The following is a 54,026-nucleotide window of genomic DNA, read 5'->3' on the forward strand; positions in this document are numbered from 1 at the left end:
GGGGGGGGGGGGGGGGGGCCCCCCCCCCCCCCCCCCACCGCCGGTTCCCCGCGGTCAGCCCGCCGCGGGTGCGAGCCCTTCGTAGGCCTTGCGGAACGCGGCGACGAGCGCGTCGACATCGCCGTCGGTCATCGTGGCCCCCAGGCCGACGGTGACCGAGCGTCCGATGAGGCCCTCGCTGGCCCGGCAGCGCGCGGGCCGGTCCCACGCCACGCCCCAGGGGGTGCGCCCCTCGCGGACGGCCCGGTTGGCGTACACCGCCTGGCCCTGGTACATCGTGTGGGCCGGAATGCCCTCGGCGGTCAGCGCGGCCACGAACTGCCGTGCCTCCAGGCGGGACGCGAGCAGGAGCGTGAGGTCGCCCCCGGAGCCCGCCTCGTCCGGGAGCCGGCGCCAGCGCACCGGCAGGTCTGCGGTCTCCCGGCGGACGTGCCGGGCGATGTTCCGCAGCCGCTCCAGCATCGGCCCGAGCCTGCGGAGCTGCACCGACAGGACGGCGCCCGTCAGTTCGGTCATCCGCAGATTCGCGCCGAGGAACGGCGCCTCGGCCGAGGCGCCGCGGTCACCGCCGCGCCCGGTGGTGAACTGGCCGCCCTGGTCCTGGAACCGGGCCACCCGGTCGTAGACCGCAGGGTCCCCGACGGTGACGGCGCCGCCCTCCCCGGCGGTGAGGTTCTTCTCCAGCTGGAAGCTGAACGCTCCGGCGTCCCCGAGGCCGCCCACCGGCCGTCCCCCGTAGTGGACCCCGGCCGCCTGGGCGGCGTCCTCCACGACCCGCAGCCCGTGCCGCCGGGCCACCTCGGCGATCGGCCGCATGTCCGCGGCGGCGTTGGCGAGATGGACCGGCATGATGCCCCAGGTCCGCTCGGTGACGAGTTCGTCGAGCCGTTCGGGGTCGAGGGTCAGGGAGTCGTCGACCTCGGCGAACACCGGGATGCCCCGGGCCTGGACGACCGCGTTCACCGAGCCGATGAAGGTCACCGCGGGGACGATCACCTCGGCGCCCTCCGGGATGCCCAGCCCGACCATGGCCGCGGTGAGTGCGGCGGTGCCCGAGGAGACGCCCACCGTGTGCGGCACTCCGGTCACCGCGGAGAACTCGGCCTCGAAGGCGTCGACCCGGTGCCGCAGGTCCGGTCCGTAGTAGCGGAAGAGCGACCGCGACCGGAGGACCTCCACGGCGGCGGCGATCTCCTCCTCGCCCCACAGGGCGAGGGCGCGCGCCGGTTCGTACCGCGGCTCGGGGGCGGTCATCCGGCCGTCCGTCCGGTCGCGGCGTCGAGGTCGGTGGCGCTGTGGCACACCAGGAAATCCTCCAGGAACAGGTAGTCGAGCTTGCTGGGGCCGAAGAAGGCCAGCGCCTCCCGCGGGGTCTCCACGATCGGCTCGCCGCGGTCGTTGAAGGAGGTGTTGAGCACCACCGGGACCGAGGTGAGCTCACCGAAGCGCTCGACCAGCTCGTAGAAGCTGCCGTTGGCGCCGGGGGTCAGCGTCTGGACCCGGGCGGTGCCGTCGACATGGGTGATGGCCGGAACCTCGTCCCGCTTGTCCTCCCGCACCGGGGCGACGATGAGCATGTACGGCGACTCGATGTCGAGGTCGAAGTACTCGGCGGCGCGGTGGGCGAGGACGGCCGGGGCGAAGGGCCGGAACCACTCGCGGTGCTTCACCTTGCTGTTGAGGATGTCCTTCATCTCCGCACGGCGCGGGTCCGCGAGGATGCTCCGGTGGCCCAGGGCCCGCGGGCCGAACTCGGAGCCGCCGGTGAACCAGCCGATGAGCGCGCCGCCGGGGAGGAGTTCCGCGGCCAGCCGGGCGGGGTCCGACACCTGCCGGTAGGGCAGGCCCGAGGCGTCGAGCGCGGCACGCACCTCGTCGGTGCCGTAGGTCCGGCCGAGGTAGGTGTGCTTCTGCGGCCGGGGGGCGCGCGGCCCGGCCCCCGGCTTGGGCGCGCGCGGGCGCGGGTTGTCCCCCAGCACGTGGTAGCCGTAGTAGGCGCAGCCGACAGCGCAGCCGTTGTCGCCCGCCGCGGGCTGGGCGAAGATCTCGGTGAACGGCGTCTCCCGGAGGATCTTGCCGTTGGCGACCGAGTTGAGGACGACACCGCCGGCCAGGCACAGCCGGCTGAGTCCGGTCTGCCGGTGCAGCCAGCGGGCGGCGTGCAGCACGGCCGTCTCCAGCAGGTCCTGGGCGGCCCAGGCGAGGTCGGCGCCGCGGGAGAAGCGCTCGTCGCCGTCGAGCCCGTCGAGCGCGTGCTCGACGAAGTCCAGCAGCCCGCCGTCCTTGAGGTGCAGCGCGAACCGGCCCTCGTCGAGCAGGTCGAGATGGCGGTGGAACGCGTCCCGGTAGCGGTCGGTGCCGTACGGGGCGAGGCCCATGGTCTTGCCGTCCTCGGTCAGGTACCAGGCGCCCTCCTCGTAGAGGGTGAAGCCGATCGCCCGGCTGACCGCCTTGTACATGAAGCCCAGCGAGTGGTCGCTGTCGCCCGCCTGGTAGACCCGGTCGGCGCGGAGCCCGTCGGTGCTCCAGTTGGTGCCGTAGACCTTCGACAGCTCGGTGATGCCGACGCCCTCGCCGACGGAGAGGGTCATGGTCTCGACCCCCTGGCCCTCGAAGAGGCTGCCGGCGCCGTCCACCACCAGGACGGCGGCCTCGTGGTAGGGCGAGGGATGGAAGGCGCTGGCGGCGTGCGCCAGGTGATGCCTGATCAGATGAGTGCGGCGCCGGAAGGGGAAGTAGCAGGTGGGCAGCAGGGTGTCGTCGGCCACGATCGCCTCGACCCGGTCGAGCCGGGCCCCGTGCGTTTCGAGACAGTACCGCCAGCCGCGGTTGGCCAGTGAGTTGACGTTGACCGCGTACTTCCGACGGGTCAGACGTTCTTCCTCGATACCGACGCTGACTTCGCCGTCCTCGACGAGACAGGCCGAGAAGTCGTGATTGGATCCGCCGAGCCCAAGAGCGAGCATGCAGCCGTCCTAACTCAGTACAGGCGGGTTCTCGCGGCGGCAGGCCGAAAGGGGCCGCCGCACCGCGATTGCAAGAATGTGGGAATGCGCCACGCGGGCGAGACGTTACAACTGCCCACCACACCGGTCCAGAGGGCAAGTTGAGCCACGACGGTCGAGTTCCGGACGCTTTCCGGATCACGTCCGCATGTGCCGAGAACAGCCGTTGACCGTCCACTCGGCCGAAACCTACACTCGCAGGCTACGGTCAGGGTCAGCGCAGGACAAATCCGGAATGGTGATGAGCGTGGCGCTGAAGAACGACTTTCGCAATGCGATGTTCGAGCACCGTGACGGCCAGGAGCGTCTGAAACTCCTCATGAACGACATGGTCATCGAGGAGCAGCTGTGCCAGATGCGCTGCTCCTACTGCTTGACCGAGGACTTCAATCTCCTGATGAACGTTCCCGACGCCCGGCTCAGGCTGACCACGGACCGGCGTGAGGACTGGCACCGGATTCTCGACGGATATCACCGTCAGGTGGACAGTCCGATCATGCGGCTCAGCGGCGGCGAGTTCTTCTGGCTGAAGGGTTCGACCGAATTCGTCGAGGAGTGCAGCAGCAAGTACGAGGTCGTCCAGGTCATCACCAACGGCGTCTTCCTCACGCCGCCGCGGCTGGAGGCGCTGGCCGCGCTGGGCAACGTCCAGCTCTGCCTCTCCCTGGACGGGCACACCCTGGAGATGAACGCGCACCGGCTGCCGCCGAAGCAGCACCGGCTGTTCGACGTCATCATGCGGCACCTGGACCACGCGGTGGAGCTGGGCATCCCCATCGAGATCCAGTCGGTTCTCTCCGACAAGAACGTCACCGGCCAGGCGGATTTCGCGGCGTTTCTGCTGGAGCGGTACGGCTCCGGCGCGATGCTGTACTTCTTCCCGGTCAGGGGCGACGCCAAGGATTCCCTCGCCCCGGCGCTCGGGGACCATTTCCGGCCGCTGCTGGAGCGCTACGACGAATTGGAACAGGTCCTTCCGCCGCGGGCCTTCGTCGAGCACATCGGCAATCAGCTGCGCACCGGCGTCCGCACGCTGCGGTGCTACGCGACCGCCACCATGGTGCAGCTCTTCGGACAGGGAGACGTCTCCTGCTGTCCGTATGCCTGGCTGAAACCGATGGGGAATATCACCGAGGATCCCCAGCTGATTCCCGAGCAGTTCGGCAAGCACCAGCACTACGAGATGTTCATGCAGCCCCGCCCGAGGTTCCCCTACTGCAAGAGCTGCACCGGGCCGATCGATGTGGTGAACCTCTTTCTCCTCGGGCAGATCTCCGAGGCGGAGATCGCCCGGTGTGCACCCTACGCAGGCCCTCAGGCGCTGGCCCGGCTGAACGAGTTGAAGGCTGCTTTCGAGCCGATCTTCACCCCGGCCGGCCACCCGGCCTGATCCCGACCGACATCACCGACCGACGCACCTGGTGTGTGAGGAGAATGCATGATTTCCGTGGAAGAGATCTCGGCCGGGGAATTGACGGAGGCCGGTGCGGCGAGACTGTTGTCACTGCCGCACCACGACCTGCTCACCCTGGCCGGGGACTGGCTCGGTGAGCTGGCTCCCTGGCGGAACACCGAAACCCTCGCCACGATCGCCCGCACGATGTCCGCGGAATCCCTGCTCGCCTCGCTGTTCGTCCTCGGGGAGCCGGTCACGGAGGCCGACGCCCGGTCGCAACTCCCCGGTCCGCTGCTGGATCTGCTGCTGCGCTGCGGTGTGCTCCACCAGGAGTCCGGAAAGCTGTCCGCCGAGTACTGCCTGGTCCGCGGGGAGGGCCTGACCCTCCTCGCGGCGTGGCGGGCCGCGGGCCGCGACGTCGGGTCGTACGCCCCCTGGGTCGGTACGGACTCCATGACCCTGGCCCGGCTGGTGGCCGCCCGCCGGGAGGTGCGCTCGGCGCTCGACCTCGGCTGCGGCACCGGGATCCTCGGCCTGTCGGCCGCCCGGAACGGCGCCGACCTGCTGGCCGTGGACGTCAACCCGGAGTGCACGGCGGCGGCCACGTTCAACGCCTGGCTGAACGGTCTGGGCGACCGGGTGCGCACCGCCGAGGGCGACATCATGTCCCTCGCGCTCGACTCCCGGTTCGATCTGGTCGTCTCCAATCCGCCCTGTCTGCCGCTGCGCCGGGGTTCGCTGGGCTGGCTGGCCGGTGAAGCCGGCCTGGACGGGCTGGAGTTCTTCTGGGAGCTGCTGCGCCGGACACCCGGGTTGCTCACCGATGCGGGCGAGGCCCTGCTCCAGGCCGCGGCCTACGGGGACGAGCGTGCGCCGTTCTTCATCCCGGAGCTGGAGGCGGAGATGAACCGGCTCGGCGTCTCCGGCCGGCTGCTCCTCCGCCCGTCGACGCCGCCCCGCTGGCCCGCGTTCGCCCCGCGGGACGAGAACCTGCAGCTCTCGGGCCCGCTGGGGGACGAGGTGCGGGCCTATGTGGAGAGCATCGGCGCCACGCACTACTACGGGTTCGTGCTCTCCCTGCGGGCGGAACGGCACGGCGGGCTGCAGGTCGGGCGCTTCCGCTGATCAGCGGGCCGGCCCGAGCCAGGCCGGCCCGAGCTCGGCCCGCTCCATGGCCAGGACGGCCTCGACGGCCTCCTCCGGGCCGAGGTCGGTGGTGTCGATCTGCCGGGCCCCCGGCACCTGCGCCACCTCCTCGTCGAGGTGGGTCTCGGCCAGCCGGCCCTCGATGAAGTGCTCGCCGCCCGGGTCCTTGCGGATCCGGGCGGCGAGTGCGTCCGGGCCCGCGCGCAGACCGTAGATCACGGACTCCGCGCCGAGTGCGTCGAACACCTCCAGGAACGGTTCGAGGGCACGCCCCGCGAGCACGACACCGCTGACCACGACCACCCCGGCGCCCCAGGCCCGGTAGACGGGGAGGGTGGCACGCAGGGTGGACGCCATCAGCGCGTACAGCTTCTCGGAGCTCTCCCAGGGGTGCACCACCGGATCGCAGTCGACGGCGGCGGCCGGTACGGCATAGCGGGCGACCAGGCTCTGCGCCAGCCGGGTCTTGCCCACACCGGGCGCTCCGGTCACCACGACCAGCCGGAACCGGTCCTCGGGCACGGCGGTGCGCTGCCGGCCGATGTTCGTCGTCAACGGCCCGGCGGCGACGGCCGTTCCGGGAGCGCCGGCGGATGCGTCGGCCCCCGCCGCCGTTCCGGGAGCGCCGGTCCCGGGTCCGGCCGCACCGGCCGCCGTTCCGGTGCGGGCGGACATGGTCCCGGGGATGGCGCGTTCGGTCATGTGGCGGATCCGTTCTCGTGGCCGGTGGAGGCGGTGGACAGGTCGCGGACGGTGCCCACCAGGCGGAAGCCCAGGTGCGGCACCTTGAGGATCTTGGCTCCCGAGTCGATGTCGAGGAGCTTCTGCTTGAGGACCGAGGACACCGGATTCACGTCCTCACCCCCGGTCGCCTCGGTGAGGTCCGGACGCGGGACGATCTGTCCGGGGCGACTGGCGAGCAGTCGCAGCATGCCCGCCTCGGCGTCGGTGACGGGGACCGCCTTCGACGGGGAGTGCAGCCGGCCCCGGCCGTCGAGCGTCAGCACCTGGGTGCTCTCCGGCGGGGTGACGGACTTGAGGTATCCCAGGCTGTCGACGAGGCGGTGCTGCTTGAGGGGACTGGCCAGAGCGAGCGCGAAGCCGTCGGAGAGCGCCGCCAGCACCCCGGTCGCGGACACGCTGTCGAGCACCGCGATCGGGTATCCGCCCCGGCCCTTGACCTCGGCCGCGGACAGTCCGGGCCCGGTGGCGGCCACGGCGTGCAGCGAGGCGAGCAGGACATCCGGCCAGTCGGGGGATCCGGCCTCCGGATCACAGTCGTGCAGGGTGAGGCCCAGTTCGGCGCAGGCCTCCCCGAGGACGTCCAGATCGGCCGGATCCAGGGATTGAGCCAGTACGTACATCTCGACACCCTTCACAAGGCGGCGCCTGGGCCGCGTCTGCTCGGTGACCGTCCCCCCGCGGGGCCGGCGTCTGGGGTGGTGCCCGCGCCGTGCCATCCGGGCACGGCGCACGATCAGCTGACGAGGGGCCATATCCGTTCGGCCGCCGGGTGGCCGGAGCGCTCCGCCAGGCGTTCCCCGTGCCGGGCGATGCGGCGTACGACGCCCTGGCGGACCTGGATGCGGTATGCCCGCAGAGCCTCGCGTTTGGCCAGGGCGGCCGTGGCGTCCATCGGGCAGAGCTCCGGGCGCAGCGCGCCGAGGCCGAGCGACGTCAGCCGGGCCGCGAGCCCTTGGGCCACCTCCTCGGCGGAGCCGAAGACCGAGTACGGCTGGTCCTCGTAGAAGACCACCCGGGCGCCGGTGAGATCGCCCCGGGCCAGCAGCGCGATCACCGCCTCCCGGCAGGCCAGATGGTCGACGTGGCCGCCGACGCCGAGCGGTGCGCAGATCTCGGCGGCCCCGTCCAGCAGTCCGGCGAGCCGGGTCGTCAGTTCGGCGAACAGCCCGGGCTCCTCGTCCGGGAACGCCTCGGACAGGGCCGTCCCGGCGAAGAACCGCTCCGCGCGCGGTGCGCGGTCCGCCGCGTCGACGAAGCCGAGGAGTTCGACGTCCGTGCCGAGGACACGGGCGGCGACCGCCTCCTCCGCCAGCAGCAGACGGGACGTCAGGGCGGGCCGCCCGGCGTAGTACGGGTCCTTGGTCCAGGTCTCCACGCTGAAGACGTCGAGCACCCGGCCGCCGCGGCGGGCCAGCAGGCCGCCGAGGGCCAGTGCCGCGTCGTCGGGGTGCGGGGAGACCACCACGGGGGCGTCCGGTGCGGCGCGGTCCGGGTGTCCGTCCGGCGCCATCACCACCAGCCCGTCCCGCTGCCAGGTGCCGAGGAGGCTCCGCTCCGCCGCGGTGAAGCCGTCGAGCGGCCGGCTGCCGTCGCACCGGGCCAGCAGCCGGGCGGCCGAGCCGGGCGGGTGGCCGAGCTCCTCGACCGGCTCTCCCCGGCACAGGATCCGGCTCCCGGCCACCTCCGCGTGCGGCAGAGCGAGGGGGCACCACGCGCCGGGAACCTCCGTCATGTGGCCTCCTGGCCCGAGTCCGGGATCCGGGCGAACCGGGGCCCCGGATTCCGCCCGTGAAACGGCGCGCGTCACCGGCTCCCGGCCGCGCTGAAGACGAACGGTTCGATTCTCCACAGGCCCGGAGCGGAATAAACCCTTAATGAACAGGTGGCTGAAATTAGGGCCGGACGGCCCGGGCACCGGCCCATTGGCCTTCCGGCGCTTCCCGGCTGGTTCCGGCCAATCTCCTCCTTCCCCGCCTTCAAGATCTCCGCACCCGCCGGTCCCCGGAAGCGGTCAAGATTCATTTCGACGATTTCCCACATCAGACTCCCGACGGCCGGGTGGCCGGGGAGGCGGACGGCCGTCCGCGCCCCCGGGGCCCGGTGGGCCATTCGGCGGCATGAACGCGGCGGGAACCGGACACCCCGCTCCCACGCCGCACGAGGTCCCATTGCGCGGATCCTCTTCTGTTGTAGCCTCGGGCTCTGAAAGTCCCTGGCCACGGTGGATGCGGATGAGGATCGGGGGAACGCGGTTGTGAAGTCTCGTGTCTTACTTGTCCAGCAAGGTGTGTGGGGTAATTCCGCCGCCTCGATGCCCCTGGCCGTCGGATATCTCAAGGCATGCGCCGACCGGGACGAACGTATTCGCCGTCGCATGGACGTCACCATTCGGAACTATCCGGGTGACGCGGGGATCAATGCCATGGGCCGGGATCTCATCCGGGACGGCTGCCCCGACATTCTCTGCTTCTCCGTCCTGGGCTGGAACTACCGCACGTTCGGCGTGCTCGCGGAGACCTTCAAGCAGATGAATCCCGACGGGTGGGTCGTCTTCGGCGGCAACCACGTCGCCCATCAGGCGGAGCGCGTCTTCCGGATGTACCCGCAGGTGGACGTGGTGGTGAACGGTGAAGGCGAACTGGTCTTCCCGGAGCTGCTGAACGGCTATCTGGACGGCGCCACCCGCACCGCGCTGCACGGCATCCGGGGCGTCTCCTTCCGCGGGTCCGACGGCGAGGTCGTCACCACCGAGGAGCGGGCACGCATCACGGACCTGGAGTCCCTCCCCTCCCCCATTCTCAGCGGCGCGGTTCCGCTGGTCGACCGGGCGGGCCGGTTCCTCTACGACTACGCGCTCATGGAGACCAACCGCGGCTGCCCCTATAAGTGCGCCTTCTGTTACTGGGGCGGTGCCACCGGGCAGAAGATGCGCGCCTTCTCACGGGAGCGGCTGCGCGAGGAACTCGAACTCCTGGGCCGGCACGGCGCGGAAACGCTGATGCTCTGCGACTCCAACTTCGGCCTGCTGCGCGAGGACGAGGAATTCCTGGACGATCTGCTGCGCGTGCGCAGCAAGTACGGATTCCCCAAGCGCCTCGAGACCTCCTGGGCCAAGAACAAGTCGGCCGGCTTCTACCGCATCATGGACAAGATGAAGCAGTCCGGGATGCACAGCGCCTTCATCCTGGCCCTGCAGACCATGGACGACTCCGTCCTGGATCTGATGCGGCGGCGCAATATGAAGCTGAACGAGTGGGAGGATCTCGTCGGCTGGCTGACCGACCACGGCATCACCCCGTATCTGGAACTGATCTGGGGTGCGCCGGGGGAAACGGTCGAGTCGTTCCTCGACGGCTACGACCGGGCCTCGCGGCATACGCCGTTCATCGCGGTGCATCCGCTGATGATTCTGCCGAACACCGATTACCACGACAAGCGTGAGCAGCACGGTCTGGTCACGGTGCGCGGCGAGAACGACGACTTCGACTACGTCCTGGCGCACAACACCATGACGCTCCAGGACAACGAGCGCATGCTCCGGTTCATCTGCTGGAACCGCGTGCTGGCCCGCAGTCTGTGGCTGCACAACATCTGGGTCGCGCTGCGCGAGCTTGCCGGGGTGCCGCAGTCCGCGGTGATCCTGAAGTTCTCCGAGTGGGTGGAGAACTGCGAGGACCCGGACGCCCGGGAGCTCACGGCCGTGGCTCAGCCGGCCGGTTCCGCGAGCGAGAACGTGGATCCCAACGTCTGGCGTCTGCTCACCAAGCGGCTGCTGCAGCGCTGGTGGGACGAGGCCATGCGGCCCGACCTGCCGAAGGATCTGCTGCCGCTGCTCGACGAGGTCTTCCTGTACGACCTCATGTGCCAGCCGGTACGGCTGCTCCCCGACGGCTCCGGTCCCGAGGAGGACCTCCCGGTGACCGAGAAGTACGGGGACCGCTGGTATCTGCGCAGTGACGTCACCTTCAAGTACCCCGTGCCCGAGCTGATCGCGGCGCTGCGCCGGGGCGAGACGGTCCGCACCACCCCCGAGGCGCTGGTGACCTCCTTCTACTACCGGACCGAGTTCGGTGGCGATCTGCAGCACTACTTCCGCATGGACTCCTACCGCGGGCGGACCGAGCAGCAGCTCGCCACGCAGTTCGCGTCGGTGTCCGAGTGAACCGACCCGTCGTGCCGGGGCGATGACCCGCTCCGGACGCCGAGGTCCGTCAGGCAGCGACCCTTCACAGGAGGAACGGCATGGACCGCGCTGGACTCATTCGAGAGCTGCATGAGATAGCGGCAGGGATGACCAAGGCCGAGGAACACCGGCAGCAGCCGGAGGGCGCCGGGCCCGCCGCCGATACGAGCCTGGTCGACCAGTACGGATTCAGCTCGCTGGACGCCCTGGAGTACCTCCTCATCCTGGAGGAGAAGTACGACGTGGTCTTCGAGGACGAGGACCTGACGGAGGAGACCCTCTTCTCCATCGAGGGGCTGGCCACCTACATCCTCGATCAGAAGGTGGGCCGGAGCCCGTCGGTCTCGTGACCCGCGGCACGGACGGGCCCTCCGCAGCGGAGGGCGGCGGGGCGTCATGAGTCCCCGCACTCCCCATTCGACCGTGGAGGAAGCCCGGGTGGACCGCACCGTGAACGCCCCGCCCGTGCCGATCGGCGTCGTCATACCGACGCGCGGCCGGACCACGCGGCTGCTGCTGACCCTGACGGCGCTGCTCCACCAGACGCTGCCCCGCGACCGGTTCGAGGTCGTCCTGGTCAACGACGCACCCGGCCGGGAAGCCGTGGCGCAGGTCCTCGACGCCTTGCCGGCGGGTCTCCCGCTCCGGGTCGCCGACACCGGCGGACGGGGCGTCGCGCACGCGCGCAACGCCGGTGCCCGGCTGGCCCGCTCCGAGATCCTGCTCTTCCTCGACGACGACACCGTGGCCACCCCAGGCCTTCTGGAGGCCCACCTGGCGGCGCACGCCGGGGCACGTGAGCTGCTGGTGCACGGCCGGGTCACCGATCTGTCGGCGTTCGCGCTGACCCCGGACACCCTGCGGCTGGAGGAGGCGCTGACCGGTGCCCGCGGACGCAGCCTCGGGCCCGTGGACGTCGCGGATCCGGAGCGGGTGGCCCGCTCGTTCGGGCCGCGGTGCTCGTTCATCGAGAGCACCGCCCGGAAGGTGACCGGGAATCCGGCCCACCGGCATCTGAGCTGGCTGTCCTGCATCGGTACCAACACCAGCATGCGGCGCGGGGTGTTCGTCCGGTCCGGGCGGTTCGACGAGCGCTACGGCACGCTGTGGGGCGGCGAGGACCTGGAGCTCGGTCTCCGGCTCGCCGCGGACGGCGTGGACTTCCGCCTGATTCCGGCCGGCGCGTACCACCTGCCGGTGGCCCGCCGCGATGTGTCCACCGCGCTGCCGCACTTCTGGCGGCTGGTGGCGCAGCAGCACGGCGATCCCGGGCTGACCGCCGTGGGCGAGTACCTGCTCGGCCGGCTGGGTCTTCAGGAGCTGGCCGGGCGGCTCGCTCCGGTCGGGGAGGCGGCACGGTGACCGCTCCCGGTCCGGACACGGTCGTCCTGGGCGCCACGCGCGCGGCCCCACCGGACGGCGTCCCGGCGCGTGCGGGCCGCACCGCTCCGGGCGGCGAGGAGTCGCTGACCGACGTGGTGGTGCAGGTCCTGGCCCGGGCCCTGGGCGGGCTGCCGGCACCGCTGCGCCGCGGGACACCCGTGCTCCTGGCCGCCACCGACCACTGCGTGGCGACGACCTCCGGCTATGTGGCGCGGTGCGTCGAGGCCGAGGCGGGCGGCCGCCGGCTGCGGCCCTCGGAGTCGATGGCACCGGAGCCGGCGCAACTGCTCCAGGAGTTCGCGGAGCGGTCGGACTGGGACGGCGCGGGCCATGTGCTGATCAGCCCCCGGGGCGCGGCGGAGCAGGCGCTGCGCTGGGCCCGCGGCGCGGTCGCGGCGGGGCTGCACGAGGCGATGGTGGTGTGCGAGCTCGCGCGGGATCCGGAGAGCGGCGGCTGTCTGGTGACGGCCACCCTGGTGGCGGCCCCCGCCGGGGCGCCGTCGCCCGGCGACGCGGCGGGGTCGGGAGTCGTGCTGTCCGGGCTCGGGCTGGTGACGGCGTTCGGTGACGGAGTGGACCTGTTCTGGCGGGAGTTGCTGGCCGGGCGGCGGGCGCTCTCCGAGCTCACCCGGTTCGACGCCGCACGGTTCCGGAGCCGGACGGTGTGCCAGGCGGCGGCGGAGGCCGGGCCGGGGCTCCCGGTACGGCGGATCCTGCTGGACCGGGCCCGTACGGAGGCCCTGGCCGGGGCCGGACTGACCCGGCTGCCGGAGCGGACGCTGCTGGTCGGCGCCGGGGTCGTGCCGCACCTGCCGACGGTGGACGGAGCCCCGCAGATCCGGGAGATATCCCTGGAGGAGGAATGGGACGGCGAGGGCTTCGGGGTCTCCCCCGGGAACGCCGCCCTGCTGGCCCACGCCTGTGCGTCCGGCGCGTTCGGGCTGGCCATGGCCCGGGAGTGGCTGCTGTCCGGGCTCGCCGACATGGCGGTGGTGACGGGTGTCTCCGCACTCAATGTCTACGACTACGCCTGTCTGGACGTGCTGCGGGCGACGAGCACCCGCACCGCCCGCCCGTTCGACCGGGAGCGCAGCGGTGTCACGATCGGTGAGGGCGCCGGTGCCGTCGTGCTGGAGACCGCGGAGCACGCGGCGGCCCGCGGGCACCGCCCGGCGGCGACGCTCAGCGGTATCGCCTGCCGGGTGGGCGGCCGCGGCACCAGCGCGCTGAGCGCGGAGATCGCCGCGGACTGCATGCGGGCGGCCCTGGACATGGCGGGGACGGACCGGGTCGACCATGTGCACGGCCACGCCCCCGGCACCCGCCAGGGCGACGAGGCCGAGCTGCTGGCGCTGGACACCGTCGGTGCCGAACGCGGGTGGCGCGGCGTGCCGGTGAGTTCGTACAAGGGCGCGGCCGGGCACCTGCTGCACGCCTCGGTGTTTCCCGCCCTGGCGGCCGCCGTGCAGGCGCTCCGCCGCGGCGTCGTGCCCGGGACCCCCGGGCTGCGGTCGGCTCCGGACACCCGGCACGTCCGCGTCCCGGCCGGCCCGGAACCCTGCGACGGCATCCGCTCCGTGCTGGTGGACAACTTCGGCTTCGGCGGCAACAACGCGGCGCTCCTCCTGACGTCCTCAGCCACGAACCCCCCGAAGGGAGAGGAGCCGGCATGGCAGACGCGGTCCTGCTGACACCGCGGGAGATCCTCACCGGATTTGCCAGCATCAACAACCAGAACGTGCTGATCAACGACGAGGAGTACCTGAAGCTCGACCCCGCCATGCGGCTGTTCTACGAGAAGGTGCGGGAGAACCTCGGGCTCGCGTGCATCGCCGGGCACCTGCGGGGCTGCGGATACTCCGTCAAAGCCCTCAACCTCCACGGACGCAACCCCAGCGACGAAGCCATCACCGACCTCATCCGCCGCGAACGCCCCAGCTTCGTCGGCATCAGCATCATGTACGACCTCCACATCGTCGACGCCGTACGCCTCCTGCGCTGCGTCCGCGCCGCCGACCCCAACGTCTTCGTCGCCATCGGCGGAGCCTTCTGCACCTACAACGCCAAACTCATCGCCGAACGCATACCCGAAGCCGACTGCGTCGCCTTCGGAGAAGGCGAACTCACCGTCGAAGGCCTCATGAACGCCCTCGCCGCCGACCGCGACTGGCGCACCGTCCCCGGCCTCTACTACTGGCAGGGCGACCGCGTCCGCAGCAGCGGACCCCCCAAACTCCCCGACCTGACCTCGGAACCCTGGCCCGCCCGCGATGTGCTGCTACGGCACCGGGAGGCCGGGATCCGGACGCCCGTCGCGTCGACGTACACCAGCCGGGGCTGCCATGCGAAGTGCACCTTCTGCTATGTGCCGCGGGCCCCGGGCGTGGTGGGCAACGCGTGGCGGGTGCGGTCGCCCGTCGATGTGGTGGACGAGATCGAGTGTCTGCAGCGGGACTTCGGGACGCGGTTCGTCTGGTTCAACGACGACAATTTCGGCGGCGCGTTCGAGGACGGCTATTACCATGCCACGGCATTCGCCGAGGAGTTGATCCGGCGCGATCTGCGGATCTCGTTCCACTGCGAGTTCCGGGTGGACACCGGACTCATCGACCGGGAGGCGCTGCGCACCCTGCGCCGCGCCGGCATGGCGTCGGCGCTGCTCGGCATGGAGACCGGGTCGCCCGGTATGGCCAAACGGTTCCGCAAGGGCACCACCGTCGACTACAACGTCGACGCCGCCCGCATGTTCAAACAGGAACGCATCGAGCTGGAACCCGGCTGGATCATGATCGAGCCCGGCACCACCATCGACGAACTCTGGCAGAACCTGGAATTCATCGTGGCGGCCGACATCGCCGTGAGCGAGAATCCGTTCTCCTTCATCAGCCGGGCCATCGCGCTGCGCGGCACCGAGATGTACGACAAGGTCGTCGACCCGCTGCCGCCGGAGATCCCCGGTCTGCAAGGGGGGCCGGCCTGGGAGGTGCTGCGCGAGGCGCGCCGCGAGTACCGGGTCGCGGACGGGCGGGTCGAGGACCTGTGGCGGGCCTGGAGCCTGGTGAGCGGTGAGGTGAGCGACCGCAAGGAGGGGCTCCCGTTCGTCGCCCAGATCATCGCCGATGCCACGCGGCTGCGCCGCGCCCGGGGCGACCAGGGGCTGCGACCGCTCCTGAGCCGGCTGCGCACCTGGGTGGAGAACCTGCCGCATCTGCTGATCGCCTTCCTCAACGTGGGGCTGCTGCTCGCCGACGAGAACCCGCCGGACCTGGGGCGGCGCCTGGAGGCCGAGCTGCGCGCGCTGGTCGACGCCTACGACCGCGAGCACCTGGGCCACACGTATCCGGAATTCGTCGAGGAGACCAAGCGGACCTGCGGCGAACAGGTCCTGACGGGCTGACCCAGCGGTGTCCGGACGTCGTCCGGGGCGCCCTTCGGAGAGGAAAGGAGACCGGTCATGTCGGACGTGGTCCTGTTGACGCCGCGGGAGATCTCCACCGGTGCCGCGAGCCTGAACAACCAGAACGTGCTGATCAACGACGAGGAGTACCTGAAGCTCGACCCCGCCATGCGGCTGTTCTACAAGCGGGTGCGGGAGAACCTGGGAGTCGCGTGCATCGCGGGGCACCTGCGAGGCTGCGGATACTCCGTCAAAGCCCTCAACCTCCACGGACGCAACCCCAGCGACGAAGCCATCACCGACCTCATCCGCCGCGAACGCCCCAGCTTCGTCGGCATCAGCATCATGTACGACCTCCACATCGTCGACGCCGTACGCCTCCTGCGCTGCGTCCGCGCCGCCGACCCCAACGTCTTCGTCGCCATCGGCGGAGCCTTCTGCACCTACAACGCCAAACTCATCGCCGAACGCATACCCGAAGCCGACTGCGTCGCCTTCGGAGAAGGCGAACTCACCGTCGAAGGCCTCATGAACGCCCTCGCCGCCGACCGCGACTGGCGCACCGTCCCCGGCCTCTACTACTGGCAGGGCGACCGCGTCCGCAGCAGCGGACCCCCCAAACTCCCCGACCTCGCCAACGAGCCGTGGCCGGCGCGCGACCTCCTGCTCCACCACCGCAGGACGGGGATTCCCACTCCGCGGGCGTCCACCTACACCAGCCGGGGCTGCCACGCGAAGTGCACCTTCTGCTACGCACCCCGGCAGCCCGGAGTCGAGGGCGGGCCCTGGCGGGTGCGCCCGGTCGGGGACGCCGTCGACGAGATCGAGTTCCTGCAGCGGGACTTCGGCACCCGCTTCGTCTGGTTCAACGACGACAACTTCGGCGGCGCGTTCCAGGACGGCTACCACCACGCGGTGGGGTTCGCCGAGGAGATCCTCCGGCGCAAGCTGAAGGTCTCCTTCCACTGCGAGTTCCGGGTGGACACCGGACTCATCGACCGGGAGGCGCTGCGCACCCTGCGCCGCGCCGGCATGGAACTCGCCCTGCTCGGCATGGAGACCGGAGCGCCCGGCATGATGCGGCGGTTCCGCAAGGGCACCACCGTCGACTACAACTTCGACGCCGCCCGCATGTTCAAACAGGAACGCATCGAGCTGGAACCCGGCTGGATCATGATCGAGCCGGGCACCACGGTCGACGAACTCTGGCAGAACCTGGAATTCATCGTCACCGCCCGGGTGCACGAGAGCGAGAATCCGTTCTTCCTCATCAACCGGGCCATCGCGCTGCGCGGCACCGAGATCTACGACAAGGTGACGAGCTTCGGCGAACCCGACATCCCCGGGGTCGACGGCCCCGCCTGGGAGGTGCTGCGCGAGGCGCGCCGCGAGTACCAGGTCGAGGACGCGCGTGTCGAGGACCTGTGGACGGCCTGGAGCGCGGTCAGCGCGGACATCAACGACCGCAAGGAGAACGAGGTTCCGTTCCTGGCGCAGAGCATCGCGGACGCGGTGCGGGCGCGCCGCGGCACCGGCGCGGAGTCGCTGCGGCCGCTGCTGGGCCGGCTGCGCAGCTGGGACCAGGGGCTCGCCCAGTTGCTCGTCGCGTTCCTCAATGTCGGACTGCTGCTGGCCGACGAGAATCCCCCCGGTCTGCCGCAGCGGCTGGAGGCCGAACTGCGGGAACTCGTGGACGCCTACGACCGGCGCCATCTGGGCCACGCCTTCCCCGACTTCGCCGTCGAGGCCGCCCGGGCCTGCGGTGAACACGCACTCGCGCAGGTGAGGAGCTGACCGATGTCCGGTGCACGGAGAACCCGCTTCGCCGGTGTGGGCTGCGGCAGAGTGTTCCAGCGCTACCACCTGCCCTGTGCCGACGCCCGGGACGACATCGAATTGGTCGGCGCCGTCGACCTGGACGCCGGGCGGGCGGAGGCGCTGTTCGCGGACCGGCCCGGGGTGTGGACCGGTTCCTCGGTCGACCGGCTGCTGAAGGAGACCGCCCCGGACGTGATCAGCGTCTGCACCCCGAACGACGCCCATGAGGAGGCGGTGCTCGCGGCGCTGGACGCCGGGGTCGCGGTGCTGTGCGAGAAGCCGCTCGCCGCGGGGATCGACGCGGCGCGGGCCATCGCGGCGCACCCCGACGCCGACCGGCTCCTCGGCGTCAACCTGCCGTACCGGTTCCATGAGCTGCTGAAGCCGTTCACCGAGGTGGCCCGGGACGGCACCCAGGAGATCGAGCTGACCTTCGTCACCCCGGGCGACCGGGTGTGGCGCGCCTGCACCCCCTGGTACGGCGACGCGCGCCGGGCCGGGGGCGGAGCGCTGCTCGACCTCGGGCTGCACGCCCTGGACATCCTGGTCACCGTCTTCGGCCGGCCGGACGTGCACAGCTGCGAGGTCGACTCGGAGGAGGTCGAGGAGCGGGCCAGGGTCGGGCTGTCGTTCCAGGGCGTTCCGGCGACCCTGCGGATCGACCGGGCCGGGCGGCGACTGGCGATGGCGGTGACCGTCCGCACCGCCTCCGGCACCCATGTGCTGGACTTCCGGCGGGGGGAACTGCGCCTGGCCGACGGCACGGTGGTCGAGGCCGGAGGGCGGCCGGAGCTGGCCGCGATCTCCGGTTGGTTCGATGTGGTGACGGGCACCGCCCCGTCCGCGATCGCGACCGCCCAGGAGGCGCTGGGGCTGCAACTGCTGGTACAGGCCGCCTACGAGCGGGCACGTCCGGTGTCCGCCGCCGCACTGCTGGGGTGACGCCGCCTCCGGCCGCCCGGCACGCCGGCGGCCGGACACGGCGACGCCCCGGGGGCCGGGGCGTCGGACAAAGTTTCCACCGGGGTGCCAGCCGGGGTCTCAGCCGGGGTCTCAGCGGAGGAAGGCCGTCACCGCGGCGCCGAACCGCTCCGGTTCCGTCCGGTGCACATAGTGGCCCGCGTCGATGGCGAGAAAGCTCCCCCGCGGAACGGTGGCGGCCACCTCGGCCAGCAGCGACCGGGACACCGGACTGCCCGGTCCGCCGCTGACGACCAGGGTCTCCGCGGTCACCAGCGGCAGCTTCCGCCACCAGACCGGATCGGGGCTGCGCAGTCCGTCGATGACCGGCCGGATCGCGCCGCGGTCCATGCCCCGGGCGCGCCGCAGATCGAGGAACTCCTGGAAGAGCGCCATCACCGGCTGTCCACCGGCGTGCGCGGTGCGGGCCCGGAGCGCGGCCTCCCCCGCGGCGTCACGGGGCGGCGGCGGGGCGTCCTCGATCACCAGGCGGCGGACCCGTCCGGGCCGGTGCTGGGCGATGAGCCAGGCGATGTGACCGCCCATGGAGTGCCCCACCAGGTCGACCGTGCCGACACCCTGCCGGTCCAGCAGCGCCGTTACGTCCTCGCGCATCAGTGCGTAGGTGTAGTGGCCGGGGCGCGGACTGCGCCCGTGGCCCCGGAGGTCGGGCACGATGACGCGGCGCCCGCGGGCGGCCAGCTCGGTGGCGAAAGCGTCCCAGGTGCGCCCGGTGTTCCCCAGCGCGTGCAGCAGGACGACCGGGGCGCCGGACGGATCGCCGATGTCCCGGAAGCTCAGGGGCACCGCACCGACGGAAGCAGTATCCGGATAAACCGTCTCATCATACGGCATACCGTGATGCTACTCGGGGACGACCGGCCTGTCCGCTGAACGTCCGTACGGGACCGGGACGTTGCGCCCATCCCCGTCCGCTGTGTCTCCGGGGTGGCACCCGGGAGACGCGGCGGGCGCGGGGCGGCCGGTGCGCGCCGCGCCCAGCGCCGCGAACAGCACGGCGCCCGTGCCGCCCGGCGGTTGCCGTGGCGGCACGAACCGCCCGTCACGGGCGTGCGCTGTCGACGAGGTAGTCCACCACCGCCGACACGGTCTGCCGGTGCCAGATGAGGTTGGCCGGGAGCTTGCGGCCGAGCCGTGCCTCCAGCCGCCGGCGGATGACGATTGCCAGGACGGAGTCCATGCCCGACTTCAGCAGCGAGCGGTCCGGTTCGAGCTCCGCCGGGTCGAGCCGCAGCTCCTGGGCGACCTGGGTGACGGTCTCCTCGTACAGCCGGGCCCGGAGTTCGTCGGGCGGCAGCTCCCAGATACCGCCCGCGGACTCGGAGCCGGCCGGGTCCGGCCCGTCGACGGTGTCCGTCGCGAGATCGGCCAGCAGGCGCGGGCGGGTCGCTCCCGCGGGGAGGGGCACCGTCCGCAGCACCGCCAGGTGCGGCTCGTCCAGCCCGGCGGCCTGTTCCCAGGCCCCGAACGCCTCGGCCGCGGCGATGTCCCCCACCCCGGACGCGCGCAGCTCGGCGTCCACGGCCTCGTTGACCGCCATGCCCATGCCCCGCCAGGACGTCCAGCCCAGACTCATGGTGCCGGTGGCGCCCCGGGCGCGGTCGTGTACGGCCATGGCGTCCAGGAAGGCGTTGGCCGAGGCGTAGGCGGCCTGGCCGGTGAGGCCGAGCAGTTGGCCGCAGGAGGAGAAGTGCACCAGGAAGTCGAGACCGCCCGGCGGGAAGAGCCGGCCGAGGGTGAGCGCACCCCCGGCCTTCGGACGGAGCACCGCCCGCAGCGAGTCCTGGTCGAGCCGGCCGAGCAGCCGGTCGTCCAGCACCCCGGCGGCGTGCACGACGCCACGGACCGGCGGCATGCCCAGCGCGTCGGGGTGCAGCGCGGCGGCGACCGCGCCGGTGTCGGCGATGTCGGCGGAGAGCACGCGGACCGTCGCGCCGAGGGCTTCCAGACCGCGGACGGTCTCGATGCGGCGGGCCTCGTCCGCGTCCCGCGGGTGCGACCAGGCCGTGCGGGGCGGCAGCGTGCCGCGCCCGAGGAGCACCAGTCGTCGGGCCCCACGGTCCACCAGCCAGCGGCCGATCGCGCCGCCGAGGCTGCCCAGACCGCCGGTGATCAGATAGCTGGCGTCCGGCCGGCACCGGAACGGGGCGGTCGACGCAGCCGGTGCGGCGGCACGGACCAGCCGGGCGGCCAGTGGCGTGCCGTCGCGGAGGGCGATGACGTCCTCGCCCGGGCGCCGGGCGATCACCCCCAGCGCGGCACGCAGGTCGGCGTCCGCACCGTCGGGGCCGAGGTCGAGGGTGCCGCCCCAGATCTCGGGGTGCTCGCCGGCGATCACCCGTCCGAGCCCCCAACGGGCGGCCTGCGCCACCGCGGTGAGGTCGCGCGCCTCGCGGACTCCGGAGGTGAGCGACCAGAGCCGGCCCGCGCCCGGGGGCCACGCGGCCATCCGCTGGGCGGTCCGCGCGAGCGGCCAGGCGTTCCGGGCGGCGAGCCCGTCGGCCCCGTCGCCGGGCTCGGTGCCGAGGCCCGCCCGGCCGGCGGTCTCCGGCCCTCCGATGCCCGCCCGGCCGGCGGTCTCCGCCTCTCCGATGCCCGCTCCGCCGACGGTCTCCGTCCCTCCGGTGTCCTCGGCCGGGAGCAGGAGCACCTCCACCGGACCGGCCGAAGCCTCCGGCGGGTCGAGGTCGTCCGGGCCGGCCACCGGCAGGCACCGGTGTCCCGCTGCGACGGCGGCCGACCGGAGACGCTCGCGCAGCGGGCCGTCCGGGCCGATCAGCAGCAGGGTGAGCGCGGCACGGGCGGCATCCGCCCCGCCGCCGGGCAGTGGGCGCCACTCGGTGCGGTGCAGCAGTTCGTCGGGGGCGGCCGCCCGGAGTCCGGTTCCGGACCCGGCGTACCGCACACCCTCCAGCACCGCGACGGTCCGTCCGTCCTCGTCCGCGATCCGCACGTCCGCACCGGCGTCGGCGGCGGTGACCGAGCCGGTGACCGTGACGTCGATCCGGGCCCGGACCGGTGGCCGGCCGGCGGTCCAGGTCCGGGTGACCGCGGAGACCACCCGGAGGACCGCGGGCCCGGGGAAGGCGGCGGGGACGATGGACAGCGCGGCGTCGAACAGCGGCGCCCAGGCAGGGGGTTCGGTGCCGGAGGCGTCAGGTGCGGTGACCTCGGCGCGCAGGCCCCCGGCGGTCCGCTCCAGCCGGTTCACCTGCCAGGGGAAGGCCATGCCGGGCACGCCGACCGAGGCAAGGTGACGGGTGATCAGATCGGGTGGCAGTTCGGTGCCGGGGCCGGCGTCGGCGGACGGACCGGGCGGGGGCCCTACGGGGCCGGTTCGCCGGGCGGTGGCGTGGATCAGCCACGGCCGGGTGTCGGCGCCCGGCTCGGGTCCGGCCGCCCGGGAGTGCAGTCGCAGGGTGCCGTCCTGGGCGATGACATCGATCTCCCGGGCGTCCTCCAGCGTCAGGGGGACGGCGAAGGAGACGTCGCGCAGGGCCTGTTCGCCGTCCCGGTCCGCGGTGGCCCGCAGGAAGGTCTCGAGCACCACGGAGGCAGGGACGATCTCGACGCCCTGGATGGTATGGCTGCCCGGATAGGGCCGGGACTCCCGGTCCGCCCGGCCGGTCCACAGGTCCAGCGGGGTGGATCCGGCCAGGGTGACACGGGAGCCGAGCAGGGTGCGGCCGGACACCTCGGGCCGGCCCCGGCCGGTGTCCCGGGCCACGGGATCCCGCCAGTACCGCTGCCGGTGCCACGTCCGGTTCGGCAGCGGGGCCGGCGGGCCGGCGGGGTGCAGCGCCGGCCAGTCGAGGGGGACGCCGTGGCAGTGCAGGAGGCCCGCGTTCAGCAGGAGTTGCTCACGTTCCGGCCGGTCACGGCGGAGCGATCCGGCGACACAGCTCTCGCCCGCGCCGGCCGCCTCCAGCGTCTCCTGGAGGGAATGGCCGATGACGGGGTGGGCGGAGACTTCGAGGAAGACCCGGAAGCCGTCCTCGGCCGCCGCCTCCACCGCGTGGCGGAACCGCACCGGGTTGCGCAGGTTGGCCGCCCAGTAGGCGCCGTCGCGCGCCGACCCGTCCCGCGGGTCGTCCAGCGCCGTGCTGTACACCGGGACGCGGGGCGTGCTGACGGTGAACTCGGACGCCGCCGCTACGAGTTCGTCGAGCAGCGGGTCCATGTGCGGGCTGTGGAAGGCCACGTCGGTGGCCACCCGGCGGACCACCAGGTCCTCGTCGCGCCCGAGCGCGGCGGCGACCGCCTCGATCTCGGCGGTGTCGCCGGCGAGCACGGTGGAGTGCGGCGACGCGAGGATGGCCGGGACCAGTCCGGTGCCGCCCAGCCGTGCGGCCACCGCGTCGGCGGGCAGGCCCACCATCAGCATGCCGCCGGCGCCGGCCACCCGGCGCAGCAGTGCGCTGCGCCGGCACACCAGGTGGGCACCGTCCTCCTCGCTCAGCATGCCGGCCACGACCGCGGCGGCGATCTCCCCCACGGAGTGGCCGATCACCGCGGCCGGCCGGACGCCCAGCGACCGCCACACGGCGGCCAGGCCCAGTTGGACCGCGAAGAGCATCGGCTGCACCAGGTCGACCCGGGCGATGTCGCCGTTCTCGATCAACTGCCGTGCGGTGACACCGAGTTCCGCGGCGAAGGCGGGGCCGATCCGGTCGACGGCGGCGGCGAACTCGGGGCTGCCGGCGAGGAGGTCCCGGCCCATACCGCTCCACTGCGCGCCGTGTCCGGAGAACACCCAGACGGGGCCGGGGCCGGTCTCGCCCATCGCCCCGCCGGTGACGGTGCCCGGGCAGGCGTCGCCCTCGGCGAGGCCGCGGAGCCGGGCGACGAGCTCCTTGTGGCCGGTGGCCACCACCGCCGACCGCCATTCGAGGTGGCTTCGGCGCACGCCGAGGGTGTGCCCGACGGCGCCCAGCGGCGTCTGGGCTCCCGGGCCGCTCAGCCAGTCGGCGAGCCGACCCGCGTCCGCACGGCCGGCGGCGCCGGAGCGGGCGGAGAGCGGGAAAAGGCCCGGGACGGGGACGGCGTCCGCGGGGCCGGGCCGGTCCGCGGGCACCTCCTCCGGCGTGGGCGCCTCTTCCAGCACCACATGCGCGATGGTGCCCCCGTAGCCGAAGCTGGAGACGCCGGCCCGCCGGGGGCGGTCCCCGGGCGGCCAGGGCGTACGGTCCGCGGTGAGCCGGAGGCCCGAATCCGCCCAGGGAATGGCCGGGTTGGGGCCGCTGAAGCGCAGGGTCGGCGGAATCTCCGCACGACGGAGCGCAAGCACCGTCTTGATCATTCCGGCCATGCCGGAACCGGCTTCGAGGTGGCCGATGTTGGACTTCACCGAGCCGATGAGGCAGGGCCGGCCGTCCGGCCGTCCCGCTCCGACGACGGCGGCGAGCGCCGAGGCCTCCAGCGGGTCCCCCGCCACGGTGCCCGTACCGTGCGCCTCGACGTAGTCGACCGTCCGCGGGTCGATGCCGCAGGACGCGTAGGCCCGGCGCAGGAGTTCGGCCTGCGCGGTGCCGCTGGGGGCCATGATGCCCTCGGTGTGGCCGTCCTGGCTCACCGCGCTGCCCCGGATGACGGCCAGGACCGGGTCCCCCGCGCGCCGGGCGTCGGCCAGACGCTTCAGCACCAGGACGCCCGCGCCCTCGCCGCGGCCGTAGCCGTCGGCCGCGGCGTCGAAGGACTTGCTGCGGCCGTCGGGAGAGGTCGCTCCGGCGCGGTCGAGCGTCACCGAGAGCCCCGGCGCGATCATCAGGTTCACCCCGGCGGCTAGGGCGACGCCGCTCTCGCCGGAGCGCAGGCTCTGGCAGGCGAGGTGCACACCGACCAGTGACGAGGAGCAGGCGGTGTCCACCGCGAGGCTGGGCCCGCGCAGATCGAGGCTGTGGGAGATGCGGTTGGCGGTGGCGCAGAGCGCGGCGCCGATCCCGGTCCAGGGCTCGATCCCCGGCAGGTCCTCCAGCAGCCGGCGGCCGTAGTCGTCGGACCCGACGCCGACGAAGACCCCGCAGTCCGATCCGGCCAGGCCGAGCGGCGGGATCCCGGCGTGCTCGCAGGCCTCCCAGGCCAGCTCCAGCAGCAACCGCTGCTGCGGGTCCATGAGTTCGGCCTCGCGGCGGGAGATCCCGAAGAACGCCGCGTCGAAGCCCTCGATGTCGTGGAGGAACCCCCCGCGGCTGGTGGTGCCGCGCACCACGGCCGCGGTGTCGTGACCTCCGGTGGTGTACGCCGACCACCGGTCCGCGCCGTCCCGGGTCGCGTCGGTTCCCCGGGTCAGCAGCTCCCAGAAGGAGTCCGGGGAGTCGGCGCCGCCGGGGAAGCGGCAGCTCAGCCCGATGACGGCGAGGGGCTCGGGGGATGCGCCGGACGGCACCCGGTCCGCCGGACCGCCGGTCACCACGCCGCGCCCCGGTCCGTGCCGGTACCGGTGGCCCGGGCGGCTGCGATGCCGGTGCCCTGCGTGGCCGTTGTTCCGGTGCCCTGCGTAGCCGTTGTTCCGGCGCCCGGGGTGGCCGTGCTGCCGGCGCCCGGGGTGGCTCCCGAGGTGCTGCCCGTGGCCGTGTCCGTCCGTTCCCCCTCCGCAGGACCGAGTGCGGGCGGCGCCACCACCTCGACCACCGCGGCGGTGATCATGATGCCGGGGCCGGAGCTGAGCATCAGGAGATGGTCCCCGACACTCAACAGGCCGTCCTCCGCCAGGTGGTTGAGCTGCAGCCCGATGTCACAGGCACCGGCGTGGCCCACCTCGCGGAAGTACGGCACGTCGCCCAGGGCCGCGTCGAGCCCCATGGGCTGGAGATGGCTCTCCAGGAAGGCCGTCGTTCCGGCGCCGAGGTGGAGCACGGCGGTGAGGTCGGACACCGCGATGCCGGCCTCGGCCGTCAGCTGCTCGACGAGCTTGCCGCCGGCCGCGCCGTAGTCCTGGACGATCCGGGACGCCTGCGGGCCGAGTTCCTCGATCATGGCTTCGAGGTGCTCGTTCATGTCGAGCTGCTTGCCCACGGTGAGCGCGGGGGGAAAGAGCGGCTCGTGCCCCCGGTTCAGCACCTCGAACTCCGGGAGCGACACGGACTCCACGGAGCGGAGCCGGGCCCAGCCGTGGCGCTTGCTCAGCACGACGGCCGTTCCGGCGTCTGCGAGCACGGCGTCGCGGTGGGCGTGCCACCGGTCCACCGACGGGGCGCCGAAGTTGTCGGCGCTGGTCACCAGGGCGCCGGTCCGCCCCGGCGCGGCCAGCAGATACTGCGTGGCCGTCTCGATTCCGGCGAGGAAGCCGTTGCACCCCTGGTCCACCGTCAGGGCCGGGATGGGGGTGTTGAGGGTGCCGCGCAGGATGTAGTGCGGCGCGGACCAGCCGTCCGGGCCCTGGTGATAGGCGCAGGTGTGGACCAGGAGGTCGATGTCCTCGCGGCCGAGACCGGAGCGCTCGAACGCCTGCCGCGCGGCGGCCACCGCCATGTCGGGGGCGGGCGTGCCGTCCGCCACGGCGATGCTCCGCCATCCGCAGGAGTCGACCAGCTCCTGTTCGTACCAGCCTCGCTCGACCGCCTCCCGGGTGCTCACCCGGGGCGGGATGTACGCCCCGGTGGCCGCCAGGTGGATGCCTTCGATTCTCACGTCGTTCTCCTCCGGGTGGGTCTGGCGCGTTCAGGCAGGCCGAACGGGACCGCCCGGGGAATGTCCTGAACACCGTGGTGCTGGGGGCCGGTGGGGGCCGCGGCCGTACGGGCCGGCCGCCCGCGGACGCGCGCACGAGGGCGCGCTCCGGGGACGGGCCCGGGGGCGGGCGGTACGCGGGGAGGTGGACCGTGGGCGCGCGGCCCGGGGAGCGGATGGCTGCGGCACACGTGCGTCTACTCTCCGCCCCTCGGCCTGATGACCTTGCCGGTCTCGGTCGTCGGCAGCGACGCGACCGCCGTGAACAGGTGGGGCACCTGGGCGGGCGAGAGCCGTGCGCGGCAGAACCGCTCCAGTTCGGCGAGGCCGACGGTGTCCGGCGTCACGGTGGCCTTGATGCGCTGCCCCAGCACCGGGTCGGCGTGTCCGGTCACCAGGCAGGAGGCGACCGCCGGGTGGGCGAGCAGCGCGGCTTCGATCTCCTCGGGACTGACCTTGACACCCGCCACGTTGATGCAGGTGGACAGCCGTCCCGCGAGGACGAGCGCGTCGCCCTCCCAGCGGGCCAGATCGCCGGTGACGAACCCGCCCCGCAGGGGCCGGGCGTCGACCGTCCCGCCCTCGGCGTACCCGGACATCATCGAGGGCGAGGACACGGTGACCAGCCCGTCGGCCCGGCCGTCCGCCGCCTCGGCACGCGCAACGGCCGCCTCGGCACGACCATCGGCCGCGTCACCGTGCCCGTCCGCAGCCTCGCCCCGTTCCGCCCGTAACGGCGCCGGCCCGGAGCCGCCCCCGTCCGGGTCCGTCAGGCGTACGGCCACACCCGGCAGCGGCGGGCCGGGCCAGCGGAGGTCCTCGCTCCAGGGCAGCGGGGCACGGACGCAGATGGGCCCGGTCTCGGTGGTGCCGTAGACCTGGCCGACCCGGCCGCCCAGCCGGCTCGCGACGGCCCCGGCCGTGTGGGCGTCCAGCGGCATCCCGGCGGACAGGAACCCGACCGGGGGCCCGGGCAGTTCCTCGCGCGCCGCCTTGGCGAGCAGCCGCAGCATCGGGGGCACACCGACGAAGAGCGACACGCCGGACTCGGCGAGATCCCGGAGCAGCAGCCGCGGCCGCTCGGCCGAGAGGTACCGGACCGGGGCCCCGGCGAGTGGGGCGGCCACCGCGCAGAGGCCGAACCCGTAGGCGTGCTGGAGCGGTACGGGGCAGGCCAGCAGCCCGGACGGGGAGAGGTCCAGCGCCGTGCGGTAGTGGTCGGCCTCGGCGAGCAGGGCCGTGGCGGAGCGCAGCGCGGCCCGCGGCACCCCGGTGGTGCCGGAGGTGATCTGTGCGGTGGCGGCCTGCCGGTACGCCTCGTGCCGTCGGTCCGGACCGCGGCTCAGGGCCCGTTCGCCGTGCACGGCGGCGGTGGTGCGGAGGGTCAGCGGACTGTCCCGCGGGGTGGCGAGGTGGGTGAGCGGCAGCCGGGCGCGGAGCCGCTCCAGCTCCCATGCGGTGAGCCGGCGCGGCAGCGGGACGGCGACGGCGCCCACGGCGACGATCGCGAACAGATCGCTGATGAATTCGGCGGGCGGCCAGGCGAGGGTGCCCACCAGCGCGGACTCCCCCACGCCGCACGCCCGGTACGCCCGGATCCTGGCGTCCACGCGTTCGACGAGCCGGCGCGCGCCGGTGGTGTGGCCGCCCTCGATGATCAGGGGGGTGTCCCCCAGGCGCCCGGCCTGTTCGCGGAGGCGCAGGAGCAGTTCCTCCCGCGCCGCGGAGGCGTCCGCCCCGGACGCCGCTGGGGACGTCATCACACCAGGCTGATCAGAGCCCTGCTCAGGGCCCCTGACGCCTTGTCGATGACTTCCCTGGTGTGTGCGGTGCTGAGGAACCAGGGTTCCAGCGCATTGGGGTGGAAGTAGACGCCGGCCCGCTGGGCCTGCATCTGGAACCTGCGGTGGTGGGAGAAGTCGATGGCCGACGCGGTCTCCCGCAGCCCCGCGCCGCTCTCCACGGGACGCTTGAGGAGGGAGACCGACATGATGGAACCGACCCGGCTGATCAGCACGTTCCGCTTCTCCGCGGCGAACACCTCGCGCAGCGACTGCTCCGCGTAGGCGCCGATGTCCTCCAGCTCCTCGTACAGCCCGGGGGTCGCGCGGATCTTCCGCAGCATCGCGACGACGGCCCGGAGCGCCGCGTGGTTGCCCGCGTACACGCCCGCGTGGTGTGCCTCGTTGGAGGCGAGCATGGTCATCGCGGCCTTCCGTCCGCCGAAGGCGGCGACCGGGAATCCCCCGCCGAGGACCTTGGAGAGCACGGTGAGGTCGGGCTCGACACCGTACCGCTCCTGTGCGCCGCCGCGGGCCACCCGGAAGCCGGTGATCACCTCGTCGAAGATGAGCTTCGAGCCGCTGCGGGTGGTGAGGTCGCGGAGCAGTTCGAGGAAGCCCGGCGCGGGCGGAATCACACAGGCGTTGACCAGGACCGGTTCCAGGATGACCGCGGCGATGCGGTCCCCGCAGCGGGCGAAGAGGTCGCGCACCGCCTGCTCGTCGTTCCACGGCAGTTGGCGGGTGTGGGCCAGGGCCTCCGGGATCATCCCCGGTGCGCCGGGGACGACATCGGTCGGTTCGTGGCCCTGCAGATGCAGGGTGTTCTTGCCCACCCGGAGCACGGTCTCGCTCCACCCGTGGTAGTGGCCCTCGAAGGTCACCACCAGGGAGCGTCCGGTGGCGGCGCGGGCGAGCCGCAGTACCGAGGTGATGGCCTCCGTACCGGAGTTGGCGAACCGTACCTGTTCCACGCCGGGGACCAGCTCGGCGATGAGGGCCCCGGCCTCCGCGTCCTGCGCATGGGGCAGTCCGGTCATGTGCCCCTGGGCGAACTGGTCCGCCACCTCGTCCAGGACCTCGCGGTCGGCGTAGCCGAACACATGGGGTCCGTACCCCATGTTGAAGTCGACGATCTCGGTGTCCTCGACGTCCCACAGCAGGCAGCCCCGGGCCCGCCGGACGACCAGTGGCACCGGAATCGACGCGGCGCGCATGCTGCTGCTGACCCCGCCGGCGACCACCTCTCTGATGTCCTCCAGCAGACCGGCATTGGTCGGTCGGGTGGCGCCCGAATCTCCCACTGCGAACCTCCGTCATCAACGGCTCTGGTGGATCTGGCCTGGCTGCGCACTGATCGAACGACGGCTATCAGCCTGCCGCAAGTGCTCTGCCGCCAACAGCAGGCACATGCGGATTGGCTGGATTGCGCGGGTTCGGCCGACAGCTCGCGATGACAGGATGCGGGCTGCGGGCGGAGTGAGAGGAGTGGCCGCACGGGCAGAAGTGGCCGGCCGGCTGGACCAGCGCTCCGCCGCGCCGCACCTCACCGTTGGTTCGCACGGGACCGTTCGGCCGGCGTCCGCCGGAACCACAAGCAACCGCGCGGGGCCGACGGGGTGGGCACCGGACCGGTGCCGAGGACGTGCGCGCCCCGCAGCCGCGGGCACCTCCGGTCCCCGTCGAGGAGGGAACCGGTCCCCGTACCGAGGAGGGAAGCAGTGCCGTCTCGACCCGTCGCCGTGGTGACCGGGGCCGGATCGGGCCTGGGAGCCGCGATCACCGTGCGCCTCGCCGCGACGCACGATCTGATCCTCACCCACCTCGCCGCCGACGACGGACTGGCGCGGACCACCGGCCGTGCCGTGTCCGCCGGGGCCGAGGTGCTGGGTGAGGTGACCGGGGATCTGACCCTGCCGGAGACCGTGGACCGGTTCACCGACGGCGTGGCCGCCCACGGGGCCCGGCTGGACGTTCTGGTGTGCAATGCCGGTGCCTATCCGTACTTTCCCTGGGCGGACACCACGCGGGACGACATCCGCGCCGCGATCGAGATCAACCTGCTGGCGCACGCCGCCTGCATCAAGGCGGTCACCCCGCACCTCGTGGCGCGGGCCACCGGCCGGATCGTCGCGATCTCCTCCGTGCTCACCCAGCTGGGGCGAGCCGAACTCGCCCCCTACATCGCGGCGAAGGGCGGGCTGGAGGCGCTCGTCCGGGCGCTGGCCCGGGAGCTGGGCCCGCACGGCATCACCGTGAACGGCATCCGCCCCGGATCGATCGAGCTGAGCCCCGAGCAGCGGTCCCACCCCGACTATCCCGCCTGGCGGGAGCGGGAGTTCGCCCGCCAGTGCGTCAAGCGCCACGGGCATCCGGACGATATTGCTGCTGCGGTGGCGTTCCTGGTCTCTCCCGAGGCGGGGTTCATCACCGGTCAGCATCTGACGGTCGACGGCGGCTGGCACCTCAACTGAGCCGCACACACGGTGAATCGAGGACATCGGAACGGATGACGCACACCACCATGCCGCAGCTGCCGGGCGGGCACCCTGACGAGGCACCGCCGGGCCCGGCCGGCACCGGACTCCCCCACCCGACTCCCCTTCCGGTTCCTGCACCGGCCCCGGCCCCGGAACACGGATCCGGCGGCCGCTCCCCGGGACCGGAGGGAGGTTCCGCGCTCTCCCGCATCCTGCTGATCCGGCACGCGCAGTCGCACGCCAGCGTCAACCGGCTGGTCGCCGGGGAGCGGAACTGCGACGGTCTCACCGACCTGGGCCGCGAGCAGTCCGCGCACCTGGCGAAACGGCTGGCCTCGGGGGCGGGCCCGCTGCACGCGCTGCTGACCAGTCCCGTGCCGCGGGCCCGGGAGACCGCCGAGGCCCTGGGCACCCACCTGGGACTCGGACCACCGACGGTCGACACCGAGGTCCGCGAACTCGACTTCGGCCGGGCCGACGGCCTGTCCATTCAGGAGTACGGCCGGCACTACGGGGGGTTCGACATGACGGCCGAGCCGGAACGGCCGTTCGCCCCCGGTGGCGAGAGCTGGTCCCAACTGCTCGGCCGGGCCCGCGGGTTCATGGGGCGGCTGGTGCGGCAATGCCCCCGGCAGAGTGTTCTCGTCGTCTGCCACTCGGGGTTCATCGTGGCGGCCTCGGTGGGCCTGCTGGGCATCGCGCCACCGGAGATGTTCACCGACACCTCTCCGGCACCGACCTCCATCAACGAGTTCGTGCACGGTGACGAGGGGTGGCGGCTGGCGCGCTACGACGACCGGGCGCACCTCGCCGCGCTGGAGGGCTGACCCGGGCGGTCGCTCCCGTCCCGCCCGGGTGGTTCCGCCGGAGGCGTCGCCGCGGCCTTCCGCGCCGACGGCTCCGGCGGACCGGCCACCACGGGCGGGCACCCGGGTCAGTAGCTGTTCCGGGACGAGTCCAGATGGGCGAACACCACCACGTTGTCCTTGTAGTCCCTGGCCTTCCGGTCGTACTCGCCCCCGCAGGTGATCACGCGGAGCTGGGGCGAGGCGGTGTCGGCGTACACCCGCTTGCTGGGGAAGTTCGCCTTGCTGAAGGTCTCGACGGAGTCGACCCGGAAGGTCACCACCCGGCCGTCCGCCCGGGTGATGTGGATGTCGCTGCCGGGCCTGAGCTTGTCGAGCTGTACGAACACGGCGGGGCCGGTCTTGGTGTCGACGTGGCCCGCGATGATCGAGGCGCCGTGCTCCCCGGGGGTGGCTCCGTCCCGGTACCAGCCGACGAGGTTGGTGTCCCCCGCGGGCGGCGCGTTGAGCTGCCCGGAGGCGCCGAGGGTCAGCGGGGTGAACGGCGCGTCGACGGCGATCTCCGGGATCGAGATCCGCTGGGGTGCGGAACGGGGCAGCGACGGGGCCCGGGTGGGGGTGGCGGTGGGCGCGTCCGGGGTCGGAGGGGCCACGGCCGGGGGCGGGGCCTCCGGTTTGGCGTCCGGCTCGGTGCTGTCGAAGGTGCTGTGGAGGACGAGGGCAGCGGAGACCACGGCCAGGACGGGCCACAGCAGGGCACGGCCGACGGGGCGGGACGGGGGCGTGTTCCGGGACGGGTTCGGCTGGGGCGGCTTCACCGGAGGCATGGCGGGGATGAGGCCTTTCGTGGGAGCGGATGGAGCAGCAGCGCGCGGAGCCGTCGTCCGTCAGGCACCGCGCATGTCCGAGGTTCCGGATGCGGGCCCGGAAGGCGGAGCCCGGGACGGCGGAAATGCAGGCGCCGCGGCCACCGCCGGTGAGCGGTGACCGCGACGGCACAGCACATGCCGAGTGGGGCGGCCCGATCAGGCAGCCGCGTCACCCGAGGCGTTGCGGCGGCGGCGCAGCATGTACGCGCCGGCACCGATGCCGCCGAGGGCGAGCGCCGAACCGGCCGCCAGACCACCGCCGGACTCGGCCAGGCCACCGCCACCGGTGTGCACACCACCGTGCGGCCGACGGCCCTCCCACGACTTCTCGTGGTCCCCGCGCTCACGGGATTCCTCGCCGCGTTCGCGGCCGGAACCGCTGTCCTCACGGCTGGACGATCCACTGTCCTCGCGGCTGGACGATCCGCTGTCCTCGCGGCGGGAGGACGAGCCGCCGTCCTGGTCCCAGTCGTCGGCCGGCGTCGCGGCGAGGGCCCCGCCACCGGTGTGCATGCCGCCGTGCGGCTTGCGGCCCTCCCAGGACTTCTCGTGGTCCCCACGCTCACGGGACTGCTTGCCATGGTCCTCGTCGTCCTTCGACGACAGAGCCAGAGCACCACCACCGGTGTGCACACCACCGTGCGGCTTACGCCCCTCCCACGACTTCTCATGGTCCCCACGCTCACGGGACTGCTTGCCATGGTCCTCGTCATCCTTCGACGACAGAGCCAGAGCACCACCACCGGTGTGCATGCCGCCGTGCGGCTTGCGGCCCTCCCACGACTTCTCGTGGTCGCCGTCGTGCTCGCGGCTGGAGGAGGACTCCGAGTCCCGCCCCCCGTCGTCGGACAGGGTCACGGCGTTCGCGGCCGGGCTGGTGACAGCGAGAACCACGGTGATGGCAGCTGATGCGAAAACGGTGCGGGCTGTGCGCATGAGACAGATTCCTTTCGCCGCAGGCTGCGAAGGCTGACACGTCGTCGGCACATCGGATCGCAGTGGCGACGTCCTCACCCTCGGCCCGAACAGGAGCCCGCACCACTGGAGAAGTCGGCATTCGGGGGACCTCGTGGGCTGGACGAGTGGCCCGGCGGCCGACAATCACCCATTGGACGGTGTGGCGCGGCGGTGCGGCCTCATCACGATGGGGTAGGGCGCGTCGCCGCACGCTGTCCGCCCCGGTCGGCCGGGGTGCGGGCACCGCATGGCCGGCGACGGCCCCGGCGTCAGCGGTTCAGGAAGGCGAGCAGGTCGGCGTGGAAGTCGTCCTTGTGGGGAGCAACGGCGGTCAGCCCGTGCGGGGCTCCGGAGTACACCTTGAGCGTGGCGCCGTCGACGAGCTTCGCCGACTTCGCGGCGGCGGCGACGATGGGGACGATCTGGTCGTCGTCGCCGTGGACGATGAGGGTGGGGATGTCGAAGCGGCGCAGGTCCTCGGTGAAGTCGGTCTCGGAGAACGCCTTGATGCAGTCGAACGCCCCCTTGTACCCGACCTGCATGCTCCACATCCAGAAGGCGTCGCGGACTCCCCGGGACACGCTGGAGCCGGGCCGGTCGGCTCCGTAGAAGCTCTCACCGAGGTCCCGGTAGAACTGCGAACGGTCGCCCCGCACCCCGGCCCGGATGCCGTCGAACACCTCGATCGGCAGCCCCTCCGGGTTGGCCTCGGTCTTCAGCATCAGCGGAGGGACGGCCCCGAGCAGTACGGCCGAGGCGACGCGGCCGGTGCCGTGGCGTCCGATGTAGCGGGTCACCTCGCCGCCGCCGGTGGAGTGTCCGACGAGCGTCACGTCCCGGAGGTCGAGATGCTCGATCAGCTGTGCGAGGTCGTCGGCGTAGGTGTCCATGTCGTTGCCGTCCCAGGGCTGACCGGACCGGCCGTGCCCCCGGCGGTCGTGGGCGATCGCACGGAAGCCGTTGGACGCGGCCAGATGGAGCTGTTCGTCCCAGGCGTCGGCGTTCAGCGGCCAGCCGTGGCTGAACACGACGGGGCGCCCGGCCCCCCAGTCCTTGAAGAAGATCTCGGTGCCGTCCGTGGTGGTGAGGGTGCCCATGACGCGGTCCTTTCGTGCCGTCCGGAGGTTCGGTGGCGTTCCGGACAGCTCGTTCCGGAACACCGGGCCGTGGCGGAAACCGTGGGCCGGCGCGAGCGTCGGCGTCGGGATCTGCCGGAGTCGCGGTCCGTCGGCGTCGGGGATCCGTCGGCGTGCCCCCGTCACGGCCCGGGAGAATATCCCATGAAAGAGGCAGAATATTGCGCATGTCAGGCAATCCGGGGCACCCCGCTTCCCTCGGGCCTCCGGTGGTGACCGCGCCCGCCACCTCCGGTGAGCGCCCCGGTCGCGGCACGCCCGGCCCCGGTCACCCGGCGGACGGCGCGCGGCCGCCCTCCGGAGCCCCGGCTTCCGTAGCCCCGCCTTCCGGAGTCCTGGCCTCCCGGGGGCACGGCCGCGCCGTACCCCGCCCCCGGCGCACCGCGCCCCGCACCGGCGCGCGGACCGCCCCGACGGGAGCCGGCCGATGAGCGGGACGCTGCGGGTGCTGGTGACCAACGACGACGGCATCGGGTCGGAGGGGCTGCGGTGGCTGGCCCTCGCCGCGCGCGAAGCCGGCCACGAGGTGACGGTGGCCGCGCCTGCCGCGGAGGCCAGCGGCTCCAGCGCCGCCCTGACGGCCGTGGAGGAGCACGGCCGGGTCGTCGTGGAGCGGCGGCGGCTGCCGGGACTGGACGGCGTGGCCGCGCACAGCGTCCGCGCGATGCCCGGGTTCATCGCGCTGATCGCCGCGCAGGGCGCCTTCGGCGCACCGCCCGACGTGGTGCTGTCCGGCATCAACCGCGGTCCGAACACGGGGCGCGCGGTCGTCCACTCCGGGACCGTCGGGGCGGCCGTCACCGCCGCGGTGAACGGCCTTCCGGCGATGGCCGTCTCGGTGGAGGTGGGCACCCCCATGGAGTGGGCGGGCGCCGCGCACATCGCGCTCCGGCTGCTCCCGCTGCTGTGCCGGACCCGGATCGCGGCACCGGTGTTCAACGTGAACGTGCCCGGCGTCCCGCTCGAACGGATCCGGGGGCTGCGCCACGCCGGACTCGCACCGTTCGGCAGCGTGCGGACGACGGTCGCCGAACGGGGCCGGGGCTTTGTGCGGATGACGCTCTCGGAGACCGCGCCGGCGCCGGAACCGGACACCGACACGCACCTCCTGGCCCGCGGCTTCGCCACCCTCACCGTTCTGCACCCGCTCACCGCCGCACCGGCCGCGGGCCTGCCCCCGCTCCCGGACATCGCGCCCGGCTCCACCGGCTGACCTCGGGAGTACGGACGGCTCCGCCGCTCGTCCGGTACCACCGGTCGAAGGGTGCCGGTACCCGAGTCCGTGTCCCGGGCCCGTACGGCACGCACCCCCCTTACGCTCCTGCTGTGGCCAGAGCGGCAGAAATCGTCAAGCGGCTGGTGATCGGCCGGGCGCTGCGCAGTGAGGAGACCCACGCGGCGGAGCTGCCCAAGCGGCTGGCCCTGCCGATCTTCGCTTCGGACGCGCTCTCCTCGGTGGCGTACGCGACGCAGGAGATGCTGCTGGTCCTCACCGTCGGCGGCCTGGCCTACACCTACCTCACCGGCTGGCTGGCCGGTGGGGTGGTGCTGCTGATGGCCGTGGTGGTGCTGTCCTACCGTCAGGTGGTCCGCGCCTATCCCAGCGGGGGCGGCTCGTACGAGGTCGTCTCCACCAATCTCGGACCCCGCTCCGGGCTGGTGGTGGCCGCCGCCCTGCTGGTGGACTACGTGATGACGGTCGCGGTGTCGGTGGCCGCGGGGGTCGACAACATCGTCTCCGCGGTGCCCTCGCTGCACGACGCCCGGGTGGGCCTGGCGCTGGGGTTCGTGGTGCTGCTGGCCGCGATCAATCTGCGCGGGGTGCGCGAGTCCGGCCGGGCCTTCGCCGCACCGACCTATCTGTTCATCCTCGGGGTTCTCGTCATGTGCGCGATCGGGCTGGCCCGCTGGGCGGCCGGGGACCCGCCGGTGGCGCAGAGCGCCGGCTACGGCATCCGCCCCGAGCCGGGGGAGGCCGATCTCGCCGGCGCGGCGGTGGTGATGCTGGCCCTCCGTGCCTTCTCCAGTGGCAGCAGCGCGCTGACCGGCGTGGAGGCGATCTCGAACGGGGTGCCCGCCTTCCGGCCGCCCAAGTCCCGCAACGCGGCGACGACGTTGGCGGCGATGGGGCTGATCGCCATCGTCCTGTTCTCCGGGGTGACGGCGCTGGCGCTGATCTCCGACGTGCACATCGCGGACGACGCCTGCCGGCTGACCGGCTTCCCCGGCGACTGCGAGAACGCTCCGCAGCGCACCGTGATCGCGCAGGTGGCGGCCGCGGTGTTCGGCGGCGACGAGAGCTTCGGCTTCTACTACATCCAGACGGTCACCGCGCTCATCCTCATCCTGGCGGCCAACACGGCGTTCAACGGATTCCCGCTGCTGGCCTCGGTGTTGGCACGTCACCGCTATCTGCCCCGGCAGCTGTACACCCGCGGGGACCGGCTGACGTACTCCAACGGCATCATCGCGCTGGCCACGGTGGCCGGGCTGCTGCTGTGGGTCTACCGGGCCTCGGTGACCAGCCTCATCCACCTCTACATCCTGGGCGTCTTCACCTCCTTCACTCTCTCCCAGATCGGCATGGTGCGGCACTGGAACCGCACGCTGCGGACCGGGGCGGACCCGGCGGCGCGCCACCGGATCCACACCGCGCGGCTGATCAACGGTGTGGGGGCCGCGATCACCGGTCTGGTCCTGGCCATCGTGCTGGTGACGAAGTTCCTCGAAGGCGCGTGGCTGGCGGTCGCCGCGGCGGTCCTGCTGTGGCTGACCATGCGCGGCATCCGGCGCCACTACGACAGCACCGCGGCCGAGCTGGCCGTCACCGATCCCCGGGCGGAGTACCTGCCGCCGTCGCGCATCCATGTCGTGGTGCCGGTCTCCACCCTGCACAAGCCGACGCTGCGGGCGCTGGCGTATGCGCGGGCCCTGAAGCCGGACACCCTGGAGGCGGTCACCGCCTCCGTGGAGCCGGAGGACGTCCGGCAGCTGCGGCGGCAGTGGGAGGAGGCGGGGATCGATGTGCCGCTGAAGGTGCTGGACTCGCCCTACCGGGAGATCACCCGCGCGATCGTCGGCTATGTACGGTCCATCGGGGTGAGCAGCCCCCGTGACGTGATCAACGTCATCATTCCGGAGTACGTGGTCGGGCACTGGTGGGAGCAGCCGCTGCACAACCAGTCCGCGCTGCGCCTGAAGAGCCGGCTGCTGTTCACCCCGGGCATCATGGTCACCAGCGTGCCGTGGAGGCTCTCCTCCTCCGCCCACGCCGCGGCGCGTTCGCCCGGCCAGGCGCCCGGTTCCGTCCGGCGGGGGGAGCCGCCGCCGTCCCGGCCGCGGCAGCCGACCGGCGGCCCCGGGGACACGGGGTCCTGAGGCGGCTTGCTCGGTAGCGGCCCTCTGTGGCGGCCTGCTCTGCGGCCGGCCGGCCCGCCCTGTGGCGGGCGCCACGGAACGCGGAACGGGAGAGGCAGGCGTGGATCCGCAGCACCGGGGTATACGGATGTCGCGATCACCGGCACCACTGAGGACCGGACACGCTCATCAGGATTCGGCGCAGAAGGAGGGTGCCCGGTGCCCCACGTCATTTCGCCCAGCGAACAGTGCGGGCCCCCGTTGTCGTGCGCGAGCGCGGCATACGACGGACGACCGGGCACCATCGCGGCGGCGCGGGACTTCGCCGCCGGTTTTCTCGCCGAGACGCAAGCCGCGGGTGGGGCGGCGGTCACCGCCCAGACCGTCGGCGTCGTGCGGCTGGTCGTCAGCGAACTGGTGACCAACGCGCTCAAGCACGCGCCCGGCCCCTGCTGGCTGGACCTCGACATCACGGGCAGCACCCTGCGCATCACCGCGTGGGACACCGGCTCCGCACTGCCCGCGGTCCTCCCCCACGACGCCGGGCGCGTCGGACAGCACGGTCTGGAGATCGTGGTGGCGCTGAGCCGGCGCCTCGAGATCGAGCAGCAGACGGTCGGCAAGCGCATCCGGGCGTACGTCGCCCTCTGACAGTGATGCCCCGGCAGGCCGGCCCTCCGCCGGTGGGCGGAGGGCCGGTGGGCGGCAGGGTGAGCCGTTCAGAAGTCGAACAGCTGGGTCGTCTTGCCCTTCATGACGCAGCTGTTGCTGAACGTCGCGGAGTAGCTCATCCGGCGTCCCTGCCACACCCCTTCCGCGGTGACCGTCACCGGATCGTGGATGAAGGGACAGACGCGGCCCGGGTCGTTCTTGACGAGCAGGCCCGGTTTGCCGTTCACACCGCGCAGTTCGGAGCAGGCGGCGCGCGGATCCGGGTGGTCCCCGCGCGCTGTCGGGGCGCACCGCAGGGTGACCGCGCGCTCCACCGTCGCCGTCTGCGGGTCCTCGCCCTTGCCGATCGTCAGCACCATGGCCGACGGTGCGAACAGACTCAGCGGCTGCGCGGACCGGCCGGACTCGCCCGGCTCCGCGGGCTGTCCGCGTTGCCCGGACCGGACCGACTGCCCGGACCGGCCGGACTGTTCGGACTGTTCGGACCGGGTGGGCTGTTCGGACCGGGCGCTCGGACCGGGCTGTCCGGGTTCTTCGGACGCCGCGTGCGCCGGTCCGCCGGTCAGCGGGACGAGGCCCGCCACCAGTGCCGCGGTTGCTGCGATCCTCATTGCCGGGTGTCGCATGTCAACTCCCTCGCTCGGGATGTCAGCTGGCCCCCAGAGCCTTGCGCAGACCTGTCACGGAAGCACATCGACCCACCCCGTCCCGGACACACCACCCGTCCCACCCGTGGCCGAACCGCGTACCGGCCCAGGCCGGGGCGCTGCGCCGGGGTGCCGGGAACCGCTGTTCGGCGGCCCCGGCCCGGCCCGTTCCGGCGCGAGGTGTCCGGCACGCGGAGCCTCCAGCAGCCCCGATGTCACCGGCCCCCGAGCCCCGGCCGTTCCGCGTCGGCCGAAACGGCTCAGTGCGTCCGTTCCGCGGCCGGGTCGGCGTCCGTGCCCGTACTCGTGCCCGTCTCCGTCTTCGGACGGCGGCGCTCCGCGACGACGTGCTCCGTCCGCCGGGCGCGGGGAAGCAGCAGCAGGGAGCAGCCGAGGAGTGCCACGGCGACGAAGCCGAACGCCCCCCACAGGCTGAACGGCCCGGTCCAGAAGGTGCCGGGCGCGAGGGCCTGGATTCCGGTCACCGCCGCCACCCCCAGGGCGCCGCCCGCCTGCTGACAGGCGGTCAGGGCGCCGGACGCGGTGCCCTGGTCGTGGAGTGCGGCCGCGGCGCTGGCCAGCATGACCGACGCCGGATAGGCCAGCGCGATGCCGGTGCCCACCAGGATCGCCGCCGGCAGGAGATGGGTGAGGTAGGCGCCGTCCCGGACCGTGATGAAGAGCAGTTGCCCGACGGCGATGACGGCCAGGCCGATCAGGAGCAACAGCGTCGTGGGACGGCGGTTCGCCAGCCGGGCGGCCGGGGTGGACAGGGCGCCCACGGAGAGCCCCTGGGGCAGGAAGGCGAGCCCCGCCGCCAGGGCGGAGTACCCGCGGTGCTCCTGGAGGTGGGTCGCCACCAGGAACATCGACCCCGTGACACCGGCGAACGCACCGCCCAGTGCGAGACAGGCCGCCGCCATCCGACGGTCCGTGACCAGCCGCAGCGGCAGCAGCGGGCGGGTGGTCCGGGCCTGGAGGACGAAGAACGCGACGGTCGCCGCCAGGCCCGCGCCGCCGACCACCGCGAGCTCGGGCATCCCGGCGGCGCCGACCCGCCCGACGGCGTACACCACGGCGATCAGACCGCCCGTGATCAGCAGGGCGGACGGCCAGCCCATCGGGGTCCGGGGCGCCGCGGGCGGCTCGTCGGGCGCGACCACCCGGACGGCCACCAGCAGGACGAACAGGCTCAGCGGAGCGTAGAGGAGGAACGCCCCCCGCCAGCCGGCCACCTCGGTCAGCACCCCGCCCACGACGACACCGAGGGTGAAGCCCACCGCGCCCATGGCGCTGAACACCCCGAGCGCGCGGTTGCGCGGGCCGCCCTCCGGAAAGCCGATGACGATCAGCGCCACGGCCGCGGGTGCGGTGACGGCCGCGCCGACGCCCTGGAGCGCCCGCGCCGCGATGAGCCCGACGGGCTCCTGGGCGAGCGCGGCCCCCAATGAGCTCACCCCGAAGATCCCCACGCCGAGCAGGAACATCCGTCGGCGCCCCCAGTGGTCGGCGCACTTCCCGCCGGCCAGGAGCAGCCCGGCGTAGGTGGTGAGGAAGGCGCCGGCCACCAACTGGAGCTGGTCCGGGCGCAGTTCCAGACCGCGATGGATTCCGGCCAGCTGCACATTGATGCTCGACAGGCTCATCCCCTCGAAGAGGATGGCCGTGCACAGCACCAGAAGTCTGACCCACGCCCGCCGGTCGAACGTGAAGGGGGCGTCACCTGTGGGCTCTGGACTCGCGTTCACCTGGGCTCCTCGGTGTGGGAAGGGAACGGTTCGCGGCCACCGGTCCGACCGGGTCCGCGGGCCGTACGGGGATCACCGCCGCCCCGGAACCGGGCGAGCCCGCCGCGGCCCCGGACGCGCACCGAGCGGTGCGGACGGTGGGCGGTCTCCGGGGCCGCCGCGGTGGTGCGGGGCGGCGTGCCGCCCGTGGGGAGACGTCTCATCCGCCTCCTCGCCCGTGCCCGGGTGCCGTCCCCGCCGGGTACACCGTCCAGCCGGGGCCGGCGGATTCGCCTCGCCAGGCGGCCAGCAAGGCGGCGCTGGCCGGAAAGAGCGGGCCGGGCGGTGCGTCGGGCAGGGCCCAGACCCAGCGGTCGAAGACCTCGGGTTCGGGCAGGGCGGTGCGGGGGTGGTCGGGTCCGGTGGCGAGCGCCACCACACCGGCGGTGACCTCGGTCCGGTCCGACGCGGTGCGGAGCGCCATGGTGAAGACCCGGGCGCCCGCCACCTCGTGGACGCCGCTCTCCTCGGCGATCTCCCGGACGGCGGCCTCCTCGAAGGACTCGCCGGGCTCGACGTGGCCGCCCGGAAGGCACCAGGTCGCCGGTTCCCCGTCCTTGATCCGGTGACCGATCAGCACCGCGCCGTCGGACCGCAGCAGCAGGGCTCCGACGCCGACGACGGGCCGGCGGCCGGGGGAAGCCGGGCCGGTCATGTCAGGCCCTCCAGTTCCCGCAGCGCGGAGGCCGCGGCGTAGTGGCCGCTGATCATGGCCGCGACTATGCCGCGGAACAGGCCGCAGGCGTCCCCGGCGACCCAGGCCGGGGTGTCCACCAGCCGCAGGTCGCCGTCCACCACCGGGTACCAGCCGACGCCCTCGAGCGTGGGGCCGATCAGTTGCGTCCCCTCCCCCCGGACCTCCGGGAACGCCGCGGCGAGACGGGACAGGCCGCGCGTCATGATCTCACGCAGCTCCGGACCGTAGACGTGATCGAAGGTCCCGACGGCCTCCGGCTCCTGGTCCATGAGCGCCTCCAGGGGGAGCGTGAAGTACGACTCCTCGTCGGCCATCGCGGCGAGCGCCGGCGCCATGGCCCGCGCGGCCACCGCCTCGTCCAGGATGCGGGTGTTGAAGCCGACGTTGGACCGGCCGGTGGGCGGACAGTCCGAGCGTCCGGACACGGTCCACAGGCCCTGGCTCTCGGTGAGTGCCGCCTCGCCGTCGCGGCAGGCGCAGAAGGTCCGCCACTCGACGCCGGCGTCCTCCTCGCGGAAGCGGAGCTTGGGGTCGAGCTGTTTCATGTCCCGGAAGAAGGCCAGCTCCGCGGGCTGTTCGATCCGGAAGCCGACCTCCAGGCGGCGGAAGGACCGCTCCCGGGTCAGGTCGCGCAGTCCGAGCGGCCCGAATCTGCCGCCGGCCAGGACGAGCCGCCGGGCGGCCAGTTCCGACTCCTGCCCCTTGGTGTCCCGGAGCGACAGCCGGAAGGTGTCCGTCGCGCTGTCGTAGGCGGCGCCCACCACTTCGGATTCGGTGAGGACGGTGGCGGACGTGGCGGCCACCATGTCCTCGGTGAGCTGCAGGCGCGCTTCCAGGGAGAGGTAGTCCGAGGGGTAGTCCTTGAGGATCCACTCACCGGAGCCCACCGAGTAGGCGGAGGGGTCCGCGGGGAACGGGGGTGTGTCCAGACCGTGGGAGCGCAGCAGGCCGCAGGTCCAGTCGTAGGCGGCGCGCAGGTCCGCGGTGCGGGGCAGGGTCCACAGTTCGCTGGCCGACGGGTAGAAGGAGAACTTGCCGTCGGAGAACAGGCCCGCCCCTCCGTGGCCGCGCGTCATGTCGGTGGCGTCGTACCGGTCGCGGGCGGTGACGGGCTTGCCCCCGTCGATGAGGGCCACCGTGCACGACGTTCCGGCGAGCCGGTGGGCGGCGGCGAGTCCGGCGGGCCCGGCACCGATGACGGCCAGGTCGAAGGCGTTCACAGAGCTCCAAAAAGTGCGCATGGTCGAGTGCCGCGGGGCACAGGGGGGCGCGTCGGGAAGGGGGACGGGGGGCAGCAGGCCGGGGCTCCGTCGGTGAGAGCCGGGGCTCCATCAGGACGAGGGCGCGGACACGGCTGCGGGAAGGCGGACTTCGTGGATGTCGCGGAGGTTGCGATGCCGTTCCGCGTAGTCGATTCCGTAGCCGGCGACCCAGTGCTGGGAGATGTCGAACCCCACATAGCGGGGCACCACCGGCTTGGTGACGGCGTGCGGCTTGCGCAGCAGCACACAGCAGTGCACCGATGCGGGAGCGTGTTCGCGGCACCGGGCCATCAGCCAGGCGAGCGTGGTGCCGGTGTCGAGGATGTCCTCGACGAGCAGCACGTCACGGCCGGTCAGGTCCTCGTCGATGTCCTTGAGCAGCCTGGGTTCCCCGGTCGTGCTGCCCCGTCCGTAGGTGGAAACGGCCACCCAGTCCATGGTGATCGGCAGATCGATGGCCCGGCCCAGGTCGACGGTGAAGGCCGCCGCTCCCTTGAGGACGCCGACGACCACCGGAGGCCGGCCGCGGTAGTCGCGGGTGATCTCCGCCCCGAGCTGCCGGACCCGTTCCGCTATCCGTTCTCCCGGAAACAGGACGCGCGCGAGTTCCTGCCGTAAAGCCACTGCCGGTTCCCCGTTGCCTTCCCGGCGATCCGTACCGCTCCTGGACGGACCGCACCACAGGTCCTTCTTCCCCCGCACATGGTCATTGAGCGAGTACAACAGTTCGTCAACTTACATCACTTCGGTAACCGTCGCATTACAGGGCGCAGGACAGGGCAGGGCGGCCGCAGCGCAGCGCACAGCCAGGTCAGGGCCGGGCACGGCGTGAGCGGAACGACGTTCGTGGACCGCGCTACGCGGCCAGGACACCGTCCGCGACGCCGACGGCGGGGGCAACCGGAACACTCAGGAACCGGCCGGCCGACCGGAGTTGCGGATTCTCCACAGAGCGCGGCGCAAGGCCGTCCCCGCCGGCCCATCCAGCACGGCCCCCTGGGAGCCTGCGATCACATGCTGAGCGATGGTGCGCATCTTGAGGTTGCTGTGCTGGGAGGCGTCGCGCAGCACGTCCCAGGCCTCGGCCGCGGTGCACGGCCCGGTGGCCATGAGCACCCCGCGGGCCTGGTCGATCACCGGTCTGGTCTCCAACGCCCGCTTGAGCTGGGCGACTTCCCGCCGCAGACGCTGCACTTCCTCCTCGACGCCCTCGGCTGCGCGGAACTCCCCCGCCACGGCGGACAGTTCGCTGAGCGAGTAGGAAACCGGCGACGGCCCACCGGAGCCACGACTTCCGGAACGCTCGCCGACCTGCCGGGCACGACCTCTCGTGTCACCCACTGATCCAGTTCTCCCACTCGGCGTTCGGAATCCGCCCCCTCGGTTCACCTGCCCTGCGGGCCCCGCCCCCACGCCACCGCCCCGCACGTTCCTCCCGTGTCGCCGGTCACGCCCGGCGGTGGACCTGTCGTGCCGGTACGTCCGTGATGAGCGATCACACATGGCGGCCCTGTCCTCCCGAAGCCGAGCCCCACGACACTGGGGCAGCCCTGCCGAGAGGATGCAGTCGAAGCGGAGTACGACTCGCGCCCCTGCCCTCATCGGAGGGCGGGGGCACAGCCGCCGGGCACGTTCAGGTACGTCCGGCCTGCACCGTCACGGCCCTTCCTCGGAAGCTGATGGCGCGGTGTCCACCTTGGGGAACCTGGTGAGCAGAACGGTCAGCCCACCAAGAAGCCCGATGGCGCCCGCCACCCAATATGCCGCGTGGAAACCTGCCAGCTGATCGGCTGGATGTGCGGCACCGCCGCTGACACCGGTCGAAACAGCAACCAGGATTGCTAAACCGACGCTGTTGCCGATCTGCTGCGCGGTCACATTGACCGCACCAGCGACTCCGTGCTGGTGCGGCGGCAGGCCCTCCAGCGTGGCGGCCGTCATCGCGCCGAAAGCCAATCCCTGGCCGGTGCTCATGACCACGATGCCGGGGAGCATGTGCACCCAGTACGAGCCGTCCACAGGTGTGCCCACCCACAGAGTGACGCCGGTTCCGATGAGAAGCAGGCCGCCGGCCATCAGGGGCTTGTAAGCCGCCGGCGACATCAGACGTCCGGCGATCTGCGAGCTGATGATCACTACCACGCCCACGGGCAGGACGGCCAGTGCAGACTCGAACGGCGAGTAACCGAGTACCCCTTGCGCGTACAGCGGCGAGAAGAACAGCAACCCACCGGCACCGGTGTAGAAGACAGCACCGGTGAGGGAGGCGGCCCTCACCGGGCGGCTGCGGAAGATACTCATCGGAAGCAGCGGCTCCGTACGCCCCTTCTCCCACACGACGAAGCCCGCCAGCCCGATCACGGCCGACACGAGTGAGACCAGGACCTGTGCGGACCCCCAACCGACTTCACCGCCCTCGCTCACGCCGTACACGACCAGGCCCATACCCAGGGTGACGAGGATCGCGCCCGGGATATCCAGGGGGCGCGGCCGGCGCCGGCCCGCAGGAAGCAGCGCCCGGACCCCTGCCAGGATCAGGCCTCCGGCGAGGACACTGACGGCGAACACCGAGCGCCAGCCGAGGAAGTCGGTGAGTGCCCCGCCAACAACCAGCCCGGCGCTGAAGCTGGACCCGCCGGTCGCCGCATAGACCGCCAGCGCCCGGTTCCGCTGCGCCCCTTCAGGGAAGATCTGGCTGAGCAGAGCAAGCGACGCAGGGCCGGACAGCGCTGCACCGATCCCCTGCAGAACACGAGCCGCGATCAGCACCCCAACGGTCGGAGCGAGCGCGGCGCCCAGCGAGGCCGCGGTGAAGAGCGCGACGCCCACTGCGAAGATCTTCCTGCGGCCCAGGACGTCCGCGATCCTGCCCCCGAACAGGAGGAACCCGGCAAAGGCAATGGAATATGCGGTCATCGCCCACTGTAGCGTGGACCTCTCAATGTCGTACTCATCACCGATGGAGGGCAAGGCGGCATTGATGACTGCAACGCCACTGACGTCCAGCGCCAGCGCTCCGGCAAGGAGAACGAGGGCCCATCGGCGTCGGCCTGCGGGCACGCCGGCGTCACGTGCTCCCGTTCCTGGTTCCGTGTCAAGAAGTGTCACTTCGTACTCCGCTGGTTGCTCAGGGCCTGTCGGATTCATGGGTGCTCAGGGTGGTGACGCGAACTCGATGGACCCTCATGCCGTCCCGTCGGGCGAGGCGGGGCCTGGGAGAGCGCATCGGGAAGCCGGCCCGGGGCGGGTGACAGGACACGGCTGATCGGCGCGGCACTGTAGGTTCCGGCCCGCGTCTCGGTGGCGGCCGTCAGCCCGTGCCCTCCACGGGGCGGCGGGTGACGGTCTCGTCGATGTGCTTCGCAAGCCGGCCGCGCAGCTCCTGGAGCGCGGCGATCCGGTCGTCCAGCGCGGTGAGCCGGTCGGTTGCCCGCCGCAACTCCTCGGCGCAGTACGGGCTTTCGCGCAGCGGCATGTCCAGACAACCGTTCACCAGCGCGGGGCGGACTTCGCCCAGGGTGAGGCCGGCGTCGAGGGCGTCCCTGATGTTCGCGGCCCGTACGGCGTCCAGCTCGCCGTACACGCGGTAGCCGTTCTCGGCGCGGAGGGGCGCCAAGAGGCCCTGCTGCTCGTAGTAGCGCAGGGACCGGGCGCTGACGCCGGTCAGGTTCGCCAGCTCTCCGATCCGCATCTCGATCTCCTTCAACATGGTTCGGACACTAGAACCCTGACACTCGCGTCAAGGTCAAGCATCCGAGGCGACAGATTCCGTCAATCGGGAACTGTCCGAGGCCGTGATCATTTCTTGGTGAAATCCGTCGGCATGACGGGGCCTCAGTGGCCACTCTCAGCTGCTTGCCGTCCGGTGTCGGTCTCGGGGAGGGCAGGGTCATGACGACCCGTCACATCTCGCAGCACTCCGCCGTCCCGCCGGGACCGCGCCGCCCGCCCTCCGGCGGTGTGTCACTGCTCCCGCATCCCCCACGGCGCACCATAGGACGCCAGACGGTCGAGGAACGGGCCCGGCGGCAGCGCCTCGGGGCCCAGTACCCCCGCTCCGCCCCAGACCTTCTCGGCCATCAGCTCCATGGCGATCACCGGGTTGATCGCGGTCTGCCAGACGACCGCCTGGGAGCCGTACTCGCTCATGGACCACTGGTTGTCGACGACGTGGTACAGGTACAGCTCCCGCGGGACACCGGCCCTGCTGCCCTTGACCCAGGTGCCCGCGCACGTCCGGCCCCGCATCCGCTCGCCGAGGGTCGCCGGGTCGGGGAGGCAGGCGGCCACCACGTCCCGCGGGGCGACGTCCACCGGGCCGACGGCCACCGGGTCGGTCCGGTCCAGGCCCAGTCGGTGCAGGGTTCTGAGCGTCCCGATCACCTCGCCGCCCAGCCCGTACTTGAACGTGACGCGGCGGGCCTCGACATGGCGCGGGATGAGCAGCACCTCCTCGTGCTCCACGTTGACGCATTCGAGGGGCCCGATGCCTTCGGGGAAGTCGAAGACCTCGGGTTCGCTGAACGGCTCGGTGGTGTACCACTTCCGGCCGGCCGGGCGGTCCGCCTCGTAGACGACGGGCGGGTTGAGGCACTCCTCGATCATGGTCCAGATGGAGAAGGAGGGGGCGAAGGCGTACCCGTCCACGACGAGATCCGCTCCGTCACGGACGCCGATCTCCTCGATCTCGTCGAAGAGTTCGTCCGCCGCGTACCGGGCGAAGACGTCCGAGAGGCCCGGTTCGACGCCCATGCCCACGAGGGCGAGCCGGCCGCGGTCCCGCCACTGCTCGTCGAGGGCGAACTGCTCGTCGCCCAGCTTGACGCCGCACTCCTCGTACGGCCGCTCCGGGTGCGGCCGGGACAGCGACATCGCCATGTCCAGATAGTGGCTTCCGGCGTCGAGCGCGGCGCGGAACAGCGGCATGACGAAGCGGGGGTCGGTGGCGTTGAGCAGGACGTCGCAGCGGTGCGAGGCGAGGAGCTCGCGGACGGCCGCCTCGTCGGAGGCGTCCACCCGGGCCGCGACGAAGCGGGAGTCACCGACGGAGCCCACGGCCGCCCGGGCCCGCTCCGGGTCGTGGTCGGCCACCACCATGTGGTCGAAGAAGTCACGGCGGGCGGCGATCCGCACCGCGGCAGTGCCGACCCCGCCCGCACCGACCAGGAGAATCCTCACAGCCGTCCTTCCTCGCCCGGGAGCGGTCACGGTCCGGCACTCCGCCGGCATTCCCGACACCGCCCCGGGCAGCACCTGCGAGCCCGATGCCAGGAATGATCCGTCACCCGGAGACACCCTTCAACCGCTCGGGGGCCGGCCCGCGCCGCACCGTCGGCCGGCGGGCCCGACGGAGATCGGGCACCCTCGCTCGTACCGCCCGGAGGACGGACCGGCGCACCCGACGGCGCCAGGGCCCTCAGCTCGCCACGGACTCCGCGTGCCGCCGTTCCTCAGGAACCGGAGGCCGCCCGGAGGGCAGCACCCCGGCCACCGCCGGTTCGCGGTTGCGGAACGCCCACTCCAGCCGCGGCTCCATGACCGGACGCAGCAGCCGCCGCACCGGCGCGGAGGTGAGCGCCAGGGCCAGGCCGACCCCCAGGGCGGTCACCACGACCTGGCCGAGCGGGGTGTGCCAGAAGGCCGCGTCGAACCAGTTCTCCCATGCCGCCGTACGGATGAAGAAGCCGTGCAGCAGATAGGCGCAGAGCGTGCCCGCGCCCAGTGGGGTGAACCAGGTGTCGCGCCGGGGCACCCACGCCAGGAAGGCGGCCACGAGCACGAGCGAACACGCCGTCATCGCCAGCGTCATCGCCGCCCCGACCGGCCAGGCCACGTGCAGCTCGCTCCAGCCGCGGCTGTGGAACACCCACTCGGCGGTCATCCGCCCCTTCACCCAGTACGCCATGGCCGCGGCCCCGGCCATGGCGGGAACGGCGGCGATCCGCACCGGCCTGGACCGCAGCAGATCCCAGTGCTCGGGACGCATGACCAGGCCGATCACGAAGAAGGGGAGGAACTGCAGCACCCGGTCGAGGTTGAGCACCGGACCCGGCTCGCCCGCGGCGCCGACCAGGGCGATGACGACGGCGAGCCCCACCGCGACATCGGCGCGCAGCACCCGCCACAGGGGCGCGGTGAGCCGCCAGACGAAGAGCGCGGCCAGGAACCAGGTGAGATACCAGGGCGAGAGCAGACTGAGGTCGTTGCTCCGGCCGTCCACCGCGTTGCCGTAGAGCGTGTAGGCCGTCTCGAAGACCGCGTAGGGCACGGCGACACCGGTGATCAGCCGCTTCACCTGGTTCGGGCGGAAGGCGAAGCTCCGCGAGAAGTAGCCGGAGATCAGAATGAACACCGGCATGTGGAACATGTAGACGAACAGGTAGGCGGCCCACATGGCATGGCTGTCCTTCAGGGGCTGCCATGCGTGGCCCACCACCACCAGCACGATGGCCAGCAGCTTCGCATTGTCGAAGAACGGGTCACGGGCAGTCCCCTGCACCGCCGGCACGCCTCGCGTCACACAGCCTCCTCTGTCGGCGCGTCGGGTTTCGTGTGGACCGTCGGGGGCGATGCCCCTCTGATCCACCCCTGGCACCATAAGCACCATAGACACCTCAAATCACAGGAATCCCAGGATGAACAACGACTCATCCGGTCCAACGCGGCACCGGGATCCCGGTGCCCCATCGGGGCATTGAGGTGCTCCATTCGGGTTATACGCACGCTGCGGGCAGGTTCCCTCACGTCCCGCCCGCGGAAGTTTCCCTACGCGCTGTAGGGTCCGCAGCCGACCTGCACTTCCGCACCGTCGAGCCGTGTGCCGAGCCGTGGTGCCGAGTGCCCGAAGGAGAACGCGTACGTGGACAGCCAGCCGCCCCCCGCAGCGCCGGGCCGCGCCATCGAGGAGGAACCGGCCCACGCCGAGATCGAGGAGGTGTGGCCGCGCGACGGCCGGATCCGCGTGGTCGGCTTCGTCGCCGACCCGCCGGGCGGGGCGCGCCCACCGGTCCGGGACGACAGCAAGGTCCCGGACGACAGCCGGGTCCCGTACGACAGCGAGGCCCCGCACGACCGTGCAGTCCCGGACGGCACCGAGGCCGTACTCGTCGCCCGTTCGCGAGGAGCGCACGGCACCGAGGTACGGGCCGGGACGCACCTGCGGAACGGCCGCTTCGACGCCGGGCTGCCCGTCGATGCCCTGGCCGCGGGGTGCGACGGGCGGAAACTGACCTGGGACCTCTATCTCTTGGCCGCTCCCGGCGCCGACGAACTGCGGCTCGGGCGCCATCTGGACGACATCCGCGGCAAGAAGAAGATCTTCACCTACCCGGCGCAGACAGCCGGATCCGTCCGGGTCAAGCCGTACTTCACGGTCAAGGACAACCTCTCCGTCACCTGCCGCCGGGAGACCGTGTGAAGATCCGCTTCCTGCTGCTCAACGCGTTCACGGTCGGCGGCACCGTGCGCACGGTGATCAACCAGGCGAACAGCCTCGCCGCCGCGGGCCACGACGTGGAGGTCGTCAGCGTCCACCGGGAACGGCGCGCCCCGGCTTTCCCCGTCGATCCGCGCATCCGGCTGCGTCCGCTGGTCGACGGCAGTGCCGACGCGCCGGCGTGGCGGCGCGCTCTGGAACGGCGGATGCAGCGCTCCCCCAGCCGGCTGGTGCCGCCCTCGGAGGTCCGCCACGACCGGTTCAACCGGCTGACCGACCGTCGGCTCACCCGCTATCTGCGCTCCCTCGACGGCGGGGTGCTGGTCACCACCCGCCCCGCGCTCAATCTGCTGGCCGCCCGGCTGGCCCCGACAGGAGTCGTCCGGGTCGCCCAGGAACATCTGCACTACGCGCGGCACAAGCCGGAGCTGACCCGGGAGATCGACCACTGGTACCGGCGGCTCGACGCCGTCGCCGTGCTCACCGGCACCGACGAAGAGGCGTACCGCCGCGTCCTGGCGGGCTCGGGTGTCCGCGTCGAACGCATCCCCAACGCCCTGAACGACGGCGACCGGACGCCCTCCTCACTGGACGGCAAGCTGGTCGTCGCCGCCGGGCGGCTGGTGAAGGCCAAGGGGTTCGACCTGCTGATCAAGGCGTTCGACCGGATCGTCCACGACCACCCCGACTGGAAGCTGCGCATCTACGGCTCCGGCGCCGAACGCAAGAAGCTGCGCCGGCTGATCCACCGCAGGCACCTCTACAACCACGTGCTCCTCATGGGCCGGACCACCCGGCTGGACGAGGAGCTGTCCAAGGCTTCGGTCTTCGCGCTCAGCTCCCGCCACGAAGGCTTCGGCATGGTGCTCGCCGAGGCCATGAGCCACGGCGTTCCCGTGGTCAGTTTCGACTGCCCGCAGGGGCCCCGCGAGATCGTCACCGACGGCGAGGACGGGCTGCTCGTGCCCAACGGGGACGTCTCCGCGCTGACCGGAGCGCTGCGGCGGCTCATCGAGGACGAACCGCTGCGCAAGGACCTGGGCAACCGGGCGGCCGAATCGGCGCACCGCTACGACCGGAGCAGCATCCGCCCCCGGTGGGAACGGCTTTTCACGGAACTGCTCGACGCCAAGGACCCGCAGGGCGGGGCCGCGGACGCCCCGCGGGCCGCCTGAGCGGGCGCGCGGGGCCTCAGAGCCGGTCGTTCGGATGGGCCGGGCTCGCGGTGCCTGCCTGACCCGAACGACAGGCCCTGGGGCCGTGCCTCGATTCGGTACACCCGGCGCCCTCGTCGGCGCCGGTCGCGGGGGCGCCGCCCGGCTGCCCCGTCGGGGTCATGTTCCCGCCGGTGGCGTGACATCGCGGCGCGCGGCTCGTTCTGCTCCTGTGACGGGCCGATCGCCACGGTGCGTACGGCGGACCGGACTCCGCACGCGGGCGGACGCACCTCCGCCGTGGACGGACACGATGCGCTCTCCGGTACGCCTGCCGGTACGGCTCCGCTCCGAACGGCGCATCGTGGCACCGCGCGTGGCGAAGAGGCAGAGCCGGGGCGCATTGCGGCGAGCAGGGCGCACGGCACCAGCCGGAACGCAGTGCCCGACCAGGTGGGCGGGTCACCTTGGGGCACTGTGACGGAACGTGCCGGGCAGCAGCGGGACATGCCGCCCCGGCGCGCCTCTCCGGCGTCGCCGTCGGTCCCGCCCCGGTGGCCGGGATTCCCCCGGCCCGTCACGCCGTTCCCCCTCGGATCACCTGCGGCGTCGGCCGCTGCGGGAGACGAGCCGCCGCCCGGGGGCCGGGCCTGCCCTCCCCCGTCCCCCGGGGCGCAGTCGCCGCACATCGCGGAGGCGCATACGGCGCATCCCCGAATTGATGAACGAGCGCGGCCTCACCCGCTGTAGCGGGCCGGGGCGGACGTGCCGTGGGGACCGTCCGCTCCCCTACCACCTGGCCGGTCCGGACCGGTCGCCGGACCAGGATGAGAACGGACGGCTGCCGGTGCACTGAGGCGTAGTGCGGCCGAGCAGGAATGCGCCTTGTGCGCGGCTGAGCGCTGCGCCGACCGGGGGACATTGCATCCCTCCATCTGGCCCAAAGGTGCTGCGGCGCTGCCTACTGCTGACATCGACAGGTGGGCCGCCCACTTCCTGCGTCGGGGGGTGGCGGACTCGTCGGTGCCCCGTGCCGACCTGCGCCGCCCTTGTCCGTGCTGCGACCGCTGCACGGGCTTCGGGCTGCCCGCTTTCCGTCCATGGACCCGTGAAAGGGGCTCGCACCATGGCACTATCGACCACCACCGTGACGTCGGCACCGGACCCATCGGTCTTCGGTCAGACGGTCACCTTCACCGCGACCGTTGCCGATCCCCTGGCGATCTTCACACCGACCGGCACCGTCAGCTTCGTCGTGGACGGTGGCGCACCGGTGACCGTGCCGGTGAACGGCAGCGGACAGGCGTTCCTCACCATCTCCACCCTGGCGGTCGGCTCGCACGCCGTGACCGCCACCTACAGCGGTGACGCGAACCTCGATCCGTCCACCGGCGCGGACACGCAGGTGGTCACCCCGGCCCTGACCACTGTCGCCCTCACCACGAGTCCCAACCCGGCGGTCTGTGGGGAGACCATCACCCTGACCGCGCAGGTCACTCCCGTTCCTCCGGGTACCGGTACCCCGACCGGCACGGTGACGTTCATCATCAGCGCCGACGGACCCCCGCTGATCGCCCCCGTCGACGCCTCGGGGCAGGCGCAGGCCACGGTGAGCAACCTCAGCGTCGGCCCGCACCTCGTCGCCGCCGCCTACTCCGGTGACGCCAACTTCGCCGGCGACACCTCCGGGTTCGTGACGCAGAACGTCATCCAGGCACAGTCGGACACCGCGGTGACGGTCTCGCCCGACCCGTCGGTGTGCGGGCAGTCCGTCACGGTGTGCGCGACCGTCACCGCGCAGGCTCCGGCGACCGGAACCCCGACGGGTTCGGTCGTGTTCACCGGACCCGGCGGACTCAACCAGACGGTGGCCGTGGATGCCACCGGCCAGGCCTGTTTCACCACCACCGGGCTCAGCACCGGCAGCGTGACGGCCACCTACGGCGGCGACACCTGCTTCGCGACGTCGAGCGGGTCGGCCGACGCCACGGTCAACGCAGCCGCCACCACCACCGCCGTCTCCGCGACACCGAACCCGTCGGTCTGCGGACAGTCCGTCACCGTCTGCGCCACGGTCACCGCCAACCCGCCCGGCACCGGAATCCCCACCGGAACCGTCACCTTCACCGGACCCGGCGGACTCAACCAGACCGTCGCCCTCGACGCCACCGGACAGGCCTGCCTCACGAGCACCACGCTGTCCAGCGGAACCGTCACCGCCACCTACAACGGTGACACCTGCTTCACCGGCTCCGTCGCCACGACCACGGTGACGGTGAACCAGGCCGATTCGACGACCACGGTCACGGCCACGCCGAACCCGTCCGTGTGCGGACAGTCGGTGACGGTGTGCGCCACAGTGGTCGTCGACCCGCCCGGCTCCGGAATCCCCACCGGAACCGTCACCTTCACCGGACCCGGCGGACTCAACCAGACCGCCACCCTCGACGCCACCGGACAGGCCTGCCTCACCAGCACCACGCTGTCCAGCGGAACCGTCACCGCCACCTACAACGGTGACACCTGCGTCTCCGGTTCGGTGGCCACTACGACGGTGACCGTCAACCCGGCGTCCACCACCACCTCGGTCACGGCGACACCGAACCCGTCGGTCTGCGGACAGGCCATCACTGTCTGTGCCACCGTCACCGTCAATCCGCCCGGCACCGGAATCCCCACCGGAACCGTCACCTTCACCGGACCCGGCGGACTCAACCAGACCGTCGCCCTCGACGCCACCGGCCAGGCCTGCCTCACCACCACCACGCTGGGCACCGGGACCGTCACCGCCACCTACAACGGTGACACCTGCTTCAGCGGCTCCGTCGGCACCGCCGAAGTGACCGTCAACGAAGCATCCACGACCACCACGGTCACGGCGACCCCCGACCCGTCGGTCTGCGGACAGGCCGTCACCATCTGCGCCACGGTCACCGCCAACCCGCCCGGCTCCGGCACACCCAGCGGTACCGTCACCTTCACCGGACCCGGCGGACTCAACCAGACCGTCACCCTCGACGCCACCGGACAGGCCTGCCTCACCACCACCACGCTGTCCAGCGGAACCGTCACCGCCACCTACAACGGCGAGGACACCTGCTTCACCGGCTCCATCGGCACGGTTGCAGTCACCGTCAACGAGGCCTCCACCACCACCGCGGTCAGCGTGACGCCGAACCCGTCGGTGTGCGGTGAGTCGGTCACCGTCTGCGCCACCGTCACCACCAACGCCCCGGGATCGGGCACACCCACCGGAACCGTCACC

At 72.4% G+C, this 54,026-nt stretch carries 40 protein-coding genes; 17 read left to right on the top strand and 23 right to left on the bottom strand.

Going from position 1 to position 54,026, the window contains the following annotated elements; translation table 11 throughout:
• Nucleotides 1-54 precede the first annotated feature (54 nt).
• Nucleotides 55-1,254 (bottom strand): DegT/DnrJ/EryC1/StrS family aminotransferase, encoded by a 1,200-nt coding sequence (locus AC3EQ1_RS26005; protein WP_432096763.1) that lies wholly within the window; start codon nt 1,252-1,254, stop codon nt 55-57.
• A complete protein-coding gene (locus AC3EQ1_RS26010; protein ID WP_432096764.1) occupies nt 1,251-2,966 on the bottom strand; it encodes a carbamoyltransferase family protein in 1,716 nt (571 codons plus the stop codon). The genes AC3EQ1_RS26005 and AC3EQ1_RS26010 overlap by 4 nt, the downstream gene beginning before the upstream one ends.
• Before the next feature lie 274 nt (nt 2,967-3,240).
• Here AC3EQ1_RS26010 and AC3EQ1_RS26015 point away from each other — a divergent pair, with 274 nt between their 5' ends.
• Nucleotides 3,241-4,395, top strand: coding sequence for a radical SAM protein (locus AC3EQ1_RS26015; RefSeq protein ID WP_432096765.1), 1,155 nt, complete (start codon nt 3,241-3,243; stop codon nt 4,393-4,395).
• Nucleotides 4,396-4,443: 48 nt separating this feature from the next.
• Complete coding sequence (locus AC3EQ1_RS26020; protein WP_432096766.1) at nt 4,444-5,526, top strand: methyltransferase; 1,083 nt, start codon at nt 4,444-4,446, stop codon at nt 5,524-5,526.
• On the opposite strand, the gene AC3EQ1_RS26025 is transcribed toward AC3EQ1_RS26020, so the two are convergent.
• The 3 genes from AC3EQ1_RS26025 to AC3EQ1_RS26035 all read right to left on the bottom strand — a co-directional run bounded on the left by AC3EQ1_RS26025 (nt 5,527) and on the right by AC3EQ1_RS26035 (nt 8,023).
• Entirely contained in the window at nt 5,527-6,249 is a 723-nt protein-coding gene (locus AC3EQ1_RS26025) for a hypothetical protein (RefSeq protein ID WP_432096767.1), read from the bottom strand.
• Complete coding sequence (locus AC3EQ1_RS26030) at nt 6,246-6,911, bottom strand: hypothetical protein (RefSeq protein ID WP_432096768.1); 666 nt, start codon at nt 6,909-6,911, stop codon at nt 6,246-6,248. Before AC3EQ1_RS26030 ends, AC3EQ1_RS26025 begins: the two co-directional genes overlap by 4 nt.
• Nucleotides 6,912-7,024: 113 nt before the next feature.
• Nucleotides 7,025-8,023, bottom strand: coding sequence for a PIG-L deacetylase family protein (locus AC3EQ1_RS26035; protein ID WP_432096769.1), 999 nt, complete (start codon nt 8,021-8,023; stop codon nt 7,025-7,027).
• A gap of 522 nt (nt 8,024-8,545) precedes the next feature.
• Between AC3EQ1_RS26035 and AC3EQ1_RS26040 the strand changes: the two genes are divergently transcribed.
• The 7 genes from AC3EQ1_RS26040 (at nt 8,546) to AC3EQ1_RS26070 (ending at nt 18,014) form a co-directional block, all read left to right on the top strand.
• Entirely contained in the window at nt 8,546-10,453 is a 1,908-nt protein-coding gene (locus AC3EQ1_RS26040; RefSeq protein WP_432096770.1) for a KedN5 family methylcobalamin-dependent radical SAM C-methyltransferase, read from the top strand.
• Nucleotides 10,454-10,533: 80 nt separating this feature from the next.
• Nucleotides 10,534-10,824: an acyl carrier protein gene (locus AC3EQ1_RS26045; protein WP_432096771.1), complete on the top strand. Its 291-nt coding sequence runs from the start codon at nt 10,534-10,536 to the stop codon at nt 10,822-10,824.
• An 88-nt stretch (nt 10,825-10,912) separates the two neighbouring features.
• Nucleotides 10,913-11,836, top strand: coding sequence for a glycosyltransferase family 2 protein (locus AC3EQ1_RS26050; RefSeq protein WP_432096772.1), 924 nt, complete (start codon nt 10,913-10,915; stop codon nt 11,834-11,836).
• Nucleotides 11,833-13,548 carry a beta-ketoacyl synthase N-terminal-like domain-containing protein gene (locus AC3EQ1_RS26055; protein WP_432096773.1) on the top strand — a complete coding sequence of 572 codons (1,716 nt, stop codon included), beginning with the start codon at nt 11,833-11,835 and terminating at the stop codon, nt 13,546-13,548. The genes AC3EQ1_RS26050 and AC3EQ1_RS26055 overlap by 4 nt, the downstream gene beginning before the upstream one ends.
• Nucleotides 13,527-15,254 (top strand): B12-binding domain-containing radical SAM protein, encoded by a 1,728-nt coding sequence (locus tag AC3EQ1_RS26060; RefSeq protein ID WP_432096774.1) that lies wholly within the window; start codon nt 13,527-13,529, stop codon nt 15,252-15,254. Before AC3EQ1_RS26055 ends, AC3EQ1_RS26060 begins: the two co-directional genes overlap by 22 nt.
• Nucleotides 15,255-15,311: 57 nt before the next feature.
• A complete protein-coding gene (locus AC3EQ1_RS26065) occupies nt 15,312-17,048 on the top strand; it encodes a B12-binding domain-containing radical SAM protein (RefSeq protein WP_432096775.1) in 1,737 nt (578 codons plus the stop codon).
• A 3-nt stretch (nt 17,049-17,051) separates the two neighbouring features.
• On the top strand, nt 17,052-18,014 hold the full coding sequence (locus AC3EQ1_RS26070) for a Gfo/Idh/MocA family protein (protein WP_432096776.1): 963 nt from the start codon (nt 17,052-17,054) through the stop codon (nt 18,012-18,014).
• A 111-nt stretch (nt 18,015-18,125) separates the two neighbouring features.
• Here AC3EQ1_RS26070 and AC3EQ1_RS26075 read toward each other — a convergent pair whose 3' ends face one another.
• From AC3EQ1_RS26075 to AC3EQ1_RS26095, 5 genes are all read right to left on the bottom strand, one after another.
• Entirely contained in the window at nt 18,126-18,839 is a 714-nt protein-coding gene (locus tag AC3EQ1_RS26075) for an alpha/beta fold hydrolase (RefSeq protein WP_432096777.1), read from the bottom strand.
• 256 nt (nt 18,840-19,095) lie between these two features.
• A complete protein-coding gene (locus AC3EQ1_RS26080) occupies nt 19,096-24,465 on the bottom strand; it encodes a type I polyketide synthase (RefSeq protein ID WP_488187178.1) in 5,370 nt (1,789 codons plus the stop codon).
• On the bottom strand, nt 24,459-25,682 hold the full coding sequence (locus tag AC3EQ1_RS26085) for a ketoacyl-ACP synthase III family protein (protein ID WP_432096779.1): 1,224 nt from the start codon (nt 25,680-25,682) through the stop codon (nt 24,459-24,461). Before AC3EQ1_RS26085 ends, AC3EQ1_RS26080 begins: the two co-directional genes overlap by 7 nt.
• Before the next feature lie 236 nt (nt 25,683-25,918).
• Complete coding sequence (locus AC3EQ1_RS26090) at nt 25,919-27,481, bottom strand: class I adenylate-forming enzyme family protein (RefSeq protein WP_432096780.1); 1,563 nt, start codon at nt 27,479-27,481, stop codon at nt 25,919-25,921.
• Nucleotides 27,481-28,806, bottom strand: coding sequence for an aspartate aminotransferase family protein (locus tag AC3EQ1_RS26095; RefSeq protein WP_432096781.1), 1,326 nt, complete (start codon nt 28,804-28,806; stop codon nt 27,481-27,483). The genes AC3EQ1_RS26090 and AC3EQ1_RS26095 overlap by 1 nt, the downstream gene beginning before the upstream one ends.
• A gap of 417 nt (nt 28,807-29,223) precedes the next feature.
• Here AC3EQ1_RS26095 and AC3EQ1_RS26100 point away from each other — a divergent pair, with 417 nt between their 5' ends.
• Complete coding sequence (locus tag AC3EQ1_RS26100) at nt 29,224-29,976, top strand: SDR family NAD(P)-dependent oxidoreductase (protein WP_432096782.1); 753 nt, start codon at nt 29,224-29,226, stop codon at nt 29,974-29,976.
• Between the two features lie 35 nt (nt 29,977-30,011).
• On the top strand, nt 30,012-30,809 hold the full coding sequence (locus tag AC3EQ1_RS26105; RefSeq protein WP_432096783.1) for a histidine phosphatase family protein: 798 nt from the start codon (nt 30,012-30,014) through the stop codon (nt 30,807-30,809).
• A gap of 107 nt (nt 30,810-30,916) precedes the next feature.
• Here the strand turns inward: AC3EQ1_RS26105 and AC3EQ1_RS26110 are convergent, their stop codons facing one another.
• From AC3EQ1_RS26110 to AC3EQ1_RS26120, 3 genes are all read right to left on the bottom strand, one after another.
• Nucleotides 30,917-31,615, bottom strand: a complete 699-nt coding sequence (locus AC3EQ1_RS26110; RefSeq protein ID WP_432096784.1) for a class F sortase — start codon at nt 31,613-31,615, stop codon at nt 30,917-30,919.
• Nucleotides 31,616-31,813: 198 nt separating this feature from the next.
• Nucleotides 31,814-32,593 carry a hypothetical protein gene (locus tag AC3EQ1_RS26115; RefSeq protein WP_432096785.1) on the bottom strand — a complete coding sequence of 260 codons (780 nt, stop codon included), beginning with the start codon at nt 32,591-32,593 and terminating at the stop codon, nt 31,814-31,816.
• 290 nt (nt 32,594-32,883) lie between these two features.
• Nucleotides 32,884-33,711: an alpha/beta fold hydrolase gene (locus AC3EQ1_RS26120; protein ID WP_432096786.1), complete on the bottom strand. Its 828-nt coding sequence runs from the start codon at nt 33,709-33,711 to the stop codon at nt 32,884-32,886.
• Between the two features lie 466 nt (nt 33,712-34,177).
• On the opposite strand from AC3EQ1_RS26120, the gene surE reads away from it, so the two are divergent.
• From surE to AC3EQ1_RS26135, 3 genes are all read left to right on the top strand, one after another.
• The gene (gene surE, locus AC3EQ1_RS26125; RefSeq protein WP_432096787.1) at nt 34,178-34,963 is read left to right on the top strand and encodes a 5'/3'-nucleotidase SurE; all 786 of its coding nucleotides are present in this window, start codon (nt 34,178-34,180) and stop codon (nt 34,961-34,963) included.
• A 113-nt stretch (nt 34,964-35,076) separates the two neighbouring features.
• The gene (locus tag AC3EQ1_RS26130) at nt 35,077-37,128 is read left to right on the top strand and encodes an APC family permease (protein WP_432096788.1); all 2,052 of its coding nucleotides are present in this window, start codon (nt 35,077-35,079) and stop codon (nt 37,126-37,128) included.
• A gap of 198 nt (nt 37,129-37,326) precedes the next feature.
• Nucleotides 37,327-37,758, top strand: coding sequence for an ATP-binding protein (locus AC3EQ1_RS26135; RefSeq protein ID WP_432096789.1), 432 nt, complete (start codon nt 37,327-37,329; stop codon nt 37,756-37,758).
• A gap of 68 nt (nt 37,759-37,826) precedes the next feature.
• Here AC3EQ1_RS26135 and AC3EQ1_RS26140 read toward each other — a convergent pair whose 3' ends face one another.
• The 10 genes from AC3EQ1_RS26140 to AC3EQ1_RS26185 all read right to left on the bottom strand — a co-directional run bounded on the left by AC3EQ1_RS26140 (nt 37,827) and on the right by AC3EQ1_RS26185 (nt 48,692).
• Nucleotides 37,827-38,405, bottom strand: coding sequence for a subtilase-type protease inhibitor (locus AC3EQ1_RS26140; protein WP_488187179.1), 579 nt, complete (start codon nt 38,403-38,405; stop codon nt 37,827-37,829).
• 281 nt (nt 38,406-38,686) lie between these two features.
• Nucleotides 38,687-40,174: an MFS transporter gene (locus tag AC3EQ1_RS26145; protein WP_432096791.1), complete on the bottom strand. Its 1,488-nt coding sequence runs from the start codon at nt 40,172-40,174 to the stop codon at nt 38,687-38,689.
• 199 nt (nt 40,175-40,373) lie between these two features.
• Complete coding sequence (locus AC3EQ1_RS26150; RefSeq protein WP_432096792.1) at nt 40,374-40,868, bottom strand: nucleotide triphosphate diphosphatase NUDT15; 495 nt, start codon at nt 40,866-40,868, stop codon at nt 40,374-40,376.
• Complete coding sequence (locus AC3EQ1_RS26155) at nt 40,865-42,130, bottom strand: hypothetical protein (RefSeq protein ID WP_432096793.1); 1,266 nt, start codon at nt 42,128-42,130, stop codon at nt 40,865-40,867. The genes AC3EQ1_RS26150 and AC3EQ1_RS26155 overlap by 4 nt, the downstream gene beginning before the upstream one ends.
• A 111-nt stretch (nt 42,131-42,241) precedes the next feature.
• Nucleotides 42,242-42,796, bottom strand: coding sequence for a hypoxanthine phosphoribosyltransferase (gene hpt / locus AC3EQ1_RS26160; RefSeq protein ID WP_432096794.1), 555 nt, complete (start codon nt 42,794-42,796; stop codon nt 42,242-42,244).
• 285 nt (nt 42,797-43,081) lie between these two features.
• Nucleotides 43,082-43,513 (bottom strand): ANTAR domain-containing response regulator, encoded by a 432-nt coding sequence (locus AC3EQ1_RS26165; RefSeq protein WP_432096795.1) that lies wholly within the window; start codon nt 43,511-43,513, stop codon nt 43,082-43,084.
• Between the two features lie 315 nt (nt 43,514-43,828).
• Nucleotides 43,829-45,280 (bottom strand): MFS transporter, encoded by a 1,452-nt coding sequence (locus AC3EQ1_RS26170; RefSeq protein WP_432096796.1) that lies wholly within the window; start codon nt 45,278-45,280, stop codon nt 43,829-43,831.
• 202 nt (nt 45,281-45,482) lie between these two features.
• Nucleotides 45,483-45,881: a MerR family transcriptional regulator gene (locus tag AC3EQ1_RS26175; RefSeq protein WP_432096797.1), complete on the bottom strand. Its 399-nt coding sequence runs from the start codon at nt 45,879-45,881 to the stop codon at nt 45,483-45,485.
• Between the two features lie 254 nt (nt 45,882-46,135).
• Nucleotides 46,136-47,350, bottom strand: a complete 1,215-nt coding sequence (locus AC3EQ1_RS26180) for a saccharopine dehydrogenase family protein (RefSeq protein WP_432096798.1) — start codon at nt 47,348-47,350, stop codon at nt 46,136-46,138.
• Nucleotides 47,351-47,588: 238 nt separating this feature from the next.
• Nucleotides 47,589-48,692, bottom strand: coding sequence for an acyltransferase family protein (locus AC3EQ1_RS26185; protein WP_432096799.1), 1,104 nt, complete (start codon nt 48,690-48,692; stop codon nt 47,589-47,591).
• 339 nt (nt 48,693-49,031) lie between these two features.
• Here AC3EQ1_RS26185 and AC3EQ1_RS26190 point away from each other — a divergent pair, with 339 nt between their 5' ends.
• The 3 genes from AC3EQ1_RS26190 to AC3EQ1_RS26200 all read left to right on the top strand — a co-directional run.
• A complete protein-coding gene (locus tag AC3EQ1_RS26190) occupies nt 49,032-49,589 on the top strand; it encodes a hypothetical protein (RefSeq protein ID WP_432096800.1) in 558 nt (185 codons plus the stop codon).
• The gene (locus AC3EQ1_RS26195) at nt 49,586-50,782 is read left to right on the top strand and encodes a glycosyltransferase family 4 protein (RefSeq protein ID WP_432096801.1); all 1,197 of its coding nucleotides are present in this window, start codon (nt 49,586-49,588) and stop codon (nt 50,780-50,782) included. Before AC3EQ1_RS26190 ends, AC3EQ1_RS26195 begins: the two co-directional genes overlap by 4 nt.
• A gap of 1,105 nt (nt 50,783-51,887) precedes the next feature.
• A partial coding sequence (locus AC3EQ1_RS26200; protein ID WP_432096802.1) for an Ig-like domain repeat protein occupies nt 51,888-54,026 on the top strand: 2,139 nt, incomplete at its 3' end.

This window comes from Streptomyces sp. bgisy100 (genome assembly GCF_057709105.1).

Excerpts from the sequence above, each read along its gene's own strand:
- AC3EQ1_RS26090 (WP_432096780.1), bottom strand. The coding sequence starts at position 27,481 with ATGACGTCCCCAGCGGCGTCCGGGGCGGACGCCTCCGCGGCGCGGGAG.
- AC3EQ1_RS26045 (WP_432096771.1), top strand. The coding sequence starts at position 10,534 with ATGGACCGCGCTGGACTCATTCGAGAGCTGCATGAGATAGCGGCAGGG.
- AC3EQ1_RS26110 (WP_432096784.1), bottom strand. The coding sequence starts at position 31,615 with ATGCCTCCGGTGAAGCCGCCCCAGCCGAACCCGTCCCGGAACACGCCC.
- AC3EQ1_RS26115 (WP_432096785.1), bottom strand. The coding sequence starts at position 32,593 with ATGCGCACAGCCCGCACCGTTTTCGCATCAGCTGCCATCACCGTGGTT.
- AC3EQ1_RS26025 (WP_432096767.1), bottom strand. The coding sequence starts at position 6,249 with ATGACCGAACGCGCCATCCCCGGGACCATGTCCGCCCGCACCGGAACG.
- AC3EQ1_RS26010 (WP_432096764.1), bottom strand. The coding sequence starts at position 2,966 with ATGCTCGCTCTTGGGCTCGGCGGATCCAATCACGACTTCTCGGCCTGT.
- AC3EQ1_RS26035 (WP_432096769.1), bottom strand. The coding sequence starts at position 8,023 with ATGACGGAGGTTCCCGGCGCGTGGTGCCCCCTCGCTCTGCCGCACGCG.
- surE (WP_432096787.1), top strand. The coding sequence starts at position 34,178 with ATGAGCGGGACGCTGCGGGTGCTGGTGACCAACGACGACGGCATCGGG.
- AC3EQ1_RS26150 (WP_432096792.1), bottom strand. The coding sequence starts at position 40,868 with ATGACCGGCCCGGCTTCCCCCGGCCGCCGGCCCGTCGTCGGCGTCGGA.
- AC3EQ1_RS26105 (WP_432096783.1), top strand. The coding sequence starts at position 30,012 with ATGACGCACACCACCATGCCGCAGCTGCCGGGCGGGCACCCTGACGAG.
- AC3EQ1_RS26030 (WP_432096768.1), bottom strand. The coding sequence starts at position 6,911 with ATGTACGTACTGGCTCAATCCCTGGATCCGGCCGATCTGGACGTCCTC.
- AC3EQ1_RS26175 (WP_432096797.1), bottom strand. The coding sequence starts at position 45,881 with ATGTTGAAGGAGATCGAGATGCGGATCGGAGAGCTGGCGAACCTGACC.
- AC3EQ1_RS26140 (WP_488187179.1), bottom strand. The coding sequence starts at position 38,405 with ATGCGACACCCGGCAATGAGGATCGCAGCAACCGCGGCACTGGTGGCG.
- AC3EQ1_RS26120 (WP_432096786.1), bottom strand. The coding sequence starts at position 33,711 with ATGGGCACCCTCACCACCACGGACGGCACCGAGATCTTCTTCAAGGAC.
- AC3EQ1_RS26065 (WP_432096775.1), top strand. The coding sequence starts at position 15,312 with ATGTCGGACGTGGTCCTGTTGACGCCGCGGGAGATCTCCACCGGTGCC.
- AC3EQ1_RS26015 (WP_432096765.1), top strand. The coding sequence starts at position 3,241 with ATGGTGATGAGCGTGGCGCTGAAGAACGACTTTCGCAATGCGATGTTC.
- AC3EQ1_RS26005 (WP_432096763.1), bottom strand. The coding sequence starts at position 1,254 with ATGACCGCCCCCGAGCCGCGGTACGAACCGGCGCGCGCCCTCGCCCTG.
- AC3EQ1_RS26020 (WP_432096766.1), top strand. The coding sequence starts at position 4,444 with ATGATTTCCGTGGAAGAGATCTCGGCCGGGGAATTGACGGAGGCCGGT.
- AC3EQ1_RS26060 (WP_432096774.1), top strand. The coding sequence starts at position 13,527 with ATGGCAGACGCGGTCCTGCTGACACCGCGGGAGATCCTCACCGGATTT.
- AC3EQ1_RS26070 (WP_432096776.1), top strand. The coding sequence starts at position 17,052 with ATGTCCGGTGCACGGAGAACCCGCTTCGCCGGTGTGGGCTGCGGCAGA.